Origin of the sequence: Pseudomonas sp. NKUCC02_KPG (assembly GCF_019345465.1) — a bacterium.
Lineage (GTDB): Bacteria > Pseudomonadota > Gammaproteobacteria > Pseudomonadales > Pseudomonadaceae > Aquipseudomonas.
Genome location: NZ_JAHKRC010000009.1, coordinates 1 through 57,671, shown reverse-complemented (window position 1 = coordinate 57,671; position 57,671 = coordinate 1). Strand labels below are relative to the sequence as shown.

General features: G+C 58.6%; 50 protein-coding genes and 2 tRNA genes (1 of these 52 running past the window's edge). 35 read left to right on the top strand and 17 right to left on the bottom strand.

The features are described from left to right. Window positions 1-164, bottom strand: the start of a protein-coding gene (locus KO536_RS13880; RefSeq protein ID WP_219262137.1) for an HDOD domain-containing protein. It extends 1,375 nt beyond the left edge of the window; only the first 164 of its 1,539 coding nucleotides appear in the window; the start codon lies at window positions 162-164; its stop codon lies off the left edge, out of view. A 152-nt stretch (window positions 165-316) separates the two neighbouring features. On the opposite strand from KO536_RS13880, the gene motA reads away from it, so the two are divergent. Both motA and motB read left to right on the top strand, forming a co-directional pair. Then, on the top strand, window positions 317-1,168 hold the full coding sequence (gene motA, locus KO536_RS13875; protein ID WP_219262136.1) for a flagellar motor stator protein MotA: 852 nt from the start codon (window positions 317-319) through the stop codon (window positions 1,166-1,168). Window positions 1,169-1,171: 3 nt separating this feature from the next. Continuing rightward, on the top strand, window positions 1,172-2,152 hold the full coding sequence (motB, locus tag KO536_RS13870) for a flagellar motor protein MotB (protein WP_219262135.1): 981 nt from the start codon (window positions 1,172-1,174) through the stop codon (window positions 2,150-2,152). A 114-nt stretch (window positions 2,153-2,266) separates the two neighbouring features. Here motB and rsgA read toward each other — a convergent pair whose 3' ends face one another. Further along, window positions 2,267-3,298, bottom strand: coding sequence for a small ribosomal subunit biogenesis GTPase RsgA (gene rsgA / locus KO536_RS13865; RefSeq protein ID WP_019826259.1), 1,032 nt, complete (start codon window positions 3,296-3,298; stop codon window positions 2,267-2,269). 106 nt (window positions 3,299-3,404) lie between these two features. Between rsgA and orn the strand changes: the two genes are divergently transcribed. Beyond that, window positions 3,405-3,947 carry an oligoribonuclease gene (gene orn / locus KO536_RS13860; protein WP_133076648.1) on the top strand — a complete coding sequence of 181 codons (543 nt, stop codon included), beginning with the start codon at window positions 3,405-3,407 and terminating at the stop codon, window positions 3,945-3,947. 146 nt (window positions 3,948-4,093) lie between these two features. After that, a complete protein-coding gene (locus KO536_RS13855) occupies window positions 4,094-4,705 on the top strand; it encodes a trimeric intracellular cation channel family protein (RefSeq protein WP_133076647.1) in 612 nt (203 codons plus the stop codon). 16 nt (window positions 4,706-4,721) lie between these two features. Here KO536_RS13855 and queG read toward each other — a convergent pair whose 3' ends face one another. Continuing rightward, on the bottom strand, window positions 4,722-5,789 hold the full coding sequence (queG, locus tag KO536_RS13850) for a tRNA epoxyqueuosine(34) reductase QueG (protein WP_219262134.1): 1,068 nt from the start codon (window positions 5,787-5,789) through the stop codon (window positions 4,722-4,724). A gap of 62 nt (window positions 5,790-5,851) precedes the next feature. On the opposite strand from queG, the gene KO536_RS13845 reads away from it, so the two are divergent. The 12 genes from KO536_RS13845 to KO536_RS13790 all read left to right on the top strand — a co-directional run bounded on the left by KO536_RS13845 (window position 5,852) and on the right by KO536_RS13790 (window position 20,323). Further along, window positions 5,852-6,712, top strand: a complete 861-nt coding sequence (locus tag KO536_RS13845) for an NAD(P)H-hydrate dehydratase (RefSeq protein ID WP_219262133.1) — start codon at window positions 5,852-5,854, stop codon at window positions 6,710-6,712. Continuing rightward, window positions 6,700-7,170, top strand: coding sequence for a tRNA (adenosine(37)-N6)-threonylcarbamoyltransferase complex ATPase subunit type 1 TsaE (gene tsaE / locus KO536_RS13840; protein ID WP_048360336.1), 471 nt, complete (start codon window positions 6,700-6,702; stop codon window positions 7,168-7,170). The genes KO536_RS13845 and tsaE overlap by 13 nt, the downstream gene beginning before the upstream one ends. A gap of 2 nt (window positions 7,171-7,172) precedes the next feature. Beyond that, window positions 7,173-8,594 carry an N-acetylmuramoyl-L-alanine amidase gene (locus KO536_RS13835; protein ID WP_219262197.1) on the top strand — a complete coding sequence of 474 codons (1,422 nt, stop codon included), beginning with the start codon at window positions 7,173-7,175 and terminating at the stop codon, window positions 8,592-8,594. Next, the gene (gene mutL, locus KO536_RS13830) at window positions 8,594-10,507 is read left to right on the top strand and encodes a DNA mismatch repair endonuclease MutL (protein WP_374105706.1); all 1,914 of its coding nucleotides are present in this window, start codon (window positions 8,594-8,596) and stop codon (window positions 10,505-10,507) included. Before KO536_RS13835 ends, mutL begins: the two co-directional genes overlap by 1 nt. Beyond that, entirely contained in the window at window positions 10,507-11,487 is a 981-nt protein-coding gene (gene miaA, locus KO536_RS13825; RefSeq protein ID WP_219262132.1) for a tRNA (adenosine(37)-N6)-dimethylallyltransferase MiaA, read from the top strand. Before mutL ends, miaA begins: the two co-directional genes overlap by 1 nt. Before the next feature lie 90 nt (window positions 11,488-11,577). Further along, entirely contained in the window at window positions 11,578-11,838 is a 261-nt protein-coding gene (gene hfq / locus KO536_RS13820) for an RNA chaperone Hfq (RefSeq protein WP_016783304.1), read from the top strand. 13 nt (window positions 11,839-11,851) lie between these two features. Continuing rightward, window positions 11,852-13,153: a ribosome rescue GTPase HflX gene (hflX, locus tag KO536_RS13815; protein ID WP_133076642.1), complete on the top strand. Its 1,302-nt coding sequence runs from the start codon at window positions 11,852-11,854 to the stop codon at window positions 13,151-13,153. A 96-nt stretch (window positions 13,154-13,249) separates the two neighbouring features. After that, on the top strand, window positions 13,250-14,431 hold the full coding sequence (gene hflK / locus KO536_RS13810) for an FtsH protease activity modulator HflK (protein WP_133076641.1): 1,182 nt from the start codon (window positions 13,250-13,252) through the stop codon (window positions 14,429-14,431). After that, window positions 14,431-15,306, top strand: coding sequence for a protease modulator HflC (hflC, locus tag KO536_RS13805; protein ID WP_133076640.1), 876 nt, complete (start codon window positions 14,431-14,433; stop codon window positions 15,304-15,306). Before hflK ends, hflC begins: the two co-directional genes overlap by 1 nt. Before the next feature lie 416 nt (window positions 15,307-15,722). After that, on the top strand, window positions 15,723-16,910 hold the full coding sequence (locus tag KO536_RS13800) for an ATP phosphoribosyltransferase regulatory subunit (RefSeq protein ID WP_133076639.1): 1,188 nt from the start codon (window positions 15,723-15,725) through the stop codon (window positions 16,908-16,910). 54 nt (window positions 16,911-16,964) lie between these two features. Next, the gene (locus KO536_RS13795) at window positions 16,965-18,254 is read left to right on the top strand and encodes an adenylosuccinate synthase (RefSeq protein WP_019826237.1); all 1,290 of its coding nucleotides are present in this window, start codon (window positions 16,965-16,967) and stop codon (window positions 18,252-18,254) included. Window positions 18,255-18,388: 134 nt separating this feature from the next. Continuing rightward, window positions 18,389-20,323: a methyl-accepting chemotaxis protein gene (locus KO536_RS13790; protein ID WP_219262131.1), complete on the top strand. Its 1,935-nt coding sequence runs from the start codon at window positions 18,389-18,391 to the stop codon at window positions 20,321-20,323. Between the two features lie 124 nt (window positions 20,324-20,447). Here the strand turns inward: KO536_RS13790 and KO536_RS13785 are convergent, their stop codons facing one another. The 8 genes from KO536_RS13785 to KO536_RS13750 form a co-directional block, all read right to left on the bottom strand. Further along, entirely contained in the window at window positions 20,448-22,001 is a 1,554-nt protein-coding gene (locus tag KO536_RS13785) for an iron ABC transporter permease (protein ID WP_219262130.1), read from the bottom strand. Further along, window positions 22,001-23,023 carry an iron ABC transporter substrate-binding protein gene (locus KO536_RS13780; protein WP_133076636.1) on the bottom strand — a complete coding sequence of 341 codons (1,023 nt, stop codon included), beginning with the start codon at window positions 23,021-23,023 and terminating at the stop codon, window positions 22,001-22,003. Before KO536_RS13780 ends, KO536_RS13785 begins: the two co-directional genes overlap by 1 nt. A gap of 234 nt (window positions 23,024-23,257) precedes the next feature. Continuing rightward, window positions 23,258-24,355, bottom strand: coding sequence for a cytochrome-c peroxidase (locus tag KO536_RS13775; protein WP_219262129.1), 1,098 nt, complete (start codon window positions 24,353-24,355; stop codon window positions 23,258-23,260). Continuing rightward, on the bottom strand, window positions 24,352-27,135 hold the full coding sequence (locus KO536_RS13770) for a TonB-dependent receptor plug domain-containing protein (RefSeq protein WP_257622922.1): 2,784 nt from the start codon (window positions 27,133-27,135) through the stop codon (window positions 24,352-24,354). The genes KO536_RS13775 and KO536_RS13770 overlap by 4 nt, the downstream gene beginning before the upstream one ends. 154 nt (window positions 27,136-27,289) lie before the next feature. Next, window positions 27,290-28,252: a FecR domain-containing protein gene (locus tag KO536_RS13765; protein ID WP_219262128.1), complete on the bottom strand. Its 963-nt coding sequence runs from the start codon at window positions 28,250-28,252 to the stop codon at window positions 27,290-27,292. Beyond that, window positions 28,245-28,751, bottom strand: a complete 507-nt coding sequence (locus tag KO536_RS13760; protein WP_133076633.1) for a sigma-70 family RNA polymerase sigma factor — start codon at window positions 28,749-28,751, stop codon at window positions 28,245-28,247. The genes KO536_RS13765 and KO536_RS13760 overlap by 8 nt, the downstream gene beginning before the upstream one ends. A gap of 192 nt (window positions 28,752-28,943) precedes the next feature. Beyond that, window positions 28,944-29,030, bottom strand: a tRNA-Leu gene (locus KO536_RS13755). A gap of 175 nt (window positions 29,031-29,205) precedes the next feature. Continuing rightward, a tRNA-Leu gene (locus KO536_RS13750) sits at window positions 29,206-29,292 on the bottom strand. 224 nt (window positions 29,293-29,516) lie between these two features. On the opposite strand from KO536_RS13750, the gene rnr reads away from it, so the two are divergent. The 8 genes from rnr (at window position 29,517) to KO536_RS13710 (ending at window position 39,382) form a co-directional block, all read left to right on the top strand. Next, on the top strand, window positions 29,517-32,180 hold the full coding sequence (rnr, locus tag KO536_RS13745) for a ribonuclease R (RefSeq protein ID WP_133076632.1): 2,664 nt from the start codon (window positions 29,517-29,519) through the stop codon (window positions 32,178-32,180). Further along, complete coding sequence (gene rlmB / locus KO536_RS13740) at window positions 32,177-32,944, top strand: 23S rRNA (guanosine(2251)-2'-O)-methyltransferase RlmB (RefSeq protein ID WP_133076631.1); 768 nt, start codon at window positions 32,177-32,179, stop codon at window positions 32,942-32,944. Before rnr ends, rlmB begins: the two co-directional genes overlap by 4 nt. Window positions 32,945-33,250: 306 nt before the next feature. Then, window positions 33,251-33,676 (top strand): 30S ribosomal protein S6, encoded by a 426-nt coding sequence (gene rpsF, locus KO536_RS13735; RefSeq protein WP_003439045.1) that lies wholly within the window; start codon window positions 33,251-33,253, stop codon window positions 33,674-33,676. Between the two features lie 28 nt (window positions 33,677-33,704). Then, window positions 33,705-33,935, top strand: a complete 231-nt coding sequence (rpsR, locus tag KO536_RS13730) for a 30S ribosomal protein S18 (protein WP_003171373.1) — start codon at window positions 33,705-33,707, stop codon at window positions 33,933-33,935. A gap of 36 nt (window positions 33,936-33,971) precedes the next feature. Further along, window positions 33,972-34,868: a hypothetical protein gene (locus KO536_RS13725; protein ID WP_133076630.1), complete on the top strand. Its 897-nt coding sequence runs from the start codon at window positions 33,972-33,974 to the stop codon at window positions 34,866-34,868. Window positions 34,869-34,887: 19 nt separating this feature from the next. Beyond that, complete coding sequence (gene rplI / locus KO536_RS13720) at window positions 34,888-35,334, top strand: 50S ribosomal protein L9 (protein WP_003439047.1); 447 nt, start codon at window positions 34,888-34,890, stop codon at window positions 35,332-35,334. 120 nt (window positions 35,335-35,454) lie between these two features. After that, window positions 35,455-36,849, top strand: a complete 1,395-nt coding sequence (gene dnaB, locus KO536_RS13715; protein ID WP_095035110.1) for a replicative DNA helicase — start codon at window positions 35,455-35,457, stop codon at window positions 36,847-36,849. Between the two features lie 226 nt (window positions 36,850-37,075). Continuing rightward, on the top strand, window positions 37,076-39,382 hold the full coding sequence (locus tag KO536_RS13710; protein WP_133076628.1) for a YgiQ family radical SAM protein: 2,307 nt from the start codon (window positions 37,076-37,078) through the stop codon (window positions 39,380-39,382). A gap of 335 nt (window positions 39,383-39,717) precedes the next feature. Here the strand turns inward: KO536_RS13710 and KO536_RS13705 are convergent, their stop codons facing one another. Next, window positions 39,718-39,918, bottom strand: coding sequence for a hypothetical protein (locus tag KO536_RS13705; RefSeq protein WP_219262127.1), 201 nt, complete (start codon window positions 39,916-39,918; stop codon window positions 39,718-39,720). A gap of 406 nt (window positions 39,919-40,324) precedes the next feature. Here KO536_RS13705 and azu point away from each other — a divergent pair, with 406 nt between their 5' ends. Continuing rightward, on the top strand, window positions 40,325-40,771 hold the full coding sequence (gene azu, locus KO536_RS13700) for an azurin (protein WP_219262126.1): 447 nt from the start codon (window positions 40,325-40,327) through the stop codon (window positions 40,769-40,771). Window positions 40,772-40,829: 58 nt separating this feature from the next. Here the strand turns inward: azu and KO536_RS13695 are convergent, their stop codons facing one another. The 4 genes from KO536_RS13695 to KO536_RS13680 all read right to left on the bottom strand — a co-directional run bounded on the left by KO536_RS13695 (window position 40,830) and on the right by KO536_RS13680 (window position 45,226). Then, entirely contained in the window at window positions 40,830-41,852 is a 1,023-nt protein-coding gene (locus tag KO536_RS13695) for a DUF1338 domain-containing protein (protein WP_219262125.1), read from the bottom strand. 207 nt (window positions 41,853-42,059) lie between these two features. Next, window positions 42,060-42,887, bottom strand: coding sequence for an ammonia-dependent NAD(+) synthetase (nadE, locus tag KO536_RS13690; RefSeq protein ID WP_219262124.1), 828 nt, complete (start codon window positions 42,885-42,887; stop codon window positions 42,060-42,062). A gap of 3 nt (window positions 42,888-42,890) precedes the next feature. Further along, a complete protein-coding gene (pncB, locus tag KO536_RS13685; protein WP_219262123.1) occupies window positions 42,891-44,105 on the bottom strand; it encodes a nicotinate phosphoribosyltransferase in 1,215 nt (404 codons plus the stop codon). A gap of 224 nt (window positions 44,106-44,329) precedes the next feature. Further along, complete coding sequence (locus tag KO536_RS13680; RefSeq protein ID WP_133076622.1) at window positions 44,330-45,226, bottom strand: LysR family transcriptional regulator; 897 nt, start codon at window positions 45,224-45,226, stop codon at window positions 44,330-44,332. A 155-nt stretch (window positions 45,227-45,381) separates the two neighbouring features. Between KO536_RS13680 and KO536_RS13675 the strand changes: the two genes are divergently transcribed. The 10 genes from KO536_RS13675 to KO536_RS13630 all read left to right on the top strand — a co-directional run bounded on the left by KO536_RS13675 (window position 45,382) and on the right by KO536_RS13630 (window position 56,365). Beyond that, window positions 45,382-46,872, top strand: coding sequence for an aldehyde dehydrogenase family protein (locus KO536_RS13675; protein WP_219262122.1), 1,491 nt, complete (start codon window positions 45,382-45,384; stop codon window positions 46,870-46,872). A gap of 174 nt (window positions 46,873-47,046) precedes the next feature. Continuing rightward, window positions 47,047-48,330, top strand: a complete 1,284-nt coding sequence (locus KO536_RS13670; protein ID WP_219262121.1) for an FAD-binding oxidoreductase — start codon at window positions 47,047-47,049, stop codon at window positions 48,328-48,330. Window positions 48,331-48,692: 362 nt separating this feature from the next. Further along, on the top strand, window positions 48,693-49,829 hold the full coding sequence (locus tag KO536_RS13665) for a branched-chain amino acid ABC transporter substrate-binding protein (RefSeq protein ID WP_088378334.1): 1,137 nt from the start codon (window positions 48,693-48,695) through the stop codon (window positions 49,827-49,829). Between the two features lies 1 nt (window position 49,830). After that, window positions 49,831-49,986: a hypothetical protein gene (locus KO536_RS13660; protein WP_219262120.1), complete on the top strand. Its 156-nt coding sequence runs from the start codon at window positions 49,831-49,833 to the stop codon at window positions 49,984-49,986. 9 nt (window positions 49,987-49,995) lie between these two features. Next, a complete protein-coding gene (locus KO536_RS13655) occupies window positions 49,996-50,910 on the top strand; it encodes a branched-chain amino acid ABC transporter permease (protein WP_048360308.1) in 915 nt (304 codons plus the stop codon). A 2-nt stretch (window positions 50,911-50,912) separates the two neighbouring features. After that, window positions 50,913-52,196, top strand: coding sequence for a high-affinity branched-chain amino acid ABC transporter permease LivM (gene livM / locus KO536_RS13650; protein ID WP_133076619.1), 1,284 nt, complete (start codon window positions 50,913-50,915; stop codon window positions 52,194-52,196). After that, window positions 52,193-53,083 carry an ABC transporter ATP-binding protein gene (locus tag KO536_RS13645; RefSeq protein WP_133076618.1) on the top strand — a complete coding sequence of 297 codons (891 nt, stop codon included), beginning with the start codon at window positions 52,193-52,195 and terminating at the stop codon, window positions 53,081-53,083. Before livM ends, KO536_RS13645 begins: the two co-directional genes overlap by 4 nt. Next, on the top strand, window positions 53,080-53,796 hold the full coding sequence (locus KO536_RS13640; protein WP_019826195.1) for an ABC transporter ATP-binding protein: 717 nt from the start codon (window positions 53,080-53,082) through the stop codon (window positions 53,794-53,796). The genes KO536_RS13645 and KO536_RS13640 overlap by 4 nt, the downstream gene beginning before the upstream one ends. 825 nt (window positions 53,797-54,621) lie before the next feature. Then, the gene (locus KO536_RS13635; protein ID WP_219262119.1) at window positions 54,622-55,386 is read left to right on the top strand and encodes an SDR family oxidoreductase; all 765 of its coding nucleotides are present in this window, start codon (window positions 54,622-54,624) and stop codon (window positions 55,384-55,386) included. 73 nt (window positions 55,387-55,459) lie between these two features. Then, window positions 55,460-56,365, top strand: coding sequence for a cation diffusion facilitator family transporter (locus tag KO536_RS13630; RefSeq protein ID WP_219262118.1), 906 nt, complete (start codon window positions 55,460-55,462; stop codon window positions 56,363-56,365). A 30-nt stretch (window positions 56,366-56,395) separates the two neighbouring features. Here the strand turns inward: KO536_RS13630 and KO536_RS13625 are convergent, their stop codons facing one another. Then, entirely contained in the window at window positions 56,396-57,532 is a 1,137-nt protein-coding gene (locus tag KO536_RS13625) for an AGE family epimerase/isomerase (RefSeq protein WP_219262117.1), read from the bottom strand. Window positions 57,533-57,671: the final 139 nt, after the last annotated feature.

Sequence of the window (57,671 nt, the reverse complement as noted above, 5' to 3'; positions counted from 1 at the left end):
ATGACCTCGGCAATTTCGCGTAATGAGCGGCGACTGTCGTTGATCGTCTTGAATACGCGCTCATGGCTGTTTTGCGGGATCGGCAAATCAACAGCGTCCAGGCGTGATACCCAGGCATCCAGAGTAGTGGGTGTTGATGTCGGTGCGCAGGTTTCGTTGGCCATTAGGGGAACGCGATCATCATCGATTGTGGAGGTCGAATGGATTTTCGGCTTTGCCGGCTATAGTCTGGCGCAGATTCGCCGATAAGGAGAAGAAGAGTTTTAGCTTCGCTGGAATATGACCTTGAACCCGACTCAGTAAGTACTTTTTATCTATGGCTAAAATTATCGGCATCATTGTCGTGTTCGCGAGTGTGCTTGGCGGATACGTGCTTTCTCACGGCAAAATCGGTGCGTTGATTCAGCCGTTCGAGGTTTTGATCATCGGTGGGGCGGCCTTTGGCGCGTTCCTGCAAGCCAACCCCGGCTACATGACCATGCACGTGATCAAAAAATCACTCAGCATGTTTGGATCACGCTTCTCCCACGCTTTTTATCTGGAAGTGCTGGGGCTGGTTTACGAGATTCTCAATAAAAGTCGCCGCGAAGGCATGATGGCCATCGAAAGCGATATTGAAGACGCGGCCGCCAGCCCGATCTTCTCCAAGTACCCCACTGTCCTTAAGGATGAGCGCATGACGGCGTTTATCTGCGATTACCTGCGCATCATGTCGTCGGGCAACATGGCGCCCCACGAGCTCGAAGGGCTGTTTGACATGGAGCTTTTCAACCTCAAGGAAGAGCTGGAGCATCCTTCCCATGCCGTGACCGGGATCGCCGACGGCATGCCCGGTTTCGGCATTGTGGCGGCGGTGCTGGGTATTGTCGTGACGATGGCCTCGCTGGGTGAGGGCGATCAGGCCGCAATCGGCATGCACGTTGGTGCCGCGCTGGTGGGGACGTTCTTCGGTATTTTGGCCGCCTATGGCTTCTTCGGTCCGCTGGCGACGTCCCTGGCCCACGATGCCAAGGAAGAAATCAACGTTTACGAGTCGATCAAGGCTTCCCTGGTGGCCTCGGCCTCGGGCATGCCGCCGTCGCTTGCCGTCGAGTTCGGTCGTAAAGTGCTGTACCCCAAGCATCGACCGAGCTTTTCCGAGCTTGAACAAGTGGTTCGCGGTCGCTGAGTTATGGAAAACAACCAACCCATCATCATCAAGCGCGTAAAGCGCTACGCCGCAGGCCATCACGGTGGCGCCTGGAAAATTGCCTTTGCTGACTTCGCCACGGCGATGATGGCGTTCTTTTTGGTGATGTGGCTGATGACGGCCGCCACGCCAGAGCAAAAGATCGCCATTGGCGGCTACTTCAAAGACCCGATCGGTTTCAGCGAAAGCGGCACACCGTACATCATCGACCTGGGCGGCACGCCCGCGCTGGCGCCGGACAACACCCTCAATCCCGAAGAGAAACTGCAGCCTCAGCCCGACAAGATCAAAGTCGATGCCGATCAGGTTGAGAGCATGGCGGAGCAGGTCGAGAAAGAACGTCTCGAACTGCTGCTTCAGGAGTTGCAGAACAAGGTCGAAGAAAACCCGCAACTGCGTAAATTCAAGGATCAGTTGCTGTTTGAAATCACTCCGGACGGTTTGCGGATCCAGATCATGGACGCCGAAAACCGCCCGATGTTTGATGTGGGCAGCGCGCGGCTAAAGCCTTACTTCGAAGATATTTTGCTGGCCATGGCCGACACGATCAAAGCGGTGCCGAACAAAGTCAGCATCAGCGGCCACACCGATGCCATGCCCTATGCGGGAGGTGGCGATTACGGCAACTGGGAATTGTCGGCCAACCGTGCCAATGCGGCCCGGCGTGCCTTGGTGGCGGGTAGCTACCCTGATGCGCAGATTGCGCGGGTGGTGGGGTATGCGTCGTCAGTGCTGTTCGACAAGGCCAACCCCTATAACCCGATCAACCGTCGAATTGACATCGTGGTGCTGACCAAAAAGGCCCAGCAGGCGATTGAAGGTGAGCAGGGTGTGGAGCCGGTTAAGGCCCAGGAGTTGCCCAAGGCTGCGATCGATCCGATCCAGTTGCCCGCCGACAAACAGCCACTGCCGATGCATGAAGAGCGCCAGAAGCTGAATCTGTTTGACGACAAGGCACCGTAACCTTGTAGTCGCTGCCGCAGGCTGCGATAAGGGCCGAAGGACCTTCGCTCTTGAAAAGCGCGACCCCTTCGGGCCCGATCGCAGCCTGCGGCAGCGACTACATCGTTACGTGGCTTAGTAGCTCGACTCGGGCAAGCTGGCAATGATCGAGCGATAGCTGTTCATGCGCTGCTGTTGAACGCGGCCATCTTCCAGGGCCATCAACAATGCACAGCCTGGCTCGCGGTCGTGTTTGCAGTCGCGGAAGCGGCAGGTGCCGATCAAGTCGTTGAACTCGATAAAGCCCGCCTCGACATCGGCCCGGCTCACGTGGCCCAGGCCGAACTCGCGGATACCCGGTGAGTCGATCAACTCGCCGCCACCCGGGAAGTGGAACAACCGCGCCGTGGTGGTGGTGTGCGTGCCCTGGCCCGAGACTTCCGACAGCGGCCCGACCCGCAGGTTGACCTCTGGCAGCAGGCTGTTGACCAAGGACGACTTGCCCACGCCCGACTGACCCACAAACACGCTGATATGGCCGTCCAGTTGCGCTTGCAACTGCTGCATGCCATCACCGTGGTGCGCCGACACTTCCAGCACCGGATAACCCAGCTGGCGATAAACCCCCAGCAACGCATTGAGCGCCGGTGAGTTTTGATCGTCGATCAAGTCAGCCTTGTTGAGCAGCAGCAACGGACGAATCCCCGCGTGCTCGGCGGCGACCAGGTAACGGTCGATGAGGTTGGCATGGGGCTCGGGCATGGGCGCGAACACAATCACGATCATGTCGACGTTGGCAGCGACCGGCTTGAGCTGGCCACGGCTGTCCGGGCGGCACAGTTCGGTTTTACGCGGCAGTTGGGCGACGATAACGCCGATGCCCTGGTTGCCGGCGCGCCATACAACCGTGTCGCCGGTCACCAGTGCGGGCAGGTTTGCGCGCAGGTGGCAGCGGAACATCTGGCCTTTAAGCTCGCCTTCCTGGGCTTCGACTTCGACCTGCACACCAAAGTGCGCGATCACCAGGCCGAGTTGCTCGGGGCCTAAATCGCCGCCCTCAAGCGCTTCGACGGCACTGGATTCGCGTTTGGCGGCGCGGGCAGCGCGCTCGCCCTGGATCTTTTCGATGCGCCAATTCTGACGACGATTGAGCTGGCGTTTGGCCATGGGTGTTCCGTGTTGATAAAACGATAAGAAGGGTAAAACGCAGGCGAGTTTAGCACGAGGGCTGCACGCCTAAGCTAAACTGCGCAACCAAGCACTGGAGGCCATTATGCAAAACGCGCAGAACCTGATCTGGATCGACCTGGAAATGACCGGTCTGGACCCTGACAACGACGTCATTATCGAAATGGCCACCATCGTTACCGACAGCAACCTCAATACCCTGGCTGAAGGTCCGGTCATCGCCATCCACCACAGCGATGAAGTGCTGGCCCGCATGGACGAATGGAACACCCGCACCCACGGTGGCAGTGGCCTGACCCAGCGCGTCAAAGACAGCACCACCACCATGGCCGAAGCCGAGGCGCAAACCATCGCGTTTCTTGAACAGTGGGTACCCAAAGGCAAGTCGCCGATCTGCGGCAACAGCATCTGTCAGGATCGCCGCTTCCTGTACACCCACATGAAAGCGCTTGAAAGCTACTTCCACTACCGCAACCTGGACGTTTCGACGCTCAAGGAACTGGTCGCGCGCTGGGCACCTGAAGTGCGCGACAGCCTGGTGAAGAAAGGCACGCACCTTGCGCTGGACGACATTCGCGAGTCGATCGCCGAACTGCAGCACTACCGCAAGCATTTCATCAAATTCTGATCGTAACGTTGTAGTCGCTGCCGAAGGCTGCGAGCTGTTCAGATCTCAGGTTCGCAGCCTTCGGCAGCGACTACAAAGTTACGCCCCCTTTTGGTGCCAATGCCAACTGAGAGTAGACTGCGCGCCTTCTTGCAAGGATCGCTGCCATGTTGCTGATGCTCTATTTAGTTGCCATTACTGCCGAAGCCATGACCGGGGCGCTGTCTGCCGGGCGTCGGGGCATGGATTGGTTCGGCGTGGTGCTGATTGCCTGTGTCACGGCGCTAGGCGGCGGCTCGGTGCGCGACGTACTGTTGGGGCATTACCCGCTGACCTGGGTCAAACACCCGGAATACCTGGTCTTGACTACCTTTGCCGCGCTGGTGACGATCTTTATCGCGCCATTAATGCGCCATTTGCGCTCGCTGTTTTTGGTGCTCGATGCCCTGGGGCTGGTAGCGTTTACCCTGATTGGTTGCATGACTGCGCTGGAAATGGGCCAAGGCATGCTGGTGGCCTCGGTGAGCGGGGTCATCACCGGGGTATTTGGCGGCATCCTGCGGGACATCTTCTGCAACGATATCCCGCTGATCTTCCGTCGCGAGCTGTACGCCAGCGTATCGTTTGCCGCAGCCTGGTGTTTCTTGCTGTGTACCTGGCTCGAAATGCCCAACGAGCAGGCTATTTTCGTGACCTTGTTCGGCGGGCTACTGCTGCGTTTGTTGGCGATCCGCTTTAACTGGGAAATGCCCAAGTTCGTTTACAACGACGAGCATTAAGCAATTGCGGGAGTGGTCAGGCGCGCTTGGCGTGTTGTGCCAGCGCCCACTCCACATGTTCCTGCACCAGCTCGGACGGGTAGTCGCGCCGCGCCTTCAAGGCTTCAAGCACCGGGATCGTCGACGGCGCATTGCCCAGCCCCACTGCCAGATTGCGCAACCAGCGCTCGTACCCTGCCCGGCGTAGAGGGGAGCCCTCGGTGCTGCTCAGGAACGTGTCTTCATCCCACATAAACAGCTCGGCCAGCCCGGCGTTGTCCAGGTTGTGCCTTGGCTTGAAGTCGCCTTCTGCCGTAGTGCGGGCAAAACGGTTCCACGGACAGACAATCTGGCAATCATCACACCCGAACACCCGGTTGCCGATCATTGAGCGCAGCTCTTCGGGGATCGCGGTTTTCAGCTCGATGGTCAAGTACGAAATGCACTTGCGCGCATCCAGTACATAGGGGCCGACAAAGGCATTGGTGGGGCAAATGTCCAGGCAGGCAGTGCAGCGTCCGCAGTGCTCTGTCTCGTGGGGAGGATCGACCGGCAGCGGCAAGTCGACAAACAACTCGCTCAGGAAGAAATAGCTGCCCGCCTTGCGATTGAGCACCAAAGTGTTTTTGCCGATCCAGCCCAGGCCAGCCTGCTGCGCAATGGCTTTTTCCAGGACCGGGGCGCTGTCGACAAAGGCGCGAAAGCCAAACGGGCCGATGTCTTTCTGGATGCGGTCGGCCAGTTGCTGCACGCGCTTGCGGATCAGCTTGTGGTAATCGCGACCCAGGGCATAGCGCGACACGTAGGCTTTTTCAGGCTGGGCCAGCAGCTGCGCCATGTGGGTGTCGCCGGGCAGGTAGTCCATGCGCAGGGACACCACGCGCAATGTGCCGGGGACCAGTTCTTCGGGATGCGAACGCTTGCTGCCGTGGGCAGTCATGTAGTCCATGTCGCCGTGGTAGCCAGCATCGAGCCAGCGTTGCAGATGGTGTTCGTGTTCTCCAAGGTCGAGGCCGGCAATGGCGACTTGTTGAAAGCCCAGCTCGCGGCCCCATTCCTTGATGGACTGAGCGAGAGCGGGGAGGTCGGCAGTAATAGCAGGCATGAGGCAAGAGAAACCGGAGCTGAGATGCGTATAATTCTGCCAGACATCGGAGCCCGACACGTATGCCGCAGACCAAACACCTTTTAGCTGACCCCAAAGCCCTTTGCGCAGATAACCTGCCGCGACTGCCTGTGCGGGCCCCAAGCGCCCACAAAGGCCAGTTCGGCCATGTGCTGCTGGTGGGTGGGGATCGCGGGTTTGGCGGCTCGATTACCCTGAGTGCCCAGGCTGCACTACGCTGTGGCGCTGGCCTGGTATCACTGGCCACGCGTCCCGAGCACGTGGCGGCCGCTCTGGTGCAGGTGCCTGAAGTGATGACACTTGGCGTGTCGTCAGCGAATCAGTTGATGGGTGTGCTGGCGCAGGCTTCGGTGGTTGTGGTGGGCCCGGGTTTGGGGCAGGCCCCCTGGGGGCGTAGTCTGTTGTCGGCAGCTGCGCAGGCAAAAATGCCTCAGGTGTGGGATGCCGATGCGCTGAATCTGTTGTCCAACGCAGTCATTGGGCTGGCGTCCGGCTCGGTGATCACCCCGCACCCGGGCGAAGCCGCGCGGTTGCTGGGCATCAGTACCGGGCAAGTACAGGCAGATCGCCCGGCAGCGGCCCGAGCGCTGGTTAAAAAATATTCAGTGGTCTGCGTCCTTAAAGGAGCAGGCACTCTGGTTGCAGGGTTGGACGGTGAATTGGCCATTTGCAATCAGGGACACCCGGCCATGGCTACGGCCGGTTTGGGGGATGTGCTGGCAGGCGTGATTGGCGCGCTGCTGGCCCAGGGCATGAGCGCCTTCGATGCGGCGTGCCTGGCGGTGTGGCTGCATGCCCGCGCCGGAGAACAACAGGGACAATTGGGCCGTGGGCTGGCGGCCAGTGATTTGATTCCAGTCATTCGTCAGTTGTTGGAGGAACACGCACCGTGCACGAAATAACACTGCAACTGGACGATGAAGAGGCAATGACCGCCTTTGGCGCGCGCCTGGCGACCGTGACTCAAGGTCATGGCCTGATCTTTCTGGACGGTGATCTGGGGATGGGCAAGACCACCCTGTCACGAGGCTTGATTCGCGGCCTTGGGCACACCGGCTCGGTTAAAAGTCCGACCTTTACGTTGGTTGAGCCTTATGAAATTGGCGATATTCGCGCCTTTCATTTTGATCTGTACCGTCTGGTCGACCCTGAAGAGCTCGAATATATGGGGATTCGCGATTATTTCGACGAAGACGCCCTATGCTTGATTGAATGGCCCGATAAAGGTGCAGGCTTTTTGCCAAAGCCTGACCTGACCATTACCATTAGCCCGCACAACACCGGGCGTTTGCTGAAGCTGACGCCCCAAGGTTCACGTGGCGAGTCTTGGTGTGCCGCATTGGCACCGGAATACAAATAATGATGGGGTTTGGTATGCGCTTTCGCGCGTTAGTAAGTGTGGTGGGTGTGTTGCTCAGTGTCATGGCGGTCAACGCTTTGGCGGCGACACAGGTCAAAAGCGTACGTTTGTGGCGGGCGCCGGACAACACACGACTGGTTTTTGATCTGACCGGCCCGGTGCAGCACAGCGTGTTTACGCTGACAGCCCCTGACCGTCTGGTGATTGATATCAATGGTGCGACCCTGGCCGGCCCGTTGAATGTGCAAACCGCCAATACGCCTATTACCAGCATGCGTTCGGCGCAACGTACCCCCACGGATTTGCGCGTGGTGATCGACCTGAAAAAGGCGGTGACTCCGAAGAGCTTCGTGCTGGCGCCGAATGCCCAGTACGGTAACCGTCTGGTGGTTGACCTGTATGACCAGGGTGCCGACCTCTCTCCGAGCTTGCCTGCCACCAATGTGGCGACGGTGCCTGTGGTTCCGGTCACTCCGGCCCAGCCTGACGTCAAGTTGCCGCCGATTCCGAGCGGAAAACGCAGTGTGGTGGTCGTCATTGACGCCGGCCACGGCGGTGAAGACCCGGGGGCCTCGGGCTCTGCAGGCCAGCGGGAAAAAGACGTGGTGCTGGCAATTGCCAAAGAGCTGCAGCGCCAGATCAATGGCATGAAAGGCTTCAGGGCTGAGCTGACGCGCACCGGCGACTACTTTATTCCGTTGCGTGGCCGTACCGAAATCGCCCGCAAAAAGGGCGCCGACCTGTTTGTGTCGATCCACGCCGATGCCGCGCCGTCCAAGGCCGCCTTTGGTGCTTCGGTGTTTGCCTTGTCCGAGCGAGGTGCGACTTCCGAGACTGCGCGCTGGTTGGCAGACAGCGAAAACCGTTCTGACTTGATCGGCGGCGCGGGCAATGTGAGCCTTGACGACAAGGACCGCATGCTGGCGGGTGTATTGCTCGATTTGTCGATGACGGCTTCGCTGACGTCCAGCCTGAACGTGGGGCAAAAGGTCTTGAGCAACATCGGTCGGGTGACACCGCTGCACAAGCAGCGCGTGGAGCAAGCCGGGTTTATGGTGCTCAAGTCGCCGGATATTCCATCGATCCTCGTCGAAACCGGGTTTATCTCGAACTCCAACGAAGCTTCGAAACTGGCGTCGAGCAGCCACCAGCAAGCGCTGGCGCGTTCGATCAGCAGCGGCGTGCGTCAGTTTTTCCAGCAAAACCCGCCACCGGGCACGTATATCGCCTGGCTGCGTGACACGGGCAAAATTGCCCAGGGCGCCCGTGAACACACGGTCCGTCCCGGCGAAACACTGGCGATGATTGCCGTGCGATATCAAGTGGGTGTGGCGACGCTGCGTTCGAGCAACAGCCTGAAAACCGATGAGCTTAAAGTCGGCCAAAACCTGAACATTCCGGCCACCGCCCTGGCGGCTCAATAATGAGTGACGGCGTCTTGAACAGCAGCGCGCGGATTGAACTGCTCAGCCCGCGCCTGGCCAACCAGATTGCTGCTGGCGAAGTGGTTGAGCGTCCGGCATCGGTGATCAAAGAGTTGCTGGAAAACAGCCTCGACTCGGGCGCCAAGCGCATTGACGTGGATGTGGAGCAGGCCGGGATCAAGCTGCTACGGGTGCGTGACGATGGCAGCGGTATTTCCAGCGACGACTTGCCGCTGGCACTGGCGCGTCACGCCACGAGCAAGATTCGTGATCTTGAAGACCTTGAGCGGGTGATGAGCCTGGGTTTTCGCGGTGAGGCCCTGGCTTCCATCAGCTCCGTTGCCCGCCTGACCCTGACTTCGCGCACCCGTGGTGCCGATCAGGCCTGGCAGGTCGAGACTGAAGGCCGCGACATGGCACCCCGGGTGCAACCGGCGGCACATCCGGTCGGCACCTCGGTTGAAGTACGTGACCTGTTTTTCAATACCCCGGCGCGGCGAAAATTTCTTAAAACCGAAAAAACCGAATTCGATCATCTGCAAGAAGTGATCAAGCGCCTGGCGCTGGCCCGGTTTGATGTGGCGTTCAATTTGCGACACAACGGTAAAACCATCCTCAATCTGCATGAAGCCCGGGACGATACTGCCCGCGCCCGACGTGTGGCGGCGGTGTGCGGCTCGGCGTTCCTGGAGCAGGCGCTACCGATCGAGATCGAGCGCAATGGCCTGCATTTGTGGGGCTGGGTGGGTCTGCCGACTTTCTCGCGCAGCCAGGCTGACTTGCAGTATTTCTATGTGAATGGCCGTGCGGTACGCGACAAGCTGGTGGCCCATGCGGTGCGCCAGGCTTATCGCGATGTGCTGTTCAACGGTCGTCATCCGACCTTTGTCCTGTTTTTTGAAGTCGACCCTTCGGTTGTCGACGTCAACGTCCACCCGACCAAGCACGAAGTGCGCTTCCGTGACGGGCGCATGGTGCATGACTTTTTGTATGGCACGTTGCATCGCGCCTTGGGTGATGTGCGTCCGGAAGACCAACTGGCCGCTCCTGCGCCTGTGCCCGGTGCCGAACGCCCTACGGGGCTCGACGCCGGTGAGTTTGGTCCGCAAGGTGAAATTCGCCTGGCAGCCAACGTACTGGAGCAGCCGCAAGCGGCGCCTGGTCAGCATGTCGCAGGCTCGGGTGCCGGTGCGGGTTATCAGTATCAGTACCGGCCGCAGTCTTCGGCGCCTTCAGTTCCTGTCGAAGAAGCGCGCAATGCCTATCGCGAGTTTTTCGCGCCATTGCCCGAGGCCAATGCTGCACCCTTGCCGGACGGGCAGGGTGATATCCCGCCGTTGGGCTTTGCGCTGGCGCAACTCAAGGGCATTTATATCCTTGCTGAAAACGCCCAGGGACTGGTGCTGGTGGATATGCACGCGGCCCACGAACGCATCATGTATGAGCGCCTGAAAATCGCCATGGCCAGCGCAGGCTTGAGTGGTCAGCCGCTGCTGGTGCCGGAATCGATTGCAGTCAGTCAGCGTGAAGCCGACTGTGCAGAAGAGCACGCCGAGTGGTTCCAGCGCCTGGGCTTTGAGCTGCAGCGCCTTGGCCCGGAAACCCTGGCTATCCGCCAGATCCCGGCCCTGCTCAAGCAGGCTGAGGCTCAGCGCCTGGTCCATGACGTACTGGCCGACCTGATGGAATACGGCACCAGTGACCGGATTCAGGCGCATCTCAATGAGCTGCTTGGCACCATGGCCTGCCACGGTGCGATCCGGGCCAATCGCCGTTTGGCGATCCCGGAAATGAACGGCCTGTTGCGTGACATGGAAAACACCGAGCGCAGTGGTCAGTGCAATCATGGTCGTCCCACCTGGACCCAAATGGGCCTGGACGACTTGGACAAACTCTTTTTGCGCGGTCGCTGATGACAGGTTCCAACGTTTTACCCCCGGCCATTTTTCTGATGGGGCCGACGGCTGCCGGCAAGACCGATCTGGCCATCGAGCTGACCAAGGTGCTGCCGTGCGAGCTGATCAGTGTCGATTCGGCACTGGTCTATCGCAGTATGGATATCGGTACGGCCAAGCCGGAGAAAGAAATTCTGGCTGCCCACCCTCATCAGTTGATCGATATTCTCGACCCGGCTGAGAGCTATTCGGCAGCTGATTTTCGCCGCGACGCACTCAAGGCAATGGCCGAAATCACCGCGCGCGGCAATATTCCGCTGCTGGTGGGCGGCACCATGCTGTATTACAAAGCACTGATCGACGGCCTGGCAGACATGCCCCCGGCCGATCCCGAGGTGCGTGCGCAGCTCGAAGAAGAGGCTCAACGCCTTGGCTGGCAAGCCTTGCACGACCAGCTGGCGGCCATCGACCCGGAGTCTGCAGCGCGGATTCACCCCAATGATCCTCAGCGTCTGACGCGGGCGCTGGAGGTTTATCGGGTCAGTGGCATGAGTGTGACGGCCCACCGGCAAAAACAATCTGAGCAAACGACTAAAGCAGCGGCTTCTGGGCACAGCCAATTGCCCTATACTGTCGCGAATCTGGCCATCGCTCCGGCGAACCGTCAGGTGCTGCATGAGCGAATTGCACTAAGATTCGGGCAGATGCTGGAACAGGGGTTCATTGACGAGGTCATAAGCCTGCGCCGTAGAAGTGACCTGCATGCCGGGTTGCCGTCTATACGTGCTGTAGGTTACCGCCAAGTCTGGGATTACCTGGACGGCAAGCTGACAGCGGCGCAGATGCAGGAGCGCGGCATCATTGCCACGCGCCAGCTGGCCAAGCGTCAGTTCACCTGGTTGCGCAGTTGGGACGACCTGCATTGGCTGGACAGTCTGGACTGCGACAATCTGCCACGAGCCTTGAAATACCTGGAATCGGTCTCCATATTGAGCTGAGTCTTGGCAAATGCCGTCTATCCTATGGATGTGGCGACAGCGGTCATCTAATTTTTGTTTCTATTTTTTATCCTTACAGGAGTGCGGCATATGTCAAAAGGGCATTCGCTACAAGACCCTTACTTGAATACTTTGCGTAAAGAGAAGGTTGGCGTTTCCATCTACCTGGTCAACGGGATCAAGCTGCAGGGGACCATCGAGTCTTTCGACCAGTTCGTGATTCTGCTGAAAAACACCGTCAGCCAAATGGTTTACAAACACGCAATTTCGACAGTCGTACCAGTACGTCCAATTCGTCTGCCTAGCGCAACTGAATCGGATCTGGCAGACGCTGAACCAGGTAACGCCTAAATAGGAGCATCCTTTGTTCTTTGAGCGCCACGGTGGTGGTGAGCGAGCAATCCTCGTTCACTTGGAAGGACAGGACCCTGAGGCGCGCGAAGATCCGCAGGAGTTCCAGGAGTTAGCTGTGTCGGCTGGCGCCGATACCGTCGCGTTTTTTAACGTGCCGCGTCATCGGCCATCGGCCAAATACCTGATTGGCAGTGGCAAGGTCGAGGAGTTGCGCGACCTGGTCAAGGCCGAGAAGGTAGACATCGTGATTTTCAATCACGTGCTCACGCCCAGTCAGGAACGTAACCTCGAACGAGTTTTCGAGTGTCGCGTGCTTGATCGTACCGGGCTGATTCTCGATATCTTCGCTCAACGCGCCCGTACCCATGAAGGTAAGCTGCAGGTCGAACTGGCCCAGCTTGACCACATGAGCACGCGTCTTGTGCGTGGCTGGACTCACCTTGAGCGTCAGGGTGGCGGCATTGGCATGCGCGGGCCGGGTGAAACCCAGCTCGAAACCGACCGCCGTCTGTTGCGTGTACGCATCAGCCAGATCAAAGCCCGCCTGAAAAAAGTCCGCAGTCAACGGGAGCAATCCCGTCGAGGCCGCCAGCGCGCCGATATTCCTACGGTGTCGCTGGTGGGCTATACCAACGCCGGCAAATCCACGCTGTTCAACAAGGTCACCGGCTCTGACGTATTCGCCGCTGACCAGTTGTTCGCCACGCTCGATCCGACCTTGCGCCGCCTTGATCTGGGCGATCTGGGGCCGATCGTACTGGCCGATACCGTGGGCTTCATTCGCCATCTTCCGCACAAGCTAGTTGAAGCTTTCCGGTCTACGCTCGAAGAGTCGAGCAATTCCGATTTGCTGCTGCATGTGATTGATGCGCACGAACCTGAGCGCATGGCTCAGATCGAGCAGGTGATGGTGGTGCTGGGCGAAATTGGTGCGCAGGACTTGCCGATTCTCGAGGTCTACAACAAAATCGATTTGCTTGAAGGTGTCGAGCCGCAGATCCAGCGTGATGCCGATGGCAAGCCGCAGCGGGTCTGGTTGTCGGCCCGTGATGGTCAAGGGTTGGAGTTGCTTGAACAGGCCATCGCCGAGTTGCTGGGCAATGATTTGTTTGTTGGCACCTTGCGCTTGCCGCAACGTTTTGCTCGACTGCGTGCACAGTTCTTCGAACTGGGGGTTGTGCAAAAGGAAGAGCATGACGATGAGGGCTCCAGTCTGTTGGACGTACGCCTGCCGCGAGCCGAGTTGAATCGCTTGGTCAGCCGCGAAGGGATGCAGCCGCTGGAATTCATCGAAGAACACACTTTGCAATAAAAGCCTCGCAAAGCGGCTGTGCCGCTGTGATAGGCATTCTGTAGCATTGGTCGGCGCGCCGTGGGCGCGTCTTTGCTTTATCAGATGGAGAGCGCTATGGCTTGGAATGAGCCGGGTGGCAACTCGAATAATCAAGATCCTTGGGGTGGAAAACGCCCTAATAATGGCGACCGCAAGGGACCACCAGATCTCGACGAGGCCTTCCGAAAGCTGCAGGAAAGCCTGAATGGGTTGTTCGGTGGTGGGAAAAAACGTACTGGCGGTAGCGGCAGTGATGGTGGTTCGAATGGCAAGGGCGCCGGTTACGGCCTGCTCGGCATCGGCCTTGTCGTACTGGCGGCTGCCTGGCTGTACAGCGCTGTTTATGTAGTCGATGAGCAGGAGCAAGCCGTCGTGCTGCGCCTGGGCAAGTACTACGACACCGTTGGGCCGGGTCTGAACATCTACTTCCCGCCGTTCGATAAAAAGTACATGGAGAACGTGACGCGTGAGCGTGCGTACACCAAGCAGGGTCAAATGCTGACTGAAGACGAGAACATCGTCGAAGTACCGCTGACCGTGCAGTACAAAATCAGCAACCTGCGTGATTTCGTGTTGAACGTTGATCAACCGGAAGTCAGCTTGCAACAGGCTACCGAAAGCGCCTTGCGTCACGTCGTGGGTTCCACGGCGATGGATCAGGTGTTGACCGAAGGTCGTGAGCAGATGGCTGTAGACATCAAGGAACGCTTGCAGCGCTTCCTGGATACCTACAAGACCGGTATCACCGTCACTCAGGTCAACGTACAAAACGCAGCGGCACCGCGTGAAGTACAGGAAGCCTTTGATGACGTGATCCGTGCCCGTGAAGACGAGCAGCGTGCCCGCAACCAGGCAGAAAGCTACGCCAATGGCGTGGTGCCGGAAGCGCGCGGTCAGGCCCAGCGCATCATCGAAAACGCCAACGGCTATCGTGATGAAGTGATTTCTCGTGCCAAGGGTGAAGCCGACCGTTTTACCAAACTGGTTGCCGAGTATCGCAAGGCTCCGGATGTAACGCGTGATCGTCTGTACCTGGACACCATGCAGGATGTCTTCAGCAACACCAGCAAAGTACTCGTGACCGGCAACAAAAACGGCCAGAGCAACTTGCTGTACTTGCCATTGGACAAAATGATCGAAGGCCGTAATGGCAGCAACCCGGCAACGGGTTCGGCAGCTGCGGCGGGCAATAACGACTCGGCATCCCATGCCAAGTCGGAAATGCCGACACCACCGCGTACCAGGGAGAGTCGCTGATGAGCAATAAATCGCTGATCGCCCTTATTGTTGCCGTTGTCGTGGCGATTGTTGCCTGGAACAGCTTCTACATCGTTTCACAAACCGAACGTGCCGTTATGTTGCGCTTTGGCCGTGTGGTTCAGGACGATGTTCCGCCGGGTCTGCATGTGAAGATTCCTTACGTCAACCAGGTGCGCAAGTTTGATGGCCGCTTGATGACGCTGGACGCACCGACTCAGCGTTTTCTGACGCTGGAAAAGAAAGCAGTAATGGTTGATGCATTCGCCAAGTGGCGTGTGAAAGATGCGGGTCGCTTCTACGCTGCGACTTCGGGTCTTAAGCAGGTTGCTGACGAGCGCTTGTCGCGTCGTCTCGAATCGGGTCTGCGTGACCAGTTCGGTAAGCGCACATTGCACGAAGTTGTGTCCGGTGAGCGCGATGCGCTGATGGCAGAACTGACTGCATCGCTGAACAAAATGGCTGAAAAAGAGCTGGGTATCGAAGTTCTCGATGTTCGGGTCAAGGCTATCGACCTGCCGAAGGAAGTTAACCGCAGCGTGTTCGAGCGTATGAGCAGTGAGCGTGAGCGTGAAGCTCGTGAGCACCGCGCCAAGGGTAACGAGCTGGCAGAAGGCATTCGTGCTGACGCCGATCGTCAGGCCCGCGTACTCTTGGCCGAGGCTTATCGCCAGTCCGAAGAGTCACGCGGTGATGGTGATGCCCAGGCTGCTGCGATCTACTCCAAGGCGTATGGTCAGGATCAAGAGTTCTACAAGTTCTATCGCAGCCTGCGCGCTTACCGCGAAAGCTTTGCGAACAAGAGCGACGTACTGGTTCTGGACCCAAGCAGCGATTTCTTCCGCTACCTGGAAAAATCCAAGCCTGCACAGTAGTAAAAACGCTTGAAACCTGTGGGAGCGGGCTTGCTCGCGATGCAAACAACTCGGTCTGTCTGCTAAATCGAGTTGATGCCATCGCAAGCAAGCCCGCTCCCACACTGTTTTCAGAAGGGTTGGCATGTTCATCACAGACCCTGCTTTCACTCCGCCGGGCGGTCAAATGGCCTCGCGGGGTGATCCTTTTAGAAAACGGGTGTATGATGCGGCAGCCGGGAAATTCCCGGCTTTTTTGCGTCTGCATGTTTGATTGACCGAATGGCTGTTACAGCATCGGTAGATTTTTCGAGGAATGTGCTGTGTAAGCCTGTCGCTTGGGCTTTTTTGCTGTGCGCGTTCAAGACGCAGCCACGTTCTGCTTTACTCAAGGCTTGCCTGCTGGCTGGCCGCCCGGATCATAGGGGAATGGCGTAATGGCAACGGTAGACCGCTGGCTCTTGCCAGATGGCATCGAAGAAGTACTTCCACCTGAGGCAGCCCGCATCGAAGTGGCGCGCCGTCAGGTGTTGGATCTGTTCCAGAGCTGGGGCTATGAGTTCGTCGTCACTCCGCATATCGAATACCTGGAGTCCCTGCTGACAGGGGCTGGCCAGGATCTCGACTTGCGTACCTTCAAGGTTATTGACCCGCAAACGGGTCGCCAGATGGGTTTTCGTGCCGACATCACGCCGCAAGTGGCGCGCATCGATGCGCATACCCTGCGTCGCGAAGGCCCAAGCCGTCTTTGCTACGCCGGTAGCGTGCTCCATGCGCAGCCGCGTGCGTTGTCATCCTCGCGCAGCCCGATCCAGTTGGGTGCCGAGTTGTATGGCGATGCGAGCCCTAGCAGCGATGTTGAAGTCATCAGCCTGATGCTGGCGATGCTGCAACTGGCCGATGTGCCGGATGTGCACATGGACCTGGGGCATGTTGGTATTTACCGTGGTCTGGCCCGTGCGGCCAACCTGTCGGTTGAAGTGGAACAACAATTGTTCGACGCCCTGCAACGCAAGGCGATCGACGAAGTAACGGCCTTGACCGAAGGTTTGCCGGCTGATTTGGCAGGCATGCTTCAGGCATTGGTTAGTTTGTGTGGCGGCCGCGACGTGCTGGTTGCTGCGCGTGAGCGTCTGGCAAAGGCCCCGGCCCCCGTGCTGGCTGCTCTGGATGACCTGGTGGCGATTGCCGAGGGGTTGTCCGTGCGTTTCCCGCAGTTGCCGCTGTATTTTGACCTGGGTGAGTTACGTGGTTATCACTACCACACAGGTGTGGTGTTTGCGGTCTTTGTACCGGGCGTTGGGGACTCCATCGCCCAGGGCGGTCGTTATGACGATATCGGTGCTGTTTTCGGACGTGCCCGTCCGGCTACCGGTTTCTCGACCGATCTGAAAACCCTGGTGACCCTGGGGCGTGCTGAAGTCGAGCTACCGTCTGGCGGTATCTGGATGCCTGACAGCACAGACGCGGCACTCTGGCAGCAGGTTTGCCAGCTTCGCAGTGAAGGTCAGCGTGTGGTTCAGGCGTTGCCTGGGCAACAGCAGGCTGGCGCTCATGAGGCAGACTGCGACCGCCAATTGATTCAGCAGAACGGCCTGTGGCAAGTAGTGCCGCTGGTTTCTTGAGTTTTCCTGCCGGCGGCTGCCGGCACCAAGTTTGCGCGAATGAGGACAAGTGTTATGGGTAAGAATGTCGTAGTCCTGGGCACCCAATGGGGTGATGAGGGCAAAGGCAAGATCGTTGATCTGCTGACCGAACATGCTGCCGCTGTAGTGCGTTACCAAGGTGGCCACAACGCTGGCCACACGCTGGTGATCGACGGCGAAAAAACCGTATTGCACCTGATTCCGTCGGGCGTGTTGCGCGAAGGCGTGCAATGCCTGATCGGCAACGGTGTCGTGGTTGCTCCCGATGCCCTGCTGCGTGAAATCATCAAGCTGGAAGAGAAAGGCGTACCGGTGCGCGAGCGCCTGCGTATCAGCCCGTCCTGCCCGCTGATCCTGTCCTTCCACGTTGCGCTGGACCAGGCGCGTGAAAAGGCCCGTGGCGAGCTGAAGATCGGTACTACCGGTCGCGGCATTGGCCCGGCTTACGAAGACAAGGTTGCTCGTCGTGGCCTGCGTGTTGGCGATCTGCTGAACATGCCGCGCTTTGAAGCCAAGCTGCGTGAACTGGTGGACTACCACAACTTCATGCTGGTGGGTTTCTACAAAGAGCCAGCCATCGATTTCGACAAGACCCTGGCCGAGTGCAAGGAATACGCCGAACTGCTCAAGCCGCTGATGCTGGACGTGACTGCCGAGCTGCATGACCTGCGTCGTGCTGGCAAAGACATCATGTTCGAGGGCGCCCAGGGTTCGCTGCTGGACATCGACCACGGTACCTATCCGTACGTGACCAGCTCCAACACCACTGCTGGCGGCGTTGCCACCGGTTCGGGCGTTGGCCCGATGTTCCTGGACTACATCCTGGGCATCACCAAGGCTTATACCACTCGCGTAGGTTCGGGTCCGTTCCCGACTGAGCTGTTCGACGACGTCGGCGCTCACCTGGCCAAGCAAGGTCACGAGTTCGGCGCTACCACCGGCCGTGCTCGTCGTTGTGGCTGGTTCGACGCCGTCATCCTGCGTCGCGCTATCGATGTGAACAGCATTTCGGGCATCTGCCTGACCAAGCTGGACGTACTCGACGGTCTGGAAACCATCAACATCTGCGTAGGCTACACAGACGCAAATGGTGTTGAAATTGCTCCGACCGATGCTGACAGCTACGTAGGCCTTCAGCCTGTGTACGAAGAAGTGCCGGGCTGGACTGAATCGACCGTGGGTGCCAAAACCCTGGAAGAGCTGCCAGAGAACGCACGTGCTTACATCAAGCGCGTTGAGGCACTGATCGGCGCGCCGATCGACATTATCTCGACTGGCCCGGACCGCAACGAAACCATCGTTTTGCGTCACCCGTTCGCTTAAGTCGCTGTCGATGTAAAACAAAAGGCCCTTCGGGGCCTTTTGTTGTTTCTGCCTGTTGTGCGGCACGACCCTTGCTGTGATAACCGTCAATAAGCGTGCCATCAAAATAATGGCACCTAAGTGGAGGGTTTTCTGTGTCTGCCGTTCTCTCACTGTTACAAAGCCGTCTGCTTCGGCCTGTATTCGTTACCCTGGGTATCGCTCTTTTGGTGCAAGTGCTGGTGGCTGTCGCACTGACGCGCAGCACGGTGACGGCTCTGGAGTCCGATCTGGACACCCGTCTGGGGGCTGACAGTCAAAAGCTGACGGCCGAACTGGAGCAGGCTGGCCGTGAAGTCAAAAGCAGCCTTGAAGCGCTGTCTGCCAGTACCCGCCAGCGTCTCACCGCGGGCCTGGAACCGCGCTTGAAAGACGAGCAAATGCAACTCAAGCAAGCGCTGGAGAAGAACCTGCAGGATTCGGCCAACGACATGGCGCAATTGCTGGCCGCCGTGGCGCCCCGTGCCATCTGGGACAATGACGTGCCCACGCTGTCCGATTTCGCCCGTCGCGCTCAGCGCAATCCCAATGTGTTGTTCGTGGTGTATGACGACGCTACAGGTCAACATCTGACTCGATACCTCAATCGCGATATCCCGATCAACCAGACCCTCCTGGCCAAGGGCAAGGGGGAGCGGGCGCTGGATAAAGTTCTCGATGCGGCCCGTCACGATCCGTCGGTGTACTACCTCGAAGCGTCCATCAACCCGAATGGGGTCGAAATCGGCAAAGTACTGATGGGGGTTTCCACTGCCTCGGTTGAACAGGATCTGGCCGCACTCGATAAACGTTTTGCGACCCTGATCGTCAACAGCGAGCAGTTGGTCGGTGAGAGCCTGCAAGGCGCTGCCAGCGACAGTTCGGCGGCACTGGGGGCGCGGCTGGAGTCGGCGCAGGCTGCTGCGGCACAGATGCAGGCCAACACCGCGCAAACCGTGCGCGAGGCGGCTGACACTTTGCGCTGGCGCATTGGCATGGGGCTGGCGGTTGTGGGCCTTGGGGTGTTGCTGTTGCTGGCCGTGGTGCTGGGGCGGCGTGTGGTCAACAAGTTGCTGTTGCTGATTGCGGCCCTGGATGATCTGGCCGCGGGCGAAGGTGATTTGACCAAGCGTGTGGGCCTGAACAGCAAGGATGAAATCGGCGACATGGCGGCGGCGGTCAATCGCTTTGTCGACAAGCTGCAGCCCATCGTGCGTGAAGCGGGGGATGTGGCGCAGCGCACCGGCATCGAGATCGGCGTGATGACCCTGCGCAACGCGGGCGCGGATGCTGCCGCGAAACTACAGCGTGATGAAGTCGCGCAAAGCCTGCACGCGCTGTCGACCATGGCGGATGCGGCGCAGTCCGAAAGCCAGGCAATGCAGGCTGCGCTCAAGCAGGTGGTCGATATCCGTCAGGCCACGGATGAAAACACTCGCACCTCGGCCAAGGTGGGCGGCCTGATCGAGGCGCTGGCAGGGCAGGTAGGCGAGGGCGCCAAGGTCATTGAGCGCCTGGCACAACAAAGCGAGCAGATCGAAGTCGTCCTGACGGTGATTCACGGCATTGCCGAGCAAACCAACTTGTTGGCACTTAACGCGGCCATCGAGGCGGCGCGGGCGGGTGAGACGGGGCGCGGTTTTGCGGTGGTGGCAGATGAGGTGCGGGCGCTGGCCAGCAAAACCCAAAGCTCCACAGGGGATATACAGGCCCATATCGTGGCATTGCAGCAGGGCGCGAAAGAGGCTGTTGCGGCGATTGGTCTGGCAGGGCGTCAGGCCAATGAGGGGTTGGCTGTGCTGCGTGGCAGCGTTCAGTTGCAGCAAACCGTACAGACCTCGGTCGAACAGGTGCACACGGCCATTGGCGAGGCCACCAAGGCGGCAGAGCATCAGGCACAAGGTGCGTATGCGGTGCGCGGGCGGGTTGAGGTGATCCATGCCCAGGCGGAGCGTGCGGCCGAGGCCGTGACCCAGACCACGGCCAGCGGCAAGGTGCTGGACGGGTTGGCGGCGCAGCTCAAGGCGAGCCTGGGGCAGTTCAGGGCGTAAAGAAGCGGGTCTGCCCCTGTGGGAGCGGGCTTGCTCGCGATGCAGGCAACGCGATGTATCTGCATGCCCCGTCGATGCCATCGCGGGCAAGCCCGCTCCCGCACGGGGTATGCTGGATCCGCTGTCAGCGGCTCAAATACATTCTCGTAGTGAGCAAGTACACCGGTAGCCCCGACACTAGAATCAACAACGCCGCATAAGGCGCCGCCGCTGCAAATTCTATATTCGAGGTATGGGACCAAACCTGCGTCGCCAAGGTGTTAAGCCCGGTGGGGCTCAGCAGCAAGGTGGCGGTCAGTTCCTTCATGGCATCCAGAAACACCAGGGCAAACGCTGCCCCCAGGGCCGGGAAGATGATCGGCAGCGTTACCCGGCAAAATGCCGAAAACGATGTGGCACCCAACGTGCGGGCCGCTTCTTCCAGTTGCGGTGCTGCCTTGTTCAGGGCTGTGCGGATCGGTGCCTGCGCCAACGGCAAAAATAGCAGGGCATAGGCAATCAGCAGCAACGCTGAAGTCTGGTACAGCGCCGGCACGAAGTGCAGGGCGAAGTACACCAGCGCCAGAGCAATGACCAGCCCCGGCAGGGCGTGCAGCAGGTACGGCAAACGTTCTGCCCAGATCGCCAGCGGGCCTTTGTAGCGCACCACCAGTAATCCAACCGGCACGGCCAGGACCAGGCACAGCGCTGCGCCGCCCAAAGCCAGTGACAGCGACGAGAGCAATGCCTCGCCAATCTCGGCCATCGGGAAAGCGGCCGAGCTGCCCTTGACCAGCCAGTACACCAGCATGCCCAGCGGGATGCCGCTGCCAACCACTGCCAGCGCAAGGCAATACAGTTGCCCCGGAACCGACCACTTGCCCAGGCGTACTTGTTCGGCGTGGCGTGCCGCGCCCTGGCCGATGCGAATATGGCGACCCTTGCCGCGCACTTTCAACTCCAGCCATAGCAGGCTCAGGCACATCACCAGCAGCACCGCAGACAGCATCGCCGCGTTGGCGTTGCTGAACTCCAGCTCGAACTGCTGATAAATCGCCGTCGTGAAAGTTTGCAGCCCAATGATCGACAGTGCGCCGAACTCCACCAGCATATGCAGGGCAATCAACAATGAACCGGCCAGCAGCGAGGGCCAGAGCAGTGGCAGGGTGATGTTGAAAAACACCCCCCAGCGGTTCTGCCCCAAGGTACGGGCCGACTCTTCCAGGGCCGGGTCAAGGTTGCGCAGGGTGGCCGCGACCGGCAGGAAAATCAGCGGGTACTTGGACAGGCTCATCACCAGGATCGCTCCGCCCAGGCCTTCAAAGCTGGCGCTCAGGGAGACCCAGGTAAAGCTGCTGACGAACGCCGGCACCGCAAACGGCAGGCACAGGATCACACCCCACAAGCGCCGTCCCGGCAGGTTGCTGCGTTCAAGCAGCCAGGCCAGGGACAGGCCGATCAGCGCGCACGTCACGGTGACGCCGACCATCAACATCAGGGTGTTGCGCATCAGGCCAAAAACGTATGGTCGCCACAACAGGTGCAGTGCTTCAGACCATCCGGCTTGCCAGGCCTTGGTGCCGACATACAGCAGCGGCAACAGGCTCAGGCCCACCAGTAGCAGGACGGGCAACAACAGCCAGATCGAAGGCTTTTTGCGGGTGGGCGTAAAGCGTGCAGGTTGGGCGCCAGACAGCATCAGAGCAGGCCTACATCACGTTCGAGGTCCAGCGCTTCTTCCGCGTTGCCCAGGTCGGCCGGGGTCACTTTTGGCGGTTGCAGCTCTTCAAATGGCTTAAGGCCGCGCTCGGACACCATGCCTTTGCGCATCGGGTATTCAGCGGTGGTGTTGGTGATGACGCGCTGGCCTTCTTCACTGGCCATGTAAGCCAGCAATTGCTGGGCTTCCTTGGGGTGTTTGCTGGCCTTCAGCACGCCAGCGCTGGACACGGTCACCAAACCGCCCGCATCGCCATCGGTGAAGTAATAAAGCTTGGAGTCCAGTTGGCCCTTCTCGCGCTGCAAGGCAAACCAGTAGTAGTTGTTGACCAGAACCGCGGCCACTTCACCGTTTTCTACTGCTTTGAGCGCCACCATGTTGTTGGTGTAGGTCTTGCCGAAAGCGCGCAGGCCGGTCAGCCATTCTTCGGCGGCTTCGCGTCCGTGCAGTTTGATGATTGCAACGGCCTGTTCCTGGAAAGCGCCGCTGGTGGGGACAAAGCCGATCTTGCCTTGCCATTGCGGATCGGCGAAATCCAGTACCGACTTGGGCAACTGGTCTTCACTGATCTTCTTCGGGTTGAACGCGACGACGCGGGTACGCGCAGTGACGCCGATCCAGGTGCCGTTGGCAGCTACATATTCCTTGGGCAGTGCTTGCAGCGTGCTGTCATCGGCCTTGGCCAGAAAGCCTTGCTCACCCAGGTTGTTCAGCGGCGGCGATTCTTCTGCGTAGAACACGTCCGCAGGCGAGCGGTCGCCTTCTTCCATGATCTGGCTGGCCAGCTGGTTGCTGCTGCCCTTGCGCACGTTGACGTGGATACCGGTCTTGGCCTCGAAGGCCTTGGCGAGGTTGTCGCCGACTTCCTTGTGTTGGCCGTTGTACAGCGTCAGCGACACAGGTTCGCCAGCGTGGGCGGGAGAGGTCAGTGCAAGACCAAGAATGGAGAGAGTCAGACCGCGCAGTAGGGATGTCGCAAGCCGGGTATTTCGGAGCATCATTCGCTGGGTTCCTCGCTTGGGTACTACAAAACTTGTAACAATAATAAACGATATTGTTTCTCAAGTGCGCTTGACCCAGCGTCCAATTGTGCCAGCGCGACGAAATGAGATGTTGGCGACCCGTTCTGCTTTTGTGGGAGCGGGCTTGCTCGCGATGGGTTCGCTGCCAGTTTTACGGGTAGGTCGCGTCGTCTGCATCGCGAACAAACCTGCTCCCACAAAGCAGGTTGCTGTCTACAGCGTGTCCAGAAAGCTGCGCAAGGCTCGCAGTTCGTCCTTATCCATGTTCAGCGTCTTGAGCCGGTCGCTTGTGCGCGGAAACAGCGGGTCATCGACCTGTTGCGCGTTTGGGCGCGGGCGGGGCATGCCCATGTTGTAGAACGCCAGGGTGCCTTCCATGTTCACGAACAGACCGTTGTGCATCCACGGCCCGGTTTTCATCAGCAGTCGCAACGACGGGGTGCGGAATGCGCCCACGTCCTCAGGTTTGCGCGTCACCTCGTAGCGCCCCAGGTCTTCGTATTTACGCCCGTAGTAACTCAGGCCGACGTTATGAAACTGATCGTCGCTCAGGGCCGGGCCAAAATGACAGTTCATGCAGCGCGCCTTGGTGCGAAACAGGTGCAGGCCGTAGAGCTGCTCCTCGCTCATGCGTTGCGGGCGCCCGCGTAGCAGTTGTTCGAAGGGGGTATTGCGTGTGGCGCTCACCAGTGTGCGCTGAAAGGTGGCCAGGGCCTGGGCGGTTTGCTGCGTGGTGATCGGCCCCGGTCCGAAAACCTGTGCAAACTGCTCGCGGTAGGCGGTGTCGGTATTGAGTCGTTGCAGCAGTTGCGGGATGTCGAATGCCATTTCCACCGGATCGACGATGGGGTGCATGGCCTGTTGTTCGAGGTTGCCGCCTCGCCCGTCCCAGAACAGCGCCGTGCTGTAGCCGCTCATTACCAGGCTGGGAGCATTGCGCCGACCGCTCTGGCGGTCATGACCGAACGACACGCGGCGGCCATCGGCAAAGGCCATATCGGCCTCATGGCACGACGCGCAGGCAATCTGTCCGGAGCGCGACAACGTGGGGTCGTTGAACAGTTTTTTGCCCAGTGCGGCCTTGGGTTCGCTGAAGGGGTTTTCGGGAGGTGCGGGAGCGTGTGCAGGCAAGGCGGCCATTTCCTGCCAGTCCACATCGGTATCCACCTGGGGTGCGGGCCATTGGGCGACGGGCTGACGGTACTGTTGGGCGATGCACGCCTTGTAGTTGGCGGCCTGTTCATCGCAGGCGCTTGCATTCAGGGTCAGGCCGCTCAGGGTCAGGCCGACGAAGAGGGCTGCAGGTTTCAAAACGTGTACCCCACTTCGAGCATGAATTGACGGCCGACTTCATAGGTAGCCAGGCCGCTGGTCTCGGTAGCGCCGACGATTTTCTTGTCCAGCAGGTTGGTCACGTCGAGGTTGACGAACACCGTCTGTTCCTTGGCGGTGGGCATCTCCCAGGCCAGGCGGGTGTCCCAGGTCAGCGCTCCGGAAAAGGGTGTCTGTGCCCAGACATAAGCGTCCTTTCCCTCGTGCTGGACTTTCTTGCCCGTGGCGGCGATGCGGCGATAGCCGTCTCGATAACGCAAGAAATTGCTCCAGGTGAGATGCAGTGGCTCGATTTCAGTGAGGGTGGTCAGGCGCGCAGTCCACGGGCGGTTGTAGTTGGCCGCTGGCATGTCGGAGTACTTCATGAACTTGCCGTCGTACTGGATGGTCGGGTCTTCGACGTAGGTGGCGCCAATATTGGCGGTATAGCTGGACAGTCCGGTGTTGTGGATTTTGCTCCAGTCCATGGCGAACTGCCCTGAAGTGCGGGTGCTGCCCAGGGTAAAGGCTTGCAGCGGGGTGATGGTCAGGGTGTAGATGTCGGCGTCGCTTTTACCGCCGTTGTAGTAGGTGTAGTAGTTGGCTGCCAGGGTGGCCGTGTCATCGGAGGGCTCGCCGATTTGCGAGCCCCAGGCACGGCTGACTTGCTCCCGGCCCATGCGTTTTACGTATTTGACGGCGAACTCGGTGTTCCATTGCACATGGCTCAGGCCCAGGGTCAGTTCGTCATCGTAAGGTACTTTGAGCTGGTTGAATTTGCTGTCGTTGGCCACTCGCTTGGTCAGTACCCAGTCGGAGGTCTGGCTGGCACGGGTGTATTCGGTGCCCATGGCGGCGACGCCGTCACGCAGGCGGTAGGTGTACAGATTGCGTCCGTAGTAGCGGTTGGCGCCGCCGGTGATGCGGGTCAAGCTGTCGCCGAAGACGTCCAGTTCAATCGCCAGGCGCGGTGCCACGGTGGTCTGGTTCATGTAGTCATCACCGTCGATCCGCACGCCGGGCCTTACGGTCAGGCGTTTGTAGCGCATCTCGTCTTGCAGGTACAACGCCCAGGTGCGGGTGTCGAGGCTGGTTTTGCCCTGGCTCAGGGTTTTCTTTTTAGCGTACTGGCCGTCCCAGCCATCGGTGAGGGTGGTGCCCATCGAGCAGTAGGGGTCATTGCCCACGCAAGCGCTTGTGGCGGCGACGGTGTAGCTGTTGTATGGCGTGTTGCGCTCATAACTGGCGGTGTTTTGCGACAGTTCAAGGCCGGTTTGCAAGGCGTGGTTAACACCCAGCCAACTGAAGCTGTTCCAGTCGGCCTTGAGCTTGTAAGCCAGGCTTTTCTGGGTTTCTTCAATATCACCAAAACCGCCCTCGGTAGCCGCCCCTGAGGTGCTCCAGTTTTTGGTCGTGGAGGTGCGCCAGAAAACCATGTAGTCGCTGTCGGAGTAGCGGGAGGTGTTCAGTTTGCTCCAGCTCAGGTTTTGTTCTACTCGGGCCAGCGCAGCATTCCACACCAGCCGTGCGCTGAGGCTATCGCCGCCAGCCTCCATTTCGCGAGCGGAGAAGATTGCGCTGGGGCCAAATGTCTTGGCGGTTTCCGGGGCGTGGGTCAGGCTCACGTCCAGCTTCCAGTCCTCGTTGACCTGCCAGACAGCCTTGAGAAAGTAATTGTCGATGCGTCGGGTCTGTACTTCAGCCGCATTGGCCGTATCGGTCTGGTTGGACACCGCAAACACGCGGGTGGGCATGGTCGAGTCCTTGCGCGAAAAACTGCCCAGCAAACCGAAGTTGTCGCTCAAGTGCCCTTCGAGAGTGGCGCGGGTGATGATTTTTTTAAAGTCGGGTTGGCTGTTGTTGCCAAAGCCGGCCTCGAAATTGTCGAGGTCCGGGTCATCTTCATTCAGGTGATAGCGGGTCCATTCGGAGCGTGACATCTGTACCGAGAGCTTGCCGTGAAAGTCGGCCTTGGGGTCGCGGGTATTGGCCTGGACCACGCCGCCGTTAAAGCCGCCAAATTCCACGGGTACGTTGCTGTCGTAGACCTTGATGTCCTGGAGCAGATCGGTATCCAGTGCCAGCCCCTGACTGCGGCCCGGCATTTCATCGAAGTCATCGTTGGTGCCACCGGGGTCCAGGTCGTTGTTCATGCTCATGCCGTCAACGATAAACAGGTTTTGCCAGGGCCTGGCGCCGTTGATGCTGATATCGGCAGGGGCAATTTCCCCCGGGGTCTTACTGCTCAGTTGGTTGTTATCGAACTGTACGTTGGGGTTGGTGCGCAGCAGGCTGGTGATATCGCCATTGCCTGAAGGCAGGCTTTCGATCATATGCCGGTCAATGACCTGTTCGCCTTGGAACACCGAGTCTATGGCCGTGATTGGCGTGCTTTTGATCTGCAGCACATCGTTTTCAGCAGGCGGCAGGATGGAGGCGCTGTCGGCGGAGGTGACCTCCCATTGCAGGCCGCTGCCGCGTAGCAGGCGGGCCAGGGCTTTCTCGGGGCTCATGCTGCCATCGACGGATGAACCGCTCAGGCCGGTGAGCAATGCACTTTCCGCGCTGACCTGCCAGCCCGACTGCTGGGAAAACGCAATCAGGGCGCTGGCCAATGGCTGGGCCGGGATCTGGAAATGCAACGGCAACTGCTGTTGTTTTGTTTGCACGTTGGACACAGGACTGGCGCCAATGGCCAGCGCAGGCAACCCAAGCAGCAGGGCCATGGACAGCGATCGGCAGCGCAGGAGGCTGACGCATTGCAAACGCAAAGAGGGCATGAAGTGACCTACGAAATGAAACGCCATAGTCACTAATGCGAATCTTTATCAGTGACGTTCGTAGGTAAAGACTCTTGGTGCCGCAGGATTTCCAGAAATAAATGAAAATAGTTTTAAAAGACTGCCGGAGTGAGGTGCAGCTGTTCTGAGATGACTAAGGCTTGGTCGAGACGATCAGGGTATACGGCACGCTGTCTTGCAGGCGCCCACCCAATGGGGCGATTGCGGCCTGCAATGCGCTTTTTGGATTGCGCAAGTTCAGGGCGGCGGTGATGCGGCGTTGGCCCAGTGCCTTGTCGGTCAGCACAATCAGGCCGGGCTGATAGCGGCGCAACTGCATGATCACGTCATCGATCGATTGATCAACAGCCACCAGCTGCCAGCGCCGCCACGGGGCGATTTGCTCCGGGGGCAATTGCGCGATGCGGGTGTGCTGATCGCTTGCAGTGAAGTGCAGTTGATCGCCCTGGCCCAGCAGGTGTGTGGACGAGGTCGAGGATTGCGGTGTTTGCACGACAACCGTCCCGCTCTCGACGCTGACATCGACGCCGTTGTCGCCCAGATTGACCGCAAAGGCAGTGCCGGTCACGCGAACCCGCACGTCGCCGGCGTTTACGTAGAAGGCGCGGTTGGCATCGTGTGTCACCGAGAAAAAAGCCTGTCCGCGCACCAGCGTGATCTCTCGCTGCTCAGGGTTGAACTGCACGTCAGCGAGTGTATTGCTGTCCAGAAGCATCTGGCTGCCATCACTCAGCGCGATGGTGCGGTGTTCAGCGATTGGGCTGCGGTAGTCGGCATGTATCGCTTGCCAGTCGGGACCCCACATCAGCAGGGCGCTCGCGGCCACGGCAGCGCCGACCAGTGCGCGCTTGCGTCGGCTCAGGGGTGTGGGAGGGCGTAGAGTCACCGGCGCGGGCACTGCGGCAATCGGCGAACTCAAGGCTTCACCGCTCAAGCGCCACACTTTCAGGGCCTTGCGATACGCCGCGTCATGTTCGGGAGCGCTGGCTCGCCAATGACTCAAGCGTTCGGCCAGTTTGTGGTCGTGGGGGTTCTCCTGGATCAGCAGCAGCCAGTCCAGTGCGGTTTCCCAGATCGGGTTCGGATTGTCAGTCATCACTCAGTTGTTCCGCGCAGTAGGTCAGGGCGTCGCGGACCAATTGGTGGGCCAGGCTCACGGAGATTCCAAGTTGTGTGCCGATTTGTTGAAACGTCAGGCCGTTCAGTCGATGCAGTACAAAGGCCTGTCGCGTACGCTCTGGCAGGCGCGACAGAGCATGTTGCAATTTGCGCAGTTCGTCCAGATGCAGGGCTTGCTGCTCGGGGGACGGGGTGCTGGAAATATGTTCGTCCAGTGATTCACTGCGTGTGGTGTGGCGGTTTTCCAGGGTTGCCCGGCGATTGAGGTCGAAGGCCAGGTTGCGCACGATGCGATAAAGGTAGCCGACCGGCTGCGTCAGCGGGATCAGGTTGTCCGCGCCTTGGCTGAAACGAAGCCAGGCTTCTTGAACCACGTCTTCTGCCTTGGCCCGACAGCCCACGATAGGTGCGGCGTAATCGACCAGGGCAAGGCGATGCGTGAGGTAGAGCTGTAGCCTGTCGTTGTTGTCGGGCACGAGAATCCGGGTGGGCGCGCTAGCGATCTGAAGGTGGCCGGATATTAATGCGGATGAGATGGATTATCAAATGCGACTTTGGGATCGCTGATAAAGAAACCTTGGGGGGAGGGTAAGCAATTGCGGAAACTAAAAAGCCCGCTTTCGCGGGCTTTTAGAGTGGTTATACAGCGTTAATCTGTAAACCTGAATTGGTGCCCAGAAGAAGACTCGAACTTCCACGACCTTGCGGTCACCAGCACCTGAAGCTGGCGTGTCTACCAATTTCACCATCTGGGCAGTATCAGCAACGTTGCCGCTGTTGATGTGGCGCACTATACGGAGAGCTTTTGAATCTGTAAACCCCTGTTTTAATTTTATTAAATCAGGGGCTTATGAATATCTGAAATGCAAAAACCCGCTTTCGCGGGTTTTTGTGTGAGGGCCAGAGTTGTACTACTCTGACTCTCTGAATTGGTGCCCAGAAGAAGACTCGAACTTCCACGACCTTGCGATCACCAGCACCTGAAGCTGGCGTGTCTACCAATTTCACCATCTGGGCAACATCTTCAACGTTGCCGTTGTCGATGGCGCGCACTATACGGATGACCCTTTGACCTGTAAAGCGTTGTGATTAAAAATATTGAAAATTTTTCGCGAACGGTTGGCTGGTAGCGTCAAAGCGCGTCATTAAGGACTATTAAGGCCCAGTGTGGCCCTGAAATTTCCCGTTTCAATACGCGTATGCCAAACTAACCCGCATATAGACAAGGTGAAAACTATCTAATGGCCGATTGGCAGACCCTCGATCCCGAGGCCGCACGTGAAGCGGAAAAATACGAAAACCCTATCCCTAGCCGCGAACTGATCCTTCAGCATCTGGCCGAGCGTGGCTCGCCTGCTGCTCGCGAACAGTTGGTGGAAGAGTTCGGTCTGACTACAGAAGACCAAATCGAGGCCTTGCGCCGTCGCCTGCGAGCGATGGAACGTGATGCCCAACTGATTTACACGCGCCGTGGCACTTATGCGCCGGTGGACAAGCTCGACCTGATTCTCGGCCGCATCAGTGGTCACCGCGATGGCTTCGGCTTCCTGATCCCGGATGATGGCAGTGACGATCTGTTCATGAGCCCGTCGCAAATGCGTCTGGTGTTCGATGGCGACCGTGCCCTGGCCCGTGTTTCGGGGCTGGACCGCCGTGGTCGTCGTGAAGGCGTGATCGTGGAAGTGGTCTCGCGTGCTCACGAAACCATCGTGGGTCGCTACTTCGAAGAAGGCGGCATTGGCTTCGTAGTGGCCGATAACCCGAAGATCCAGCAGGAAGTGCTGGTTACGCCGGGTCGCAACGCTGGCGCAAAAATTGGCCAGTTCGTCGAAGTGAAGATCACTCACTGGCCGACGCCGCGCTTCCAGCCGCAAGGTGATGTGCTTGAGGTCGTAGGAAACTACATGGCCCCAGGCATGGAAATCGATATTGCCCTGCGCACGTACGACATTCCCCACGTCTGGCCGGAAGCTGTCCTTAAGGAAGCGGCCCGGCTGAAGCCGGAAGTCGAAGAAAAAGACAAAGAGAAGCGCATCGATCTGCGTCATCTGCCATTCGTCACCATTGACGGCGAAGATGCCCGCGACTTCGATGATGCGGTTTTCTGTGAAGCCAAGCCTGGCAAGCTGCGCCTGTTCTCCGGTGGCTGGAAGTTGTACGTGGCGATTGCCGACGTTTCCAGCTATGTGAAAATCGGCTCCGCTCTGGATGCCGAAGCGCAGGTTCGCGGTAACTCGGTGTACTTCCCTGAGCGCGTGATCCCGATGCTGCCTGAGCAGCTGTCCAATGGTCTGTGCTCCCTGAACCCGAAAGTCGACCGTTTGGCCATGGTTTGCGAGATGACCATCTCCAAAACCGGCGAAATGACTGATTATCAGTTCTATGAAGCGGTGATTCACTCCCAGGCACGTCTGACCTACAACAAGGTCAGCACCATTCTGGAACAGCCAAAAACCACTGAGGCCAAGCAACTGCGCAGCGAATACGCTGATGTCGTGCCGCACCTCAAGCAGCTTTACTCGCTGTACAAAGTGCTGCTGGCCGCTCGTCATACCCGTGGCGCGATTGATTTTGAAACGCAGGAAACCCGGATCATCTTCGGTACCGAGCGCAAAATCGCTGAAATTCGCCCAACCACCCGTAACGACGCGCACAAGCTGATTGAAGAGTGCATGCTGGCAGCCAACGTGGCCACCGCTGAGTTCCTCAAGAAGCACGAAATTCCTGCGTTGTATCGCGTTCACGATGGTCCGCCACCGGAGCGTCTGGAAAAACTGCGCGCCTTCCTGGGTGAGCTGGGCCTGAGCCTGCACAAAGGCAAGGATGGTCCGTCGCCGAAGGACTACCAGGCGCTGCTTGAAACCATCAAGGATCGCCCGGATTTCCACCTGATCCAGACCGTGATGCTGCGCTCGTTGAGTCAGGCGGTGTACAGCGCTGATAACCAGGGCCACTTCGGCCTGAACTATGAAGCCTATACCCACTTCACTTCGCCGATTCGTCGCTATCCGGATCTGTTGACGCACCGTGCAATTCGCAGCGTGATCCATTCCAAAATGGACACCCCGCACGTTCGCCGTGCTGGCGCGATGACCATTCCGAAAGCGCGTATCTATCCGTACGACGAAGCGATTCTGGAGCAGCTCGGCGAGCAGTGCTCGATGAGCGAGCGCCGTGCTGACGAAGCTACGCGTGACGTGACCAACTGGCTCAAATGCGAGTTCATGAAGGATCGCGTCGGCGAGTCGTTCCCTGGTGTGGTGACGGCGGTGACCGGTTTTGGTCTGTTTGTGGAACTGACCGATATCTATGTCGAAGGTCTGGTTCACGTAACCGCCTTGCCGGGTGACTACTATCACTTCGACCCTGTGCATCACCGCCTGGCGGGCGAACGCACCGGTCGTAGCTTCCGCTTGGGCGACACCGTTGAAGTGCGGGTGATGCGCGTCGATCTCGACGAACGCAAGATCGACTTCGAAATGGCGGAAAAAACCCTCAGTGCACCGATTGGTCGTAAAAATCGCACCACTGATGCGCCCAAGGCCAAAAATGCCGGCAAGTCGGGCACCAAGGCCACTGAAAAGCCAGTCGAGCCAGCACCTGCAGCACGACGCAGCGCGCCAGCCAAGGCCGTGAAAAAGACGACCGACGACGCCTATCGCCCTGGTGATGCCGCCGCAAAAAACGCCGAGCTGCGCAAGAGTCGCGAATTGAAACAGGCGCTGTTGGCCGAAGCTAAAAGCGGCGGTCGGACATCGGAGCCGGGAAAGTCGGGTAGGGCAGCACCTGCTAAAGATGCAGGCAAGCCTTCAAAACCGAGTAAACATCGTAAAGGCCCGCCAAAATCGGGCGCCGCTCCTGCTGCCAAAAGCGGCGGGTCGCGCAAACCTAAGGCCAAGTCATGAGTCAGTTGGAAAAAATCTACGGCATCCACGCCGTAGAAGCGTTGCTTCGTCATCATCCCAAGCGCGTAAAGCAAGTGTGGTTGGCCGAGGGTCGTAGCGATCCGCGCGTTCAGACCCTGATCGCGCTGGCTGATGAAAGCCGGGTGCCGGTAGGTAATGCCGAACGTCGCGAGATGGACGTTTGGGTTGAGGGCGTACACCAGGGTGTTGTGGCTGATGTGAGCCCGAGCCAGGTGTGGGGCGAGGCCATGCTCAACGAATTGCTGGATCGCACCGAAGGTGCTCCGCTGATTCTGGTGCTGGACGGTGTGACCGATCCGCACAACCTGGGTGCTTGCCTGCGTACGGCTGATGCCGCCGGCGCCTTGGCGGTTATCGTGCCTAAGGACAAGTCTGCAACGTTGACCCCTACTGTGCGAAAAGTAGCCTGTGGTGCAGCGGAAGTGATTCCGTTGGTTGCAGTTACCAACCTTGCGGCCACGTTGAAGAAGCTTCAGCAGCGCGGTCTGTGGATCGTTGGTACTGCCGGCGAAGCCGAGCAGGAGCTGTACGAGCAAGACCTGACCGGGCCTACCATCCTGATCATGGGGGCCGAAGGCAAAGGCATGCGTCGCCTGACGCGTGAGCATTGCGATTACCTGGTACGCCTGCCGATGGCGGGCAGTGTCAGCAGCCTGAACGTTTCGGTAGCGACAGGCGTTTGCCTGTTCGAAGCCCTGCGTCAGCGCAGCGTCAAAGCCAAGTCCCCTGCGAAAAAGAAGTAACCGCAGACGGATTTAACGGTGGGAGCGGGCTTGCTCGCGATGCGTATCACGCGGTGTGTCAGGATGACCGCGTCGATGCCATCGCGACCAAGTCCGCTCCCATCGTTGTTTGAGGTGTTTGCAATGCAATATTGTTCAAATAATCACCAATTGCCTTGCGCCCCTGTTGTCCCTTCTCTACAATTGCGCCCCTTGCCGTCGTGGCGGGCGCATATGTGCCTCTCTAGGCAAGACACACAAGTGTCATTCACTCCTTGTCTGACCGCTTTTTAGTTAGCGGCAGGCTACAACCCGTAAGGAGCATTCATGCGTCATTACGAAATCATCTTTTTGGTCCACCCGGATCAAAGCGAACAAGTCGGCGGCATGGTAGAGCGTTACACCAAGCTGATCGAAGAAGACGGCGGCAAAATCCACCGTCTGGAAGATTGGGGCCGTCGTCAACTGGCCTACGCAATCAACAATGTTCACAAGGCTCACTACGTGATGCTGAACGTTGAGTGCACTGGCAAAGCCCTGGCTGAGCTGGAAGACAACTTCCGTTACAACGATGCTGTGATCCGTAACCTGGTCATCCGTCGCGACGAAGCCGTAACTGGCCAGTCCGAGATGCTCAAGGCTGAAGAAAACCGCAGTGAGCGCCGTGAGCGTCGTGACCGTCCTGAGCATTCTGACAGCGCCGATGGCGATGACAGCGATAACAGCGACGCCAGCGATAACGCTGACGAGTAATCCACGGACCTTTTGAGGAGCCAATTACATGGCACGTTTCTTCCGTCGTCGTAAATTCTGCCGCTTCACAGCAGAAGAAGTGAAAGAGATCGATTACAAGGATCTCAACACTCTGAAAGCTTACGTATCCGAGACCGGCAAAATTGTTCCAAGCCGCATCACCGGTACTAAAGCTCGTTATCAGCGTCAGCTGGCCACCGCTATCAAGCGCGCCCGCTTCCTGGCCCTGCTGGCCTACACCGACAGCCACGGCCGCTGAGACCGGGCAGTCGACAAGTAGTAAAGGATTGAAAGCATGCGCGCCTTAGCTGAGTTCATCATGCGAGGCCGTGTGCAGGCCACGTTAATCGTGGCCGGATGTGCGGCATTGCCGTTCTTGTTCTGGTTGAGTGCTGCTGCAGGTAGCCTTGTGCTCCTGCGGCGCGGTCCGAGAGATGCCTTGAGCATCCTCTCATGGGCTTTACTGCCGGCCTTGGTCTGGTGGTTTCTCGGAGAGCCTCGCACCCTTATGGTGCTGCTTGGAACTCTGGGGTTGGCGTTGATGTTGCGCGCCGAACAGTCCTGGAACCGCGTGCTGCTGGTCAGCGTAGCGTTGGGTGTGGTGTATGGCGTGATCCTGGGTACGGTTTTCCGCGAACCCATTGGTGCGATGGCGCAGGAGTTGGAAAAACTTCTGCCGCAGGTCCTCAATGGTCTCTACGACAAGTTATCTGACGTAGAGCGAGCGCGCCTTGGAGCACTGATTGCACCCGTCCTCACCGGATTGATTGCAGCTTTGATGCAGGTCGTCAGCGTGCTTAGCCTGATGCTTGGGCGTTATTGGCAGGCGTTGTTGTACAACCCGGGCGGTTTTGCCAGCGAATTTCGCAGCATCCGCCTACCGCTGGGACCAGCGCTCGTATTGCTGGCGTGCATGCTTGTAGGACCGAACTTCGGTCCTGAAATGGCCATGCTTACGCCGTTGTGCAGCGTAGCGCTGTTCTTCGCCGGGCTAGCCCTGATTCATGGGCTGGTGGCGCAAAAGCGACTGGCCAGGTTCTGGCTGGTGGGGTTGTACGTCACGCTGTTGCTGTTTATGCAGCTGATCTATCCGTTGCTCGTGGTTTTGGCCATTGTCGACAGCCTGATTGATTTTCGCGGACGTCTGGCACCGAAAAGTGCCGATAAAGACTCTGCGGACGGTGAAGGTTAAAAGTTAAGAGGATTTTCACATGCAACTGATCCTTCTGGAAAAAGTCGCGAACCTGGGCAACCTGGGCGACAAAGTAAATGTTAAGGCCGGTTACGGTCGTAACTACCTGCTGCCGTACGGCAAAGCTACCGCTGCAACCGCTGCCAACCTGGCTGCGTTTGAAGAGCGTCGTGCTGAGCTGGAACAAGCTGCTGCAGACAAGAAAGCTTCGGCTGAAACACGCGCTGCCCAACTGGCTGAGCTGGAAGTGACTATCACTGCCACCGCTGGCGACGAAGGCAAGCTGTTCGGTTCGATCGGCACTCACGACATCGCTGATGCACTGACCGCCTCCGGCGTTGAAGTTGCTAAAAGCGAAGTTCGTCTGCCGAACGGCACTATCCGCAACGTTGGCGAATTCGACGTGGCTGTGCACCTGCACGCCGAAGTTGAAGCAACCGTACGCGTTGTTGTGGTAGCTGCTTAAGCAGTCTTAACTGACTGGCACCTTGTGTGCCGGACGGTTAACATCGGGCACGATCCTGTTTACAGGTCGTGCCCTTTGTCTTTCTGCAGTTTCTGATTTTCATACTTATTCCAAGTGGCCATGAACGATATCTCCGCTCCTGAGCAATACGATCTACAAACCGCAGCCCTGAAGGTGCCTCCGCATTCCATCGAGGCCGAACAGGCTGTGCTCGGTGGTTTGATGCTGGATAACAACGCCTGGGAACGCGTGCTGGATCAGGTCTCGGACGGTGATTTTTATCGGCATGACCACCGCCTGATCTTCCGTGCCATCGCCAAGCTGGCGGACCAGAACTCCCCGATCGACGTCGTGACCCTTGCCGAGCAATTGGACAAGGAAGGTCAGACCTCGCAAGTCGGCGGTCTTGGTTATCTCGGAGAGCTGGCAAAAAACACGCCGTCGGTCGCCAACATCAAGGCCTATGCGCAGATCGTTCGCGAGCGCGCCACCTTGCGCCAGTTGATCGGCATCAGCACCGAGATCGCCGACAGTGCCTTCAACCCCGAAGGCCGCAATGCTGCCGAAATTCTCGACGAGGCCGAGCGCCAGATCTTTGCGATTGCCGAGGCCCGGCCAAAAACCGGCGGCCCGGTCAGCGTCAACGATCTGTTGACCAAAGCCATCGACCGTATCGACACGCTGTTCAATACCGACAACGCCATCACCGGCCTGTCCACTGGCTACACCGACCTGGACGGCATGACCAGCGGCCTGCAGCCTGCCGACTTGATCATCGTCGCAGGTCGTCCATCGATGGGTAAAACCACCTTTGCGATGAACCTCGTTGAAAACGCAGTGCTACGCAGCGAAAAAGCGGTACTGGTTTACTCCCTCGAGATGCCAGGCGAATCGCTGATCATGCGTATGCTGTCGTCCCTTGGGCGTATCGACCAGACCAAGGTCCGGGCCGGTCGCCTCGAAGACGACGATTGGCCGCGCCTGACTTCGGCGGTCAATCTGCTCAATGACCGCAAGCTGTTTATCGACGACACGGCGGGCATCAGCCCATCGGAAATGCGCGCCCGTACCCGACGACTGGTACGTGAGCACGGCGATATCGGCCTGATCATGATCGACTACCTGCAATTGATGCAGATCCCGGGTTCGGGCGGTGACAACCGTACCAACGAGATTTCCGAGATCTCGCGATCCCTCAAGGCGCTGGCCAAGGAATTCAACTGCCCGGTAGTGGCGTTGTCGCAGCTCAACCGTTCCCTTGAGCAACGGCCCAACAAGCGCCCGATCAACTCCGACTTGCGTGAATCCGGAGCCATCGAGCAGGATGCCGACGTCATCATGTTCGTGTACCGGGACGAGGTGTACCACCCTGAGACCGAGCACAAGGGCATTGCCGAGATCATCATCGGCAAGCAGCGTAACGGCCCTATCGGGACGACGCGCCTGGCGTTTATCGGCAAGTACACGCGCTTCGAAAACCTGGCGCCGGGCAGTTACAACTTCGACGACGATTAAACACCCGGCGCTTCTCTGTGGGAGCGGGCTTGCCCGCGATTCAAGCGGCTCGGTATCTCTGTCCAGCCGCAGCGATTCCATCGCGAGCAAGCCCGCTCCCACGGGTGAGTGATCAATTCCGACCATCGCCGTCGGAATTGATCACTTTTTGTGCTATATTCCGCGCCCGCGAATTTCTTAGTAAATGCCGCGCCCCCATTTTCTGTACTCAACACCGGTCATCGACATGCAAGCAGCCAAGCCTCTATTTGACTATCCGAAGTACTGGGCCGAATGTTTCGGCCCAGCACCATTCCTGCCAATGAGCAGGGAGGAGATGGATCAGCTTGGCTGGGATTCATGCGACATCATCATCGTGACCGGTGATGCCTATGTCGATCATCCCTCGTTCGGCATGGCCATCATTGGTCGACTGCTGGAGTCCCAGGGCTTTCGCGTGGGCATCATTGCCCAGCCGAACTGGCAGTCCAAAGACGATTTCATGAAGCTGGGCGAGCCCAACCTGTTCTTCGGCGTCGCTGCCGGCAACATGGACTCGATGATCAACCGTTACACCGCTGACAAAAAGATCCGTTCCGATGACGCCTACACCCCTGGTGGCATGGCTGGCAAACGTCCGGATCGCGCCAGCCTGGTGTACAGCCAGCGTTGTAAAGAAGCCTACAAGAATGTGCCGATTGTCCTCGGCGGCATCGAGGCTTCCCTGCGCCGTATCGCGCACTACGACTACTGGCAGGACCGTGTTCGCAACTCGATCCTGATCGACGCCTGCGCCGACATCCTGCTGTACGGCAACGCCGAGCGCGCCATTGTTGAAGTGGCCCAGCGTCTGTCCTATGGCCACAAGATTGAAGACATTACCGATGTGCGCGGCACCGCGTTCATTCGCCGCGATACGCCTAAAGACTGGTATGAAGTCGATTCAACGCGTATCGATCGTCCGGGCAAGGTCGACAAGATCATCAACCCGTACGTCAATACCCAGGACACCCAGGCCTGCGCGATCGAGCAGGAAAAAGGTCCGGTTGAAGACCCGAACGAAGCCAAGGTCGTACAGATCCTGGCCAGCCCGCGCATGACCCGCGACAAGACAGTCATCCGCTTGCCCTCGGTCGAGAAAGTGCGTGGCGATGCGGTGCTTTATGCTCACGCCAACCGCGTGTTGCACCTTGAAACCAACCCGGGTAACGCCCGTGCGCTGGTACAAAAGCACGGCGAAGTGGACGTGTGGTTCAACCCGCCACCGATCCCGATGACTACCGAAGAAATGGACTACGTGTTTGGCATGCCTTACGCACGTATTCCGCACCCTGCGTACGGCAAGGAAAAAATCCCTGCCTACGACATGATTCGTTTTTCGGTCAACATCATGCGTGGCTGCTTCGGCGGCTGTACCTTCTGCTCGATTACCGAGCACGAAGGCCGGATCATCCAGAACCGCTCCGAAGAGTCGATCATTCGTGAAATCGAAGAGATCCGCGACAAGGTGCCTGGCTTTACCGGTGTTATTTCCGACCTCGGCGGCCCGACGGCGAACATGTACCGCATCGCCTGCAAAACGCCGGAAATCGAATCCGCGTGCCGCAAGCCGTCTTGCGTGTTCCCGGGCATCTGCCCGAACCTGAACACTGACCACTCGTCGCTGATCCAGTTGTATCGCAGTGCCCGTGCCTTGCCGGGCGTGAAGAAGATCCTGATCGCATCGGGCTTGCGCTACGACCTGGCGGTTGAATCGCCGGAATACGTCAAAGAACTGGTCACCCACCACGTTGGTGGTTATCTGAAGATCGCCCCGGAACACACCGAGGAAGGTCCGCTCAACCAGATGATGAAGCCGGGTATTGGCAGCTATGACAAGTTCAAGCGCATGTTCGAGAAGTACACCAAGGAAGCCGGTAAAGAGCAGTACCTGATTCCGTACTTCATTGCTGCCCACCCGGGCACCAAAGACGAAGACATGATGAACCTGGCGATCTGGCTCAAGACCAACGGTTTCCGTGCCGACCAGGTCCAGGCGTTCTACCCGTCGCCGATGGCCACTGCCACCGCGATGTATCACTCGGGCAAGAACCCGCTGCGCAAGGTCACGTACAAGAGCGACTCGGTGACCATCGTCAAGAGCGAAGAGCAGCGCCGTCTGCACAAGGCGTTCTTGCGTTACCACGACCCGAAAGGCTGGCCGATGCTGCGTGAAGCGTTGACCCGTATGGGGCGCGCCGACCTGATCGGTTCGGGCAAGGATCAACTGATCCCGTTGCACCAGCCTGCGACTGACAGCTACCAGAGTGCGCGCCGCAAAAACTCGACGCCCGCTGGCAGCCACAAGGTTGCCGGGGAAAAGACCACCAAGATCCTGACCCAGCATACCGGCCTCCCGCCGCGTGCCAGCGATGGCGGCAACCCGTGGGACAAGCGTGAACAGGCCAAGGCCGCCGCATTCGCCCGTAACAAACAGGCTGCCAAAGAGCGTCACGAAGCAGCCAAGGGCGGAAAAAGCCAAAAGCCGACCCGCAAGCCGGTCGTGCCGCGCTAAACCTGATGCAAGCCCTGTAGTCGCTGCCGCAGGCTGCGATCGAGCCCGAAGGGGTCGCGCTTTTTCAAGAGCGAAGGTCCTTCGGCCCTTATCGCAACCTGCGGCGGCTACAGGGTAGCGCCATGCCAACGCCAACCTTCGGGCTGGCGTTGTGCATTCTGCGCGCTGAGAAGCCTGCCACGGGTTTGTAGGCTGTTCGCTGTCGCAGAGTAAGGGGATGAGGTTTGAAGCGTCTGAGAGGGCAGCAGGCTAACTGCGAGGATCAACAGCCGGGCTGCTGATCCTGATCACAGATCCTGTGGGCCGGGTTGTGGATAACCGGGCCTAGGTAGGGCTCAAGCGGTTGGAGCTTTATCTTCTGTAGCGCCGGTATCTTCTGCGGCGCCTTCATTTTCGGTGTCGACGTCCTGGTCCAGCTCGGTGTCTGCGATGCCGCCTTCAGCCGCCGCTTTCTTGCGTGCAGCCTTTTCCTCTTTCTTCTGCTCTTTAGCCAAGTCTCTTTGACGCTTAGCGAAGTTATAGTTTGGTTTGGCCATGGGCGATCCTCTTGGGGTCGAAGGTGAGGTTAAGCGGCGCGTATTCTGCCCTGTATTAGTGCTTAGCCGTTAGCTGGGTTTTTGCAAGGTTGTACTTTGCGCTAAAAATACGACTCTACACCCACCCAAAAGCCTGTTGTGGATTAAATCTCGGACCAGAGGCGGTCATGGCCGCAAGCCCCACAGGCATACGTGGCGAGCAAACAGGTCATCAATGCAGGAAGTCCCATTACTTATTCCCCAATATTCAAAATGATGACCTAAGGTTATAGGCCTGAAGTCCATTTTGGGATGGATTCTCTCGATCGCGGCGATAGACCATGACGCAGATCATATGAATCGAGACAATTTTCAGGCAATCTGTATACAGATTTTAGTTTTTCATACCCTGCCTTGGAGATAGACCATGTTTGCCAAAGTTGTTGCGGTATCCCTTTTGACGCTGGCCAGCGGCCATTTGCTGGCGGCTGAGTGCGCTGTGACTGTCGATTCGACTGACCAAATGTCTTACAACACGAAAGAGATCGTCATCGACAAGTCCTGCAAGACGTTCACCGTTAACCTGGCGCACTCCGGTAACTTGCCGAAAAACGTCATGGGCCATAACTGGGTCTTGAGCAAAAAGGCAGACATGCAGGCAGTTTCCACCGACGGTATTGCAGCCGGTCTGGATAAAAACTACCTCAAGGACGGTGACGAGCGCGTAATCGCCCACACCAAAGTGATCGGCGCTGGCGAGAAAGACTCCGTGACCTTCGACGTGGCCAAGCTCAAGGCGGGCGAAGAATATGAATTCTTCTGCACCTTCCCGGGCCACAACTCGATGATGAAAGGCGCTGTGGTTCTTAAATAAGACTCCGCGAGCCCACCAGCAGCCCTGACGTGCCATGCGCCGTCAGGGCTGTTTGCATTCAGGCCTTTGAGTCGGTCATCTTGAAAATGCCCTGGGCGTTGCTGCTGTCGAAGTTCAGGTCGATCCGGCCAGTGTCAGGGTCGACCTCGCGCTGGATAAATTCCACAAACGAGCCAGGCACTGCGTGCTCGCGGTAAACCCCTGTTGCATCGACCAGGCCGCGACTGACCGTACAGGCGCGATACGCGGTTTGCATCACTCGCCCCGAGGCCGACACTTCAATGCTGTCTTTCATGGGGCGTTGCAGGTCGCGTTGTTGCGCGACGCAGGCTTGCAGATCCACAACCCGGTCGGTCAGGTGGTTGAAACTGTTGCCCTCAGTGGCAATCCAGGCCATTTCGGCACTTTCATTGAGCAGGCACTGGTAATCCCCTTCATGCACCACCCCATGCTGGCGACCGAATGCCTCATACAACGCCGGCAATAACGTGTGCGCTTCACTCAGGCTGCAATGACGGGTGAGGCTAAGGCGTTTGAGGATGCTTTGGTGTTTGGCTTGCAGCGGATCGAGGCTTGCGCCGACCACCCGTGTAACGGCCTGTTGAAACGCCTCGCTGAAACGGCCGGGGTGCAGTTCCGAGACAAAGAACTGGGCGATGTCCTCGGGCAGGTCCATTTGTCTGTAGCCCCAGCCGGTCATGTTCAGTTTGGTCAGTGGATAAGTTCGCACGTCAGTAAAGCCTAGCGGCTCCAGCAAACGCGAAAATGCCTGACGACCACGGGGTAACTCTCCGTTTTCGGGCCAGTCCACCGTGCGAATGGCGCCGTGGTCGAACACCACTTTGCGACCTTGCCGGGCCTGTTCTTCCACATAGCGTCGGCCATCCGGCACGGCCTCTACCAGCTTGTGCAGCAGGCACAGGTTCAACGCTTCGGCAAGCCAGGCCCGGTGCAGCGCCTGCTCATGCCAACTGAAGCGCAGCAGGCCTTCGGGCACCTCGACATGCTTGCGCAGCCAACCGGATGCCGATTGACCGAGCAAAGAATCGACAAGTGAGAACAAACCATCGAAAGAAGACATGGGGCAGGGCTCTGGCGACGAAATAGACGCTTATCAAAGCCTTTGAGTGCGGGAGCCACAAGCGAAAAAAAATGTGGGGTTCATTCCGTTTTTTCGTACTGCCTTTGATGAAACCCGGTGGGAGCGGGCTTACTCGCGATGCAGGCGCCGCGATTTGTCAGGCAAACCGAGGTGATCCTGTCGCGAGCAAGCCTGCTCCCACAGCGTTTAAGGTGCGAACGGCATCTCACGCTTGTGATGGGTTTTTTCGTACGTACTGCTGATGATCCTGAACGCCTCTTCGCTCACCGGTTGACCATGCAAAAAGGCATCGATCTCGGCATACGTTACGCCGTGGGAGGCTTCATCAGGCTTGCCCGGCTCCAGGTCTTCAAGGTCGGCAGTCGGGACTTTTTCCACCAGCGATTCCGGGGCTCCAAAATGCCGGGCAATAGCCCGCACCTGATGCTTGACCAGCCCGCTGAGCGGCGCCAGATCGCAGGAGCCGTCACCGAATTTGGTGAAGAAACCCATCACCGCTTCCGCTGCATGGTCAGTGCCGATCACCAGCCCGCCCGTTGCGCCGGCGATGGTGTACTGCGCCACCATGCGCATCCGCGCCTTGGTATTGCCCAGCACAAAATCAACGGTGGTCGGGGGCTTGCCTTCAAAGGCCGTGACTTCAGCCGCCAGGGCCTTGACCGCAGGGCCGATGTTGACGGTCTGGCGCTCGTCCGGATTGATGAAGTCCACAGCCGCCGTGGCGTCGACTTCGTCGTGCTGCACGCCGTAAGGCAAGCGCACGGCAATGAATCGATAGGACGGGTCGCCAGTCTGCTCGCGCAACTGCTGGACTGCCCGTTGCGCCATCAGCCCTGCGGTCAGTGAATCGACCCCGCCGCTGATGCCCAGCACCAGGGTCTTGAGCCTGGCATTGTGCAGGCAGCACTGAATAAAAGTGATGCGTCGGGCGACCTCGGCCTCAAGGGCCGGGAGGTCTTTAAACGGCGGCTGGACCTTGAGGTCTTCAGCAATCTGACGCTGTACGGCCTGCATGATTCACTCCTTGGAAGACTGTTCAGGAACTTGGAAAACGTGGCGCAAATAGGCGGCGAAGTTTGGGTCCGAGCAATGGGTCTTGCCCGGCTCATCCGAGATCTTGGCTACTGGCGAGCCATTACAGGCGGTCATTTTAAGCACGATGCTCATCGGCTCAACACCCGCAATGTCGCAGGTCAGGTTGGTGCCGATACCGAAGCTGACGTTGATCCTGCCGCGCAGCGCCCGGAAAATCTCCAGCGCGCGGGGCAGGGTCAGGCTGTCGGAGAACACCAGGGTCTTGCTCATCGGATCAATGCCCAGCTTGTGGTAGTGGGCTATGCATTTTTCGGCCCATACCACCGGGTCGCCCGAGTCGTGGCGCAAGCCGTCGAACAGCTTGGCGAAGTACAGATCAAAATCTTTCAGAAAGGCATCGGTGGTGATGCAGTCCGTCAGGGCAATGCCCAGTAGCCCGCGGTACTCGCGCACCCAGCAATCGAGCGCTGCGCTTTGGCTGTCGATCAGCCGTGGGCCCAGTTGCTGGTGGGCCATGATCCACTCGTGGGCCATGGTGCCCAGGGGCTTCATGCCCAGCTCGCGGGACAAGTTGACGTTGCTGGTGCCAACAAAACGCCCGGGGAAGTCATGCTTGAGCACGTTGACGACTTCTTCCTGCACTCGGTACGAGAAACGTCGACGAGTACCGAAATCGGCGACCTGCAACTCTGACAATTCTTCGGCACTGGCGTTGGCCTGCAGCCAGTCGAACTTGCGATACAGCTGCTCGCGAGCCTGGGACAGCACGGTGCCTGCATAACGCGAGCGGTTACGGACTTCACTGACAATCGCCAGCATCGGCACTTCAAACAAAATCACATGCAGCCACGGCCCACGCAGGCGGATAACCAGCTCGCCGTTTTCGATGCCGGTGTGTACGTAGCGCATATTGAAGCGAAACAGGCCCAGAAAGCGTATGAAGTCGGGCTTCATAAACGTGATTCGCTCCAGGAACCCCAACTGGTCCTGAGTCATGCTCAGCTCGCCCAGACGCTCGATCTGGTGGCGAATTTCGTTGAGGTACGGGCGTAAATCCTCACTGTTGCGGCAGCGGAATTCCCATTCGACTTCAACGTTGGGGTAGTTGTGCAGCACCGCCTGCATCATGGTCAATTTGTAGAAGTCGGTGTCGAGCAGGTTCTGCACGATGCGATCGGCAAATACACTCTCGCTCATAGCGGCAATCTCCATGCTGCCCGTGCCTGATTGCCACGGTGTTCAGCTTTTTCAATGAATGGCGCTAGTGGCGCATATCCGCGGGCGGTTTTGCCAGCGGTTTTTAAGAATGAAGCGACGTGGATCTCTGTAGTCGCTGCCGCAGGCTGCGATGGGTTGCGCAGCGACCCTGGTTTTTAAAGGGCTTGCAGCCCTTATCGCAGCCTGCGGCAGCGACTACAGGATTACGGGTCATTCAGTTGCTCCATCATCCAGCTCACAAACTCGCGCACCTTGGGCACGCCTGCCGAATGCTCAGGATACGCCAGGTAATACGAGTCGCGACTCGGCATCAGGTGCTGCCAGGCGATGACCAGTTTGCCGTCGGCCAATTCCTCTTCCACCAGAAATCTGGGTAGCAAGGCTACGCCACACCCTACTTGCGCCGCACGGATGCACATATAAAAGGTGTCAAAGCGCGGCCCGTGATAGCTGTGGTCGGTGCAAAAGCCCTGATGCTCAAACCATTCGTGCCAGGCCTGGGGCCGAGAGGCGTTCTGCAGCAGCACCATATCGGTCAGTTGGGTCGGATCGGTGAGGGCAGTGCTTGGCAGGCTTGCGGGCGCACACACGGCGACCAGTTCTTCACCAAACAGCTTCAGGCTTTCGGTGCCAGGCCGTGAGCCCTGGCCGAAATAAAACGCCAGATCGCTGCGCCCTTGAAGCAGGTCGTCGCCTTGCTGCTCGTTGCACAGGTCCAGATGGATGTGCGGATGGCGTATGCCCCAGCCCTTGAGTCGCGGTACCAGCCAGCGGGCACCAAAGGTTGATGGCGTCGAGACCCGCAAGACCTCCGTTTCGCCACCATAGGAGCGCAGGGTATGGGTCGACATTTCGATCTGGGTCAGGATTTTTCGGACTTCAACCAGATACAAATCACCTGCGGGCGTCAGTTGCAGACGGCGTCGCACCCGGCGAAACAGCAGGTGCTGCAGCAGCTCCTCCAACTGCGCGACCTGCTTGCTGACCGCGCTCTGGGTCAGGTTCAGTTCTTCGGCGGCGCGGGTGAAGCTCAGATGGCGCGTGACGGCCTCAAAACACTGCAAGGCCGTGATCGAAGGTAGATGGCGCTTGTTGAGCATGAAAGGCCCCTAATTCTTGTTGTCAGGCAAGGTTACCAACCCAGCATGAATTTTCGGAATGATATCTCGCTTAAAGGTCGTTTGTTGCCGTCATGGGACCCAGCTACAACTACTGGCCTGCGAATTATCTTTTTCACGTTCAAGGAGTGCCTTCAATGGTCGCTGCATTACTGGATCGTCTGGGTGTAAACCCCGCGCTGTATCAACAGGGCAATCAGCCGGTTTACACGCCGATTGATGGCAGCCAGATAGGTGCCGTTCACTGGGAAGGTGGTGCTGAAACCGAGCAGCACGTGACCCGCGCCGAGTACGCCTTCGAGGCCTGGCGCAAGGTGCCGGCCCCGCGCCGTGGTGAGCTGGTGCGCCAGTTCGGCGATTTGCTGCGTGAGTACAAGGCTGACCTCGGCGAGCTGGTGTCGTGGGAAGCGGGCAAAATCACCCAGGAAGGCCTGGGCGAAGTGCAGGAAATGATCGACATCTGCGACTTCGCCGTCGGCCTGTCGCGTCAGCTGTACGGTTTGACCATCGCCTCCGAGCGCCCGGGCCACCATATGCGTGAGTCCTGGCATCCGTTGGGTGTGGTTGGGGTGATCAGCGCATTCAACTTCCCGGTGGCCGTCTGGGCGTGGAATACCACGCTGGCGCTGGTGTGCGGCAACGCCGTGATCTGGAAGCCGTCCGAGAAAACCCCGCTCACCGCGCTGGCTTGCCAGGCGTTGTTTGATCGGGTCCTGAATTCATTTGCCGACGCCCCCAAGTACCTGGCCCAAGTGATTATCGGCGGTCGTGATGCGGGCCAGGCACTGGTTGAAGACCCGCGCGTAGCACTGATCAGCGCTACTGGCAGCACGCGCATGGGGCGTGAAGTGGCACCCGTAGTCGCAGCCCGCTTTGCCCGCAGCATTCTGGAGCTGGGCGGCAACAACGCAATGATCCTGGCCCCGAGCGCCGATCTGGACATGGCCGTACGCGCCATTTTGTTCAGCGCCGTCGGCACCGCCGGTCAACGTTGCACCAGCCTGCGCCGGCTGATCGCCCATGAATCGGTCAAGGAAGAAATCGTCACCCGGCTCAAGGCCGCCTATTCCAAAGTCCGTATCGGCCACCCGCTGCAAGGCAACCTGGTGGGCCCGCTGATCGACAAGCACAGCTTTGAAAGCATGCAGGACGCACTGGAACAGGCCTTGAGCGAAGGCGGGCGGGTGTTTGGGGGTGAGCGTCAGTTGGCTGGCCAGTATCCCGGCGCTTACTACGTGGCCCCGGCGATTGTTGAAATGCCGGAGCAGAGCGATGTGGTTTGCGACGAAACCTTCGCCCCGATTCTGTACGTCGTCGGTTACAGCGACTTTGCCGAGGCTTTGCGCTTGAACAACGCCGTGCCTCAGGGCCTGTCGTCATGCATTTTCACCACCGATGTGCGTGAAGCCGAGCAATTCATGTCGGCCACCGGCAGTGACTGCGGGATTGCCAACGTCAACATTGGCCCAAGCGGTGCGGAGATTGGCGGTGCCTTTGGTGGCGAGAAAGAAACCGGTGGCGGCCGGGAGTCGGGCTCGGATGCGTGGCGCGGCTACATGCGGCGCCAGACCAATACCGTCAATTACTCGCTGGAACTGCCGTTGGCGCAGGGGATTACCTTCGATTGAGGTAAGCCCTGAGTCACCTGTGGTGGGAGGATACGGTGGGAGCGGGCTTGCTCGCGATTGCATCGCTGCGGTCTGCCAGCCAGACCGGGTTGTCTGCATCGCGAGCAAGCCCGCTCCCACACCCGTTGCGCCCATGATTGCATCACCGTTAGGTTTCATTTCTGGAGCTTGGCAATGCCTTTACTCGAACAGTGTTTGTGGGAAAACCTCACCCCACAACGTCCCCAGGCGCCCGCTTTCAAGGGCGAACTGAATGTTGATGTGTGTGTGATCGGGGCTGGCATCACCGGACTGTCCGCCGCCATCCATTTGCTTGAACAAGGCAAAAGCGTCTGTGTACTCGAAGCTCATCGCACCGGGCACGGTGGTTCGGGGCGCAACGTGGGGCTGGTTAACGCCGGGATGTGGATCCCTCCGGATGATATCGAAGCCGGTTTCGGCGAAGCCGTGGGCAGTCAGCTCAATCGAATGCTCGGCGCTGCACCCGCGCTGGTGTTCAGCCTGATCGACAAGTACCGGATCGACTGCCAACTGCGGCGCGAAGGCACGTTGCACATGGCCCATAACGCTCGGGGCGAAGCCGATCTGCGCAGCCGCGAAGCGCAATGGAAGCGTCGTGGAGCCCCGGTTGAACTGCTCACCGGGGCTGCTTGTGAAGCCGCTACCGGCACCCCGAAAGTCGCCGCTGCCTTGCTCGACCGGCGCGCTGGGACACTCAACCCGATGGCTTACACCTCGGGCCTGGCCAAGGCTGCGAGTGATCTGGGCGGGCGTCTGTTTGACCATTCTCCAGTCACCGGGTTAGAGCGCCAGGGCACACGCTGGTCAGTACAGACGGCTCAGGGTGCGGTCAATGCTGAGCAGGTAGTCCTGGCGTCCAATGCCTACACCGAAGGCGAATGGACTGACCTGCGACGTAACTTTTTCCCTGGTTATTACTATCAAGTCGCCTCCAAACCGCTGACCGATGCCACCGCTGAACGCATCCTGCCCGGCGGCCAGGGCTCGTGGGACACCCGCCAGGTATTGAGCAGCATCCGCCGCGATGCTGACGGCCGCTTATTGTTGGGCAGCCTGGGTAATGGCAATCAAAAGCCTGCGTGGTTTCTCAAAGCCTGGGCCGACCGCGTTCAACAGCATTACTTTCCGTACCTCAAGGGCGTGGAGTGGGAGTGCACCTGGACCGGGTGTATCGCGTTTACTCCCGATCACCTGATGCGTTTATTCGAGCCCGCGCCCGGTTTGGTGGCAGTCACGGGTTACAACGGCCGTGGCGTGACCACGGGCAGCGTGGTGGGAAAAGCGTTTGCCGACTACCTGTGCAATGGCGATGCGAAGGCCTTGCCGATTCCTTTTGCGCCGATGCGGCCGCTCTCTGGAACGGGGTTGCGCAGCTGTTTGTACGAAGCGGGTTTCTCGCTGTATCACGCGGGCCAATGTTTGAGAATTGTGATCTGACGGGTTTTTTTTCGGACGGCACAACGTTTCGCCGCGTAGCAGCTAGCCTTTAGTGGTGCGGCCTGTAGCAGTCATGCACCGAGAGTGTGCAGTTCGGTGACGCAAGTGGTTACAGGTCGGTTGCACAATGCAGGGCAACCCGGTTGCAACGTTAGTCGTGAATGGTTGCGCCTGCAAAAACTTAACGGTTTCACCTTCCTCGGTTTAGACGGTTGCACGCCCAATGAAAATGGGCTCGAAACAGTCGATAAAACAACAAAAGAACGACTTTTCCAAGAATAAAAAGCCAATGGCACGCGGCTTGCTCTGAGCTTTAAGTGAAGTCGAAGTGCCATCTAATAAAACCTCAGGAGCACCACCTCATGTCGCAGACGTTCTACAAAAAAGGTTTTCTGGCCCTCGCCGTGGCAGCAGCGCTGGGTGTCTCTTCGTTTGTTCAGGCGGATCTTAAAATCGGTGTGGCGGGCCCCATGACGGGTGCTAACGCGGCATTTGGCGAGCAGTACATGAAGGGTGCGCAGGCGGCTGCGGATGCAATCAACAAGGCGGGCGGGATCAACGGCGAGAAGATCAAGCTGGTTGCCGGCGACGATGCCTGCGAACCCAAGCAGGCCGTGGCCGTGGCCAACCGCCTGGTCGATCAGGACAAAGTGATCGGTGTGGTCGGTCACTTCTGCTCCTCGAATACGATTCCTGCTTCCGAGGTGTATGCCGATGCGGGTGTGATCATGATCACCCCAGGCTCGACCAACCCGCAGGTCACTGAGCGCGGGCTGGATGCGGTGTTCCGTATGTGCGGACGAGATGACCAGCAAGGCATCGTTGCAGGCGACTACATTGTCGACGTGCTCAAGGGCAAGAAAGTAGCGGTCATCAACGACAAGGACACCTACGGTAAAGGTCTGGCCGATGCCACCAGTGCACAGCTGACCAAGCGCGGCGTGAAACCCATCCTGGAAGAAGGCCTGACCCGGGGTGAAAAAGACTTCAGCGCGCTGGTTACAAAAATCCGCGGCGCCGGTGCCGATGTCGTGTACTTCGGCGGTCTGCATCCAGAAGCCGGTCCTCTGGTCCGCCAACTGCGTGAAGCGGGTCTCAAGGATGTGAAATTCATGTCGGACGATGGCATCGTGACCGACGAACTGGTGGCCACTGCCGGTGGCCCGCAGTATGTCGATGGCGTGTACATGACCTTCGGCGCCGACCCGCGCCTGCTCCCGGACAGCAAGGCGGTCGTTGAAGAGTTCCGCAAAGCGGGCACCGAGCCTGAAGGCTACACCCTGTACGCCTACGCCTCGATCCAGGCCCTGGCTGACGCCTTCAATGGCGCCAAATCCAACAAAGGCGAAGACGCCGCCAAGTGGCTCAAGGCCAACCCGGTTAAAACCGTGATGGGTGAAAAAAACTGGGACGGCAAAGGCGACCTGAAAGTCTCTGACTACGTGGTTTATCAGTGGGACAAAGACGGCAAATATCACCAGCTGGAAAAACAGAAGTGAGATGAATCACTCACCTGATGTCCGCTTCGGCGGGCATCAGGCGGGAATGTATCTGCACCACCTGTCTTCTTTTCCAGGAGTCGCACACACCCTGCCACCCAAGCTGTCCTCTGACGGCGTGGATGGCTTGCGTCTGCGCAAAGGCTCCAGTGCGTGAGATTGCGTTATGGATGGTATTTTCCTACAGCAACTGCTGAACGGCCTGACCCTCGGGTCTGTGTACGGCCTGATCGCCATCGGCTACACAATGGTCTACGGCATCATCGGCATGATCAACTTCGCCCACGGCGAGGTGTACATGATCTCTGCTTACCTCGCGGCGATCAGTCTGGCTCTGTTGGCATACTTCGGTATTGAATCCTTCCCGCTACTGATGTTGGGTACCTTGATTTTCACCGTTGTGGTGACTGGCGTGTATGGCTGGGTCATCGAACGCGTGGCTTACAAACCTCTGCGAAACTCCACACGGCTGGCGCCGCTGATCAGCGCCATCGGTATTTCCCTGATCCTGCAAAACTACGTGCAAATTGCCCAGGGTTCACGCCAGCAAGGGGTTCCAACCCTGCTGAGCGGCTCCTGGCGCGTGGACATTGGCACCGGTTTTGTACAACTCACCTACACCAAAGTCTTCATTCTGATCGCGGCCTTCGTGGGGATGGGCCTGCTGACCTACATCATCAAGTACACCAAGCTGGGCCGCATGTGCCGCGCCACCCAGCAAGACCGCAAGATGGCGTCGATCCTGGGGATTAACACCGACCGGGTGATTTCCTACGTGTTTGTGATCGGTGCTGCCATGGCCGCGCTGGCCGGCGTGCTGATCACCATGAACTACGGCACGTTCGACTTTTATGCCGGCTTCATTATCGGCATCAAGGCGTTTACCGCTGCCGTGCTCGGCGGGATTGGATCATTGCCTGGCGCCATGCTCGGCGGGATCATCCTGGGTATTTCCGAGTCACTTTTTGCCGGGTTGGTTAACTCGGATTACAAGGACGTGTTCAGTTTCTCACTGCTGGTGCTGATTCTGATTTTCCGTCCCCAAGGCCTGCTGGGTCGTCCTCTCGTGGCGAAGGTGTAAGTATGTCTGCAGCCATTAACAAACCGATTGATATCAAAAAAAGCGTTATCGATTCGATCCTTGCCGGGTTGATTTCATTGATTGTGTTCGGACCGATCGTGGGGGTTGTGCTCGACGGCTATAGCTTTAACCTGCAGCCAGCGCGTGTTGGCTGGCTGGTGGCGATTGTGATGGTGGGGCGGTTTGTCCTGAGCCTGTTCCTGCAAACGTCCAAGGGTTTGAAGATCCTTCAGAGCTTTGAGTCCAGTGGTTCTGGCGTACACGTGCTGCCACCCGATTACAAATCGCGGCTGCGCTGGATCGTGCCACTGCTGATCGTGATTGCCATCGTGTTCCCGTTTTTTGCCAACAAGTACATCCTGACCGTGGTCATCCTCGGCCTGATCTACGTGCTGCTCGGCCTTGGGCTGAACATCGTGGTCGGGTTGGCGGGCTTGCTTGACCTGGGGTACGTGGCCTTCTACGCCATCGGTGCTTATGGCCTGGCGCTGGGTTATCAGTACCTGGGACTGGGCTTCTGGTCGGTGCTGCCGCTGGCGGCCATTGCGGCGGCGATGGCGGGGTGCATTCTCGGGTTTCCGGTATTGCGAATGCATGGGGATTACCTGGCCATCGTGACCCTGGGTTTTGGTGAAATCATTCGCCTGATCCTCAATAATTGGCTGTCGTTTACCGGTGGGCCCAACGGTATGCCGGTGCCTTCACCGACGTTTCTCGGGCTGGAGTTTGGCCGCGTAGCCAAAGAGGGCGGGGTGCCGTTCCACCAGTTTTTCGGCCTGGACTACAACCCCAATATCAAATTCCTGTTTATCTACATCGTGCTGTTTCTGGTGGTGCTGCTGGTGCTGTACATCAAGCACCGCCTGACACGCATGCCGATTGGCCGTGCCTGGGAAGCGCTGCGCGAAGACGAAATCGCCTGTCGCTCCATGGGCCTGAACCACGTGCTGGTCAAACTCTCGGCGTTCACCATCGGTGCTTCCACTGCAGGTCTTGCCGGGGTGTTCTTTGCCAGTTATCAGGGTTTTGTAAACCCGTCCTCGTTTACCTTTTTCGAGTCGGCACTGATCCTCGCCATTGTGGTGCTCGGCGGCATGGGCTCGACGGTGGGCGTGGTGATCGCTGCGTTCGTGCTGACCGTGGCACCTGAACTGCTGCGCAGCTTTGCCGAATACCGGGTGCTGCTGTTTGGTGTATTGATGGTGTTGATGATGATCTGGCGACCGCGGGGCCTGATCCGCATCAGCCGTGTCGGGGTCACACCACGCAAGGGGGTTGCGCCATGAACGAACCCACTCTGAATGACGACGTTGTGCTCTCGGTCGATAAACTGATGATGCACTTTGGCGGGATCAAGGCCCTGAGCGATGTCAGCCTCAAGGTCAAACGCAACTCGATCTTTGCCCTGATTGGCCCCAACGGTGCCGGTAAAACCACCGTGTTCAACTGCCTGACCGGGTTCTACAAGGCCAGTGGCGGCAAGATCGAACTCAATGCCCGAGGCACACGCACCAACGTCATCAAGTTGTTGGGCGAGCCGTTCAAGTTGACTGACTTCGTATCGCCCAAGGCGTTCGCCAGTCGTCTGTACTACAAAATGTTCGGTGGTACTCATCTGGTCAACCGCTCAGGTCTGGCCCGCACCTTTCAGAACATTCGCCTGTTCAAGGAAATGTCGGTGCTGGAAAACCTGCTGGTGGCCCAGCACATGTGGGTCAACCGCAGCATGCTCGCCGGTATCCTCAACACCAAGGGCTATCGCAAGGCCGAAAGCGATGCGCTGGACCACGCGTTCTACTGGCTGGAGGTGGTCGATCTGGTGGACTGCGCCAACCGTTTGGCTGGCGAGTTGTCCTACGGTCAGCAGCGGCGGCTGGAGATTGCGCGGGCCATGTGTACCCGCCCGCAAATCATCTGTCTCGATGAACCGGCGGCTGGCCTCAACCCGCAGGAAACCGAAGCGTTGAGCGCAATGATTCGCCTGTTGCGCGACGAACACGACCTGACCGTGGTGCTGATCGAGCACGACATGGGCATGGTCATGAGTATTTCCGATCACATCGTGGTGCTCGACCACGGGAACGTGATTGCCGAAGGCGGGCCTGACGCTATTCGTAACGACCCGAAAGTGATTGCTGCCTATCTCGGCGCAGACGAAGAGGAGCTGATATGACGAGCACGATCCTCGAACTCAAGGAACTGGACGTTCACTACGGGCCGATCCAGGCGTTGAAAAAAGTGTCGATGCATATTGAAGAGGGCGAGACCGTGAGCCTGATCGGCTCCAACGGCGCGGGCAAATCCACGCTGCTGATGTCGATTTTTGGCCAGCCCCGTGCCAGCGGCGGGCAAATCATCTACCAGGGCGTGGACATCACTCACAAGTCCTCGCACTACATTGCCTCCAACGGCATCGCCCAGTCGCCCGAAGGCCGTCGCGTGTTTCCGGACATGTCTGTGGAAGAAAACCTGCTGATGGGCACCATCCCCATTGGCGACAAGCATGCCGACGAAGACATGCAGCGCATGTTCGAGTTGTTTCCCAGGCTCAAGGAGCGGCGTAACCAGCGGGCCATGACCATGTCGGGCGGCGAGCAGCAAATGCTTGCGATCGCCCGGGCACTGATGAGCCGTCCCAAGTTGTTATTACTGGATGAGCCCAGCCTGGGGTTGGCGCCCATCGTGGTGAAACAGATTTTTGCCACCCTGCGCGAACTGGCCACAACGGGTATGACCATCTTCCTGGTCGAGCAGAACGCCAACCACGCCCTGCGGTTGTCCGATCGCGCCTATGTAATGGTCAACGGTGAAATCCGCCTGACCGGCACCGGCAAGGAGCTGCTGAGTAATGAAGAAGTGCGCAATGCGTACTTGGGCGGGCACTAGCCGAAAGACATGACCCCGTAGTCGCTGCCGAGGAACGAAGGCTGCGAGCTTTTGATTCCGCCGGCACGATCAAGAGGCTCGCAGCCATCGTTCCTCGGCAGCGACTACGGGGGGTGAGAGTGTCTCTTTGTCAGACAATTTCCTTCCCGTACAACCCCCGCCCCAAATTGTGGAAAACAATATTTCAACTCTGTGAAACCGCGACATAAAGCCGCTGTAATCCCCTGTTTTGTCATCATTTTGACTTGTCCCCGTTTGCTGTGGAGGTGGCTGTGGGTAACGTGGGAGTAGTTGGCTGTAGGCCTTTATTTACAAGGCCTGTAGAGATGTGGTTGTTTTTTGATCAGTGCTTTTTGCCTGGCTCCCCAGGTGATTTGTCAACAGGTTTGTTTGGTCATAAAGAGCGACCGAAAATAATGACTAACCTGTGGATAAGTCTGTGGTTAAACTCTGGAAAGAATGCGCTAGGCGGTGTAATTACTGGCCTCTGGCTATCTGCAGGGTTTCCCTGGGTTGCACCTTTTTGGGGCGCCTGCATGTGGGGCGTGTCCAGGTCAAGTCAAAAACACCTTTTCCTGTGCTCTATCCCTTGTGGACTGTGGCTTTGAGTATTTTCGACTTACACCCAAAGACTGTGGACGGGCCTGTGGATAAGGTGAGTGCATATGGCTCCAGCCCTTATGCACAGTGGCTTACCGGCGACTGATCGTTTTTTGTACAGCTTCGACCTGAATGCGCGATGGGTTGCCGCTGAACGTCAGCCGGGGCATTCTGCTCAACGTCCAATTCAACGGCGGCCGATGCCCGCCAGCCAAGGAGAACACGATGACTTCCACCCTGTTTATTACGGGCGCGACTTCCGGATTTGGTGAGGCGTGTGCGCGCAAGTTTGCACAAGCAGGCTGGAAACTGGTGCTGACGGGTCGGCGCGAAGATCGATTGAAAGCCCTGTGCGAAGAGTTGTCCAAGCAGACCGAGGTCCACGGCCTGGTGGTGGACGTGCGTGACCGTGTCGCGATGGAAGCCGCGATTGCCGATCTGCCGCCTTCGTTCAGCAAGTTGCGCGGGCTTATCAACAATGCGGGCCTGGCCCTGGGCACCGACCCGGCGCCCAAGTGTGACCTCGACGACTGGGAAACCATGGTCGACACCAACATCAAGGGCCTGCTCTACACCACCCGCCTGCTGCTGCCACGACTGATCGCCTACGGCCGCGGTGCCGGGATCGTCAACCTGGGTTCCATCGCCGGCAGCTACCCGTACCCTGGCAGCCACGTGTATGGCGGCACCAAGGCCTTCGTCAAACAGTTCTCCCTGAACCTGCGTTGCGACTTGCAGGGCACGGGTGTGCGGGTCAGCAACGTAGAGCCAGGCCTGTGCGAGAGCGAGTTCTCCATGGTGCGCTTCGGTGGCGACAAGGAACGTTACGATGCGACCTACCAGGGTGCTGAGCCGATTCAGCCCCAGGACATCGCCGAGACCATTTTCTGGGTGCTCAACACCCCGGCCCACATCAACATCAACCGCCTTGAGCTGATGCCCGTCACGCAGTCCTGGAGCGGTTTTGCGATCGAGCGCCACGCCAAGTAGTAAACTCACGCCTGGCAGCCCACCTGCGACCTCCTGAGGGGGTCGCATTCAATCGGGCTGAAAAGGAGTTTTTGTGAGTAACCGTGGTGAGCAGAAACTGCTCAAACAATCGACTGTATTAATGTTCGCGGTGGCCATTGCGGGCATTGCGACGGGTTTTATTTCGGGTTCTGAATCCATCATGTTCGATGGATTCTTCTCTTTGATCGCCACCTTTATCAAAGTACTGATGCTGATTACGGCGCAGCTGATCGCCAAGGAAAGCAACCAGCGTTTCCAGTTCGGCTTCTGGCACCTGGAGCCCATGGTGCTGCTGATCGAAGGCAGCTTCCTGCTGTTGATTGCGATCTATGCCTTTCTGAACGGTGTGTTCGGCATCATCAATGGCGGGCGCGACATCGAACTGGGGATGGTGATTGTCTACGCAGCGGTGTTTACCGTGATCGAATTTGCGTACTACTTCTGGGTGCGGCGCAAAAACCGCAAGCTCAAGTCCACCCTGATCCAGTTCGACAACATCAGCTGGCTGGTGGACGCCATGCTGTCGGTGGGGCTGTTGATAAGTTTCGTCACGGCGCTGGTGCTCAAGCAGCATGGTTATGCACAGTGGGCGGCCTACGTTGACCCGGCAATCCTGATTTTGCTGGCCCTGAGCATGCTGGCCCCGGCGTTCAAGATCCTCAAGCCGGCCTTGCGTGACGTCCTGGGGATAGCCCCGGACAGACTCGACGACAAGGTACGCGACGTGCTCGAAGACATGTCGGCACGCCATGGGTTTGAAGGCTACAAAACCTACGTGCAGAAGCATGGACGGGCGCGATTTATCGAGATTCATATCGTGCTGCCAGCGGGTTATCCACTGACCAGCGTGAAGACACTCGATGCGTTGCGCGAAGAAATATCCGAGCTACTGGGGGCTGCTGACAGTGCCCGCTGGCTGACCATCAGCTTTACCGGGGATCGCAAGTGGATTGCGTAACCCAAGGCCAGTGAGTTTTTGTGGGAGGCGTCAGTTATTAAAGTACTGCGCCAACCCGCTGTAGCACGTCGCCAGGTGATACGGCGTGGTCGACGGCATGTCTTCGCGGCTGACATTCCCTGCGCCATCCCGGCATTCGTACCAGCCACCGGCATGTAAAAAGTGCTGTTGCAGCGCCAGCAACTGGCGTTGCAGACGTGGCTGGCTGTCGGAGCGCAAGGTCAGGGCACGCAGGTATTCGGCTTGCGCCCAGATGCGCTGGGTGCCATCACGCAGGCTGCCATCGGGGGCCAGCATGCCGCAGACCGCGCCACTCTGCGGGTCGACGCCCACCTGCTCGGCAAAGCCGAAAGCACGATCCAGTGACCCGTGCAGCGGTGTCTGGCGCAGCAGTGGTGAAGACTGCAGCAAAAAGAACCACTCAAACTGATGGCCCGGCTCAAACCAGTTATCCACAGCCCCGCGCGGTTTTTCGAGCATGACGTTATGCACAGGCTCGATAAAGCGCTGCTGCATGGCATCGGCGAGTGCGAGCAGTGCGCCATGCACGGGAGCATCGTCGCGCACCGACAGGGTGGCCAGAAAGGCTTCAGCCAAGTGCATCAACGGGTTTTGCAGGGGGCCGGTGTTCAGTGAAGTCCAGTCGCGATCCAGGCTGGCTTCGTACAGGCCGTTGCCATCACTGAAGCGTTCGGCCACCACCTCCAGCGCCCCATTGAGCGCCGACTCCACCAGCGGCTCGCGCACTTTGGCCCAGTAATGGGCGCACGCGAAGATGATAAAGGCGTGGGTGTAGAGGTCTTTGCGTTGATCCAGCGGCGCGCCGTCAGGGTCGATGCTGTAGAACCAGCCACCGTGTTCGGCATCGTGAAAATGCTGGTGCAGCGAGCGGAACAGCGCCGCGGCGCGCTCAGTGGCGTCGGGGAAAGCCGGGTCATCGATCAGGCTGGCGAACAGGTACAGTTGCCGCGCACAGGCCATGGCGCGATAGCGCTGGGGTGGCAGCGGCCGATGTTCAGGGCTGAGTGCCTCGTAGGGCAGCGCCAGTTCGGCATTCCAGCCGGGGCCTTGCCAGAGCGGCACAATGACCTGGCGAAAATGCTGCTGAACGGCCGCAAACGTGGCGGTCAGTTCTAGCGGGAAGTCGGAGCTGGCTACATCAGGCATCGGCGGGCGTCGTCACGGCTGGGGCGTTTGCGCGACATGATACACCGTGATTCCCTGGATGATCTCAACTCTGAATACGCGAGTGTAAATGTGGGAGCGGGCTTGCTCGCGATGCCATCGCGAGCAAGCCCGCTCCCAC

What these genes read in the sequence shown, in the direction of transcription:
- KO536_RS13625 (WP_219262117.1), bottom strand. Translation starts at nt 57,532, where the DNA reads ATGCCTGATGTAGCCAGCTCCGACTTCCCGCTAGAACTGACCGCCACG.
- azu (WP_219262126.1), top strand. Translation starts at nt 40,325, where the DNA reads ATGTTTGCCAAAGTTGTTGCGGTATCCCTTTTGACGCTGGCCAGCGGC.
- KO536_RS13855 (WP_133076647.1), top strand. Translation starts at nt 4,094, where the DNA reads ATGTTGCTGATGCTCTATTTAGTTGCCATTACTGCCGAAGCCATGACC.
- KO536_RS13770 (WP_257622922.1), bottom strand. Translation starts at nt 27,135, where the DNA reads ATGCCCTCTTTGCGTTTGCAATGCGTCAGCCTCCTGCGCTGCCGATCG.
- KO536_RS13635 (WP_219262119.1), top strand. Translation starts at nt 54,622, where the DNA reads ATGACTTCCACCCTGTTTATTACGGGCGCGACTTCCGGATTTGGTGAG.
- KO536_RS13795 (WP_019826237.1), top strand. Translation starts at nt 16,965, where the DNA reads ATGGGTAAGAATGTCGTAGTCCTGGGCACCCAATGGGGTGATGAGGGC.
- dnaB (WP_095035110.1), top strand. Translation starts at nt 35,455, where the DNA reads ATGAACGATATCTCCGCTCCTGAGCAATACGATCTACAAACCGCAGCC.
- rpsR (WP_003171373.1), top strand. Translation starts at nt 33,705, where the DNA reads ATGGCACGTTTCTTCCGTCGTCGTAAATTCTGCCGCTTCACAGCAGAA.
- queG (WP_219262134.1), bottom strand. Translation starts at nt 5,789, where the DNA reads ATGCCTGCTATTACTGCCGACCTCCCCGCTCTCGCTCAGTCCATCAAG.
- pncB (WP_219262123.1), bottom strand. Translation starts at nt 44,105, where the DNA reads ATGAGCGAGAGTGTATTTGCCGATCGCATCGTGCAGAACCTGCTCGAC.
- rnr (WP_133076632.1), top strand. Translation starts at nt 29,517, where the DNA reads ATGGCCGATTGGCAGACCCTCGATCCCGAGGCCGCACGTGAAGCGGAA.
- motA (WP_219262136.1), top strand. Translation starts at nt 317, where the DNA reads ATGGCTAAAATTATCGGCATCATTGTCGTGTTCGCGAGTGTGCTTGGC.
- KO536_RS13780 (WP_133076636.1), bottom strand. Translation starts at nt 23,023, where the DNA reads ATGATGCTCCGAAATACCCGGCTTGCGACATCCCTACTGCGCGGTCTG.
- KO536_RS13675 (WP_219262122.1), top strand. Translation starts at nt 45,382, where the DNA reads ATGGTCGCTGCATTACTGGATCGTCTGGGTGTAAACCCCGCGCTGTAT.
- KO536_RS13725 (WP_133076630.1), top strand. Translation starts at nt 33,972, where the DNA reads ATGCGCGCCTTAGCTGAGTTCATCATGCGAGGCCGTGTGCAGGCCACG.
- KO536_RS13695 (WP_219262125.1), bottom strand. Translation starts at nt 41,852, where the DNA reads ATGTCTTCTTTCGATGGTTTGTTCTCACTTGTCGATTCTTTGCTCGGT.
- rlmB (WP_133076631.1), top strand. Translation starts at nt 32,177, where the DNA reads ATGAGTCAGTTGGAAAAAATCTACGGCATCCACGCCGTAGAAGCGTTG.
- KO536_RS13765 (WP_219262128.1), bottom strand. Translation starts at nt 28,252, where the DNA reads ATGACTGACAATCCGAACCCGATCTGGGAAACCGCACTGGACTGGCTG.
- KO536_RS13785 (WP_219262130.1), bottom strand. Translation starts at nt 22,001, where the DNA reads ATGCTGTCTGGCGCCCAACCTGCACGCTTTACGCCCACCCGCAAAAAG.
- KO536_RS13835 (WP_219262197.1), top strand. Translation starts at nt 7,173, where the DNA reads ATGGGGTTTGGTATGCGCTTTCGCGCGTTAGTAAGTGTGGTGGGTGTG.
- rplI (WP_003439047.1), top strand. Translation starts at nt 34,888, where the DNA reads ATGCAACTGATCCTTCTGGAAAAAGTCGCGAACCTGGGCAACCTGGGC.
- KO536_RS13655 (WP_048360308.1), top strand. Translation starts at nt 49,996, where the DNA reads ATGGATGGTATTTTCCTACAGCAACTGCTGAACGGCCTGACCCTCGGG.
- KO536_RS13710 (WP_133076628.1), top strand. Translation starts at nt 37,076, where the DNA reads ATGCAAGCAGCCAAGCCTCTATTTGACTATCCGAAGTACTGGGCCGAA.
- KO536_RS13665 (WP_088378334.1), top strand. Translation starts at nt 48,693, where the DNA reads ATGTCGCAGACGTTCTACAAAAAAGGTTTTCTGGCCCTCGCCGTGGCA.
- mutL (WP_374105706.1), top strand. Translation starts at nt 8,594, where the DNA reads ATGAGTGACGGCGTCTTGAACAGCAGCGCGCGGATTGAACTGCTCAGC.
- hflC (WP_133076640.1), top strand. Translation starts at nt 14,431, where the DNA reads ATGAGCAATAAATCGCTGATCGCCCTTATTGTTGCCGTTGTCGTGGCG.
- motB (WP_219262135.1), top strand. Translation starts at nt 1,172, where the DNA reads ATGGAAAACAACCAACCCATCATCATCAAGCGCGTAAAGCGCTACGCC.
- hflK (WP_133076641.1), top strand. Translation starts at nt 13,250, where the DNA reads ATGGCTTGGAATGAGCCGGGTGGCAACTCGAATAATCAAGATCCTTGG.
- KO536_RS13680 (WP_133076622.1), bottom strand. Translation starts at nt 45,226, where the DNA reads ATGCTCAACAAGCGCCATCTACCTTCGATCACGGCCTTGCAGTGTTTT.
- KO536_RS13845 (WP_219262133.1), top strand. Translation starts at nt 5,852, where the DNA reads ATGCCGCAGACCAAACACCTTTTAGCTGACCCCAAAGCCCTTTGCGCA.
- KO536_RS13800 (WP_133076639.1), top strand. Translation starts at nt 15,723, where the DNA reads ATGGCAACGGTAGACCGCTGGCTCTTGCCAGATGGCATCGAAGAAGTA.
- rpsF (WP_003439045.1), top strand. Translation starts at nt 33,251, where the DNA reads ATGCGTCATTACGAAATCATCTTTTTGGTCCACCCGGATCAAAGCGAA.
- livM (WP_133076619.1), top strand. Translation starts at nt 50,913, where the DNA reads ATGTCTGCAGCCATTAACAAACCGATTGATATCAAAAAAAGCGTTATC.
- rsgA (WP_019826259.1), bottom strand. Translation starts at nt 3,298, where the DNA reads ATGGCCAAACGCCAGCTCAATCGTCGTCAGAATTGGCGCATCGAAAAG.
- KO536_RS13705 (WP_219262127.1), bottom strand. Translation starts at nt 39,918, where the DNA reads ATGGCCAAACCAAACTATAACTTCGCTAAGCGTCAAAGAGACTTGGCT.
- hfq (WP_016783304.1), top strand. Translation starts at nt 11,578, where the DNA reads ATGTCAAAAGGGCATTCGCTACAAGACCCTTACTTGAATACTTTGCGT.
- nadE (WP_219262124.1), bottom strand. Translation starts at nt 42,887, where the DNA reads ATGCAGGCCGTACAGCGTCAGATTGCTGAAGACCTCAAGGTCCAGCCG.
- KO536_RS13660 (WP_219262120.1), top strand. Translation starts at nt 49,831, where the DNA reads ATGAATCACTCACCTGATGTCCGCTTCGGCGGGCATCAGGCGGGAATG.
- orn (WP_133076648.1), top strand. Translation starts at nt 3,405, where the DNA reads ATGCAAAACGCGCAGAACCTGATCTGGATCGACCTGGAAATGACCGGT.
- KO536_RS13640 (WP_019826195.1), top strand. Translation starts at nt 53,080, where the DNA reads ATGACGAGCACGATCCTCGAACTCAAGGAACTGGACGTTCACTACGGG.
- miaA (WP_219262132.1), top strand. Translation starts at nt 10,507, where the DNA reads ATGACAGGTTCCAACGTTTTACCCCCGGCCATTTTTCTGATGGGGCCG.
- KO536_RS13645 (WP_133076618.1), top strand. Translation starts at nt 52,193, where the DNA reads ATGAACGAACCCACTCTGAATGACGACGTTGTGCTCTCGGTCGATAAA.
- KO536_RS13670 (WP_219262121.1), top strand. Translation starts at nt 47,047, where the DNA reads ATGCCTTTACTCGAACAGTGTTTGTGGGAAAACCTCACCCCACAACGT.